General features: G+C 71.5%; 42 protein-coding genes (2 of these 42 only partly in view). 13 read left to right on the top strand and 29 right to left on the bottom strand.

From position 1 onward, the window contains the following. The 4 genes from ASD16_RS04230 to ASD16_RS04215 all read right to left on the bottom strand — a co-directional run. Positions 1-1418: the 5' portion of a hypothetical protein gene (locus ASD16_RS04230; protein ID WP_055913233.1), read on the bottom strand. 1396 nt of this gene lie to the left of the window's left edge; the window shows 1418 of its 2814 coding nt (coding positions 1-1418); its start codon is at positions 1416-1418; its stop codon lies off the left edge, out of view. Next, a complete protein-coding gene (locus ASD16_RS04225; RefSeq protein ID WP_055913230.1) occupies positions 1418-4858 on the bottom strand; it encodes a DUF6603 domain-containing protein in 3441 nt (1146 codons plus the stop codon). Before ASD16_RS04225 ends, ASD16_RS04230 begins: the two co-directional genes overlap by 1 nt. After that, positions 4855-7668: a hypothetical protein gene (locus ASD16_RS04220; protein WP_055913227.1), complete on the bottom strand. Its 2814-nt coding sequence runs from the start codon at positions 7666-7668 to the stop codon at positions 4855-4857. Before ASD16_RS04220 ends, ASD16_RS04225 begins: the two co-directional genes overlap by 4 nt. Before the next feature lie 92 nt (positions 7669-7760). Next, positions 7761-8156: a DUF4406 domain-containing protein gene (locus ASD16_RS04215; protein ID WP_200942834.1), complete on the bottom strand. Its 396-nt coding sequence runs from the start codon at positions 8154-8156 to the stop codon at positions 7761-7763. A 54-nt stretch (positions 8157-8210) separates the two neighbouring features. Here ASD16_RS04215 and ASD16_RS04210 point away from each other — a divergent pair, with 54 nt between their 5' ends. Beyond that, positions 8211-8963, top strand: coding sequence for a DeoR/GlpR family DNA-binding transcription regulator (locus ASD16_RS04210; protein ID WP_055913224.1), 753 nt, complete (start codon positions 8211-8213; stop codon positions 8961-8963). Positions 8964-8969: 6 nt separating this feature from the next. Here the strand turns inward: ASD16_RS04210 and ASD16_RS04205 are convergent, their stop codons facing one another. Further along, entirely contained in the window at positions 8970-10631 is a 1662-nt protein-coding gene (locus tag ASD16_RS04205; RefSeq protein ID WP_200942831.1) for a copper resistance protein CopC, read from the bottom strand. Further along, entirely contained in the window at positions 10628-11356 is a 729-nt protein-coding gene (locus ASD16_RS04200) for a YcnI family protein (protein WP_162250276.1), read from the bottom strand. The genes ASD16_RS04205 and ASD16_RS04200 overlap by 4 nt, the downstream gene beginning before the upstream one ends. A gap of 206 nt (positions 11357-11562) precedes the next feature. Between ASD16_RS04200 and ASD16_RS04195 the strand changes: the two genes are divergently transcribed. Continuing rightward, complete coding sequence (locus tag ASD16_RS04195) at positions 11563-11790, top strand: tautomerase family protein (protein WP_055913218.1); 228 nt, start codon at positions 11563-11565, stop codon at positions 11788-11790. A gap of 68 nt (positions 11791-11858) precedes the next feature. Here the strand turns inward: ASD16_RS04195 and ASD16_RS04190 are convergent, their stop codons facing one another. The 8 genes from ASD16_RS04190 to kduI form a co-directional block, all read right to left on the bottom strand. Further along, positions 11859-17315: a LamG-like jellyroll fold domain-containing protein gene (locus tag ASD16_RS04190; protein WP_055913215.1), complete on the bottom strand. Its 5457-nt coding sequence runs from the start codon at positions 17313-17315 to the stop codon at positions 11859-11861. A gap of 247 nt (positions 17316-17562) precedes the next feature. Continuing rightward, entirely contained in the window at positions 17563-19059 is a 1497-nt protein-coding gene (locus ASD16_RS04185) for an aldehyde dehydrogenase family protein (RefSeq protein WP_055913212.1), read from the bottom strand. A 35-nt stretch (positions 19060-19094) separates the two neighbouring features. Continuing rightward, entirely contained in the window at positions 19095-20087 is a 993-nt protein-coding gene (locus tag ASD16_RS04180) for an ABC transporter permease (RefSeq protein ID WP_055913209.1), read from the bottom strand. Beyond that, positions 20084-21634, bottom strand: a complete 1551-nt coding sequence (locus tag ASD16_RS04175) for a sugar ABC transporter ATP-binding protein (RefSeq protein ID WP_235523102.1) — start codon at positions 21632-21634, stop codon at positions 20084-20086. Before ASD16_RS04175 ends, ASD16_RS04180 begins: the two co-directional genes overlap by 4 nt. Beyond that, positions 21631-22635, bottom strand: coding sequence for an ABC transporter permease (locus tag ASD16_RS04170; RefSeq protein WP_235523101.1), 1005 nt, complete (start codon positions 22633-22635; stop codon positions 21631-21633). Before ASD16_RS04170 ends, ASD16_RS04175 begins: the two co-directional genes overlap by 4 nt. Further along, positions 22632-23717: a sugar ABC transporter substrate-binding protein gene (locus ASD16_RS04165; protein ID WP_055913203.1), complete on the bottom strand. Its 1086-nt coding sequence runs from the start codon at positions 23715-23717 to the stop codon at positions 22632-22634. Before ASD16_RS04165 ends, ASD16_RS04170 begins: the two co-directional genes overlap by 4 nt. A 106-nt stretch (positions 23718-23823) precedes the next feature. Beyond that, positions 23824-24582, bottom strand: a complete 759-nt coding sequence (kduD, locus tag ASD16_RS04160; RefSeq protein ID WP_055913200.1) for a 2-dehydro-3-deoxy-D-gluconate 5-dehydrogenase KduD — start codon at positions 24580-24582, stop codon at positions 23824-23826. Further along, positions 24579-25361, bottom strand: a complete 783-nt coding sequence (kduI, locus tag ASD16_RS04155) for a 5-dehydro-4-deoxy-D-glucuronate isomerase (RefSeq protein WP_235523100.1) — start codon at positions 25359-25361, stop codon at positions 24579-24581. The genes kduD and kduI overlap by 4 nt, the downstream gene beginning before the upstream one ends. Positions 25362-25567: 206 nt before the next feature. On the opposite strand from kduI, the gene ASD16_RS04150 reads away from it, so the two are divergent. After that, positions 25568-26356 (top strand): IclR family transcriptional regulator, encoded by a 789-nt coding sequence (locus ASD16_RS04150; protein ID WP_055913194.1) that lies wholly within the window; start codon positions 25568-25570, stop codon positions 26354-26356. Positions 26357-26361: 5 nt separating this feature from the next. Here ASD16_RS04150 and ASD16_RS21655 read toward each other — a convergent pair whose 3' ends face one another. From ASD16_RS21655 to ASD16_RS04135, 4 genes are all read right to left on the bottom strand, one after another. Beyond that, a complete protein-coding gene (locus ASD16_RS21655) occupies positions 26362-26505 on the bottom strand; it encodes a hypothetical protein (RefSeq protein ID WP_157453785.1) in 144 nt (47 codons plus the stop codon). Positions 26506-26588: 83 nt separating this feature from the next. Then, positions 26589-27206, bottom strand: coding sequence for a hypothetical protein (locus tag ASD16_RS04145; RefSeq protein WP_055913191.1), 618 nt, complete (start codon positions 27204-27206; stop codon positions 26589-26591). Between the two features lie 115 nt (positions 27207-27321). Further along, positions 27322-28080 (bottom strand): SDR family oxidoreductase, encoded by a 759-nt coding sequence (locus tag ASD16_RS04140; RefSeq protein WP_055913188.1) that lies wholly within the window; start codon positions 28078-28080, stop codon positions 27322-27324. Further along, positions 28077-29099 carry a zinc-binding dehydrogenase gene (locus ASD16_RS04135; RefSeq protein WP_055913185.1) on the bottom strand — a complete coding sequence of 341 codons (1023 nt, stop codon included), beginning with the start codon at positions 29097-29099 and terminating at the stop codon, positions 28077-28079. Before ASD16_RS04135 ends, ASD16_RS04140 begins: the two co-directional genes overlap by 4 nt. 171 nt (positions 29100-29270) lie before the next feature. Here ASD16_RS04135 and ASD16_RS04130 point away from each other — a divergent pair, with 171 nt between their 5' ends. From ASD16_RS04130 to ASD16_RS04110, 5 genes are read left to right on the top strand one after another with little or no spacing between them, the layout of a single operon-like run. After that, on the top strand, positions 29271-30647 hold the full coding sequence (locus tag ASD16_RS04130; RefSeq protein WP_055913182.1) for an ABC transporter substrate-binding protein: 1377 nt from the start codon (positions 29271-29273) through the stop codon (positions 30645-30647). Position 30648: 1 nt separating this feature from the next. Next, a complete protein-coding gene (locus tag ASD16_RS04125; protein WP_082570582.1) occupies positions 30649-31587 on the top strand; it encodes a carbohydrate ABC transporter permease in 939 nt (312 codons plus the stop codon). Next, positions 31574-32521: a carbohydrate ABC transporter permease gene (locus tag ASD16_RS04120; protein WP_055913179.1), complete on the top strand. Its 948-nt coding sequence runs from the start codon at positions 31574-31576 to the stop codon at positions 32519-32521. Before ASD16_RS04125 ends, ASD16_RS04120 begins: the two co-directional genes overlap by 14 nt. Next, positions 32518-32850 (top strand): L-rhamnose mutarotase, encoded by a 333-nt coding sequence (locus tag ASD16_RS04115; RefSeq protein WP_055913176.1) that lies wholly within the window; start codon positions 32518-32520, stop codon positions 32848-32850. Before ASD16_RS04120 ends, ASD16_RS04115 begins: the two co-directional genes overlap by 4 nt. Beyond that, complete coding sequence (locus ASD16_RS04110) at positions 32847-33692, top strand: amidohydrolase (protein ID WP_235523099.1); 846 nt, start codon at positions 32847-32849, stop codon at positions 33690-33692. Before ASD16_RS04115 ends, ASD16_RS04110 begins: the two co-directional genes overlap by 4 nt. A gap of 11 nt (positions 33693-33703) precedes the next feature. Here ASD16_RS04110 and ASD16_RS04105 read toward each other — a convergent pair whose 3' ends face one another. Next, a complete protein-coding gene (locus ASD16_RS04105; RefSeq protein WP_235523098.1) occupies positions 33704-34852 on the bottom strand; it encodes a mandelate racemase/muconate lactonizing enzyme family protein in 1149 nt (382 codons plus the stop codon). A 126-nt stretch (positions 34853-34978) separates the two neighbouring features. Between ASD16_RS04105 and ASD16_RS04100 the strand changes: the two genes are divergently transcribed. Further along, positions 34979-35740: a FadR/GntR family transcriptional regulator gene (locus ASD16_RS04100; protein ID WP_055913167.1), complete on the top strand. Its 762-nt coding sequence runs from the start codon at positions 34979-34981 to the stop codon at positions 35738-35740. Between the two features lie 90 nt (positions 35741-35830). On the opposite strand, the gene ASD16_RS04095 is transcribed toward ASD16_RS04100, so the two are convergent. The 8 genes from ASD16_RS04095 to ASD16_RS04060 form a co-directional block, all read right to left on the bottom strand. Beyond that, positions 35831-37762: a glycosyl hydrolase 53 family protein gene (locus ASD16_RS04095; protein WP_055913164.1), complete on the bottom strand. Its 1932-nt coding sequence runs from the start codon at positions 37760-37762 to the stop codon at positions 35831-35833. A gap of 179 nt (positions 37763-37941) precedes the next feature. Next, positions 37942-38979, bottom strand: coding sequence for a LacI family DNA-binding transcriptional regulator (locus ASD16_RS04090; protein ID WP_055913160.1), 1038 nt, complete (start codon positions 38977-38979; stop codon positions 37942-37944). Between the two features lie 76 nt (positions 38980-39055). Then, the gene (locus ASD16_RS04085) at positions 39056-41113 is read right to left on the bottom strand and encodes a beta-galactosidase (RefSeq protein ID WP_055913157.1); all 2058 of its coding nucleotides are present in this window, start codon (positions 41111-41113) and stop codon (positions 39056-39058) included. An 11-nt stretch (positions 41114-41124) separates the two neighbouring features. Further along, entirely contained in the window at positions 41125-43134 is a 2010-nt protein-coding gene (locus ASD16_RS04080) for a beta-galactosidase (RefSeq protein WP_055913154.1), read from the bottom strand. Between the two features lie 177 nt (positions 43135-43311). After that, the gene (locus tag ASD16_RS04075; RefSeq protein ID WP_055913151.1) at positions 43312-46317 is read right to left on the bottom strand and encodes a glycoside hydrolase family 2 TIM barrel-domain containing protein; all 3006 of its coding nucleotides are present in this window, start codon (positions 46315-46317) and stop codon (positions 43312-43314) included. Next, a complete protein-coding gene (locus ASD16_RS04070) occupies positions 46314-47126 on the bottom strand; it encodes a carbohydrate ABC transporter permease (RefSeq protein WP_055913148.1) in 813 nt (270 codons plus the stop codon). Before ASD16_RS04070 ends, ASD16_RS04075 begins: the two co-directional genes overlap by 4 nt. Beyond that, positions 47119-48093, bottom strand: a complete 975-nt coding sequence (locus ASD16_RS04065) for a carbohydrate ABC transporter permease (RefSeq protein ID WP_235523097.1) — start codon at positions 48091-48093, stop codon at positions 47119-47121. Before ASD16_RS04065 ends, ASD16_RS04070 begins: the two co-directional genes overlap by 8 nt. A gap of 90 nt (positions 48094-48183) precedes the next feature. Further along, positions 48184-49500: an ABC transporter substrate-binding protein gene (locus ASD16_RS04060; RefSeq protein ID WP_055913145.1), complete on the bottom strand. Its 1317-nt coding sequence runs from the start codon at positions 49498-49500 to the stop codon at positions 48184-48186. A 361-nt stretch (positions 49501-49861) separates the two neighbouring features. Between ASD16_RS04060 and ASD16_RS04055 the strand changes: the two genes are divergently transcribed. The 3 genes from ASD16_RS04055 to ASD16_RS04045 all read left to right on the top strand — a co-directional run bounded on the left by ASD16_RS04055 (position 49862) and on the right by ASD16_RS04045 (position 53366). Then, positions 49862-50893 carry a LacI family DNA-binding transcriptional regulator gene (locus tag ASD16_RS04055; protein ID WP_082570580.1) on the top strand — a complete coding sequence of 344 codons (1032 nt, stop codon included), beginning with the start codon at positions 49862-49864 and terminating at the stop codon, positions 50891-50893. 68 nt (positions 50894-50961) lie between these two features. Continuing rightward, a complete protein-coding gene (locus ASD16_RS04050) occupies positions 50962-51948 on the top strand; it encodes a phosphotransferase family protein (protein ID WP_055913142.1) in 987 nt (328 codons plus the stop codon). Continuing rightward, positions 51945-53366, top strand: a complete 1422-nt coding sequence (locus ASD16_RS04045; RefSeq protein WP_082570579.1) for an MATE family efflux transporter — start codon at positions 51945-51947, stop codon at positions 53364-53366. The genes ASD16_RS04050 and ASD16_RS04045 overlap by 4 nt, the downstream gene beginning before the upstream one ends. Here the strand turns inward: ASD16_RS04045 and ASD16_RS04040 are convergent. Beyond that, positions 53289-54134, bottom strand: a complete 846-nt coding sequence (locus tag ASD16_RS04040; RefSeq protein WP_055913139.1) for a glycosyltransferase family A protein — start codon at positions 54132-54134, stop codon at positions 53289-53291. The genes ASD16_RS04045 and ASD16_RS04040 overlap by 78 nt on opposite strands. 35 nt (positions 54135-54169) lie before the next feature. Continuing rightward, the gene (locus tag ASD16_RS04035; RefSeq protein ID WP_055913136.1) at positions 54170-57559 is read right to left on the bottom strand and encodes a DUF5107 domain-containing protein; all 3390 of its coding nucleotides are present in this window, start codon (positions 57557-57559) and stop codon (positions 54170-54172) included. 69 nt (positions 57560-57628) lie between these two features. On the opposite strand from ASD16_RS04035, the gene ASD16_RS04030 reads away from it, so the two are divergent. Continuing rightward, positions 57629-57671, top strand: partial view of an AraC family transcriptional regulator gene (locus tag ASD16_RS04030; protein WP_055913133.1) — the 5' portion only. It continues 851 nt past the right edge of the window; the window shows 43 of its 894 coding nt (coding positions 1-43); its start codon is at positions 57629-57631; the stop codon falls past the right edge of the window.

The raw sequence follows: 57671 nt of genomic DNA, 5'->3' as shown, positions 1-57671 counted from the left end.
GGGCTCAGCGCCTGGTCCGGCAGCTGCGACTGCGCCCACTGCTGGGCGAAGCTGGCTCCCCCGGTGGCAGGGGCCGCCTGCAGGAGCCGGGCCCGCAGCGGCGCGAGCACGAACAGGCCGGCCTCGGGCGGCAGCGGGACGACGTGCCGCCGGTGCAGGCTGTCGGCGACCGCGAGGCCGAGCGCGGCGAGCCCGAAGACCCGGCCCGCGGCGTGCAGGTCCGCCGCCTGGTCCCAGGCCGCGGCCACCAGCGTCTCCTGCTGCTGCTGCACCACGAGCGTGCCGAGCGCGGCGGCCACCCGGTGCGCCGGGTCGGTGTTGAGCCGCTCGTACCAGCGTGCGCTCGCGGCCGGGTCCAGGGCCGGAGCCGTCGCGTACGCCTGGCCGTAGCGGGGCGGCGCCAGCAGCGGGTTGGCCGCCGGCTGCTGGTCGGGGGTGTTCAGCACGTCGACGAGGGCGGTCGCGAACCGTCCCGCCATCGCCGGGTCCGACCACCGCTCGGCCGGAGCGTCCAGTGCGAGCAGGGCGCCGGCGAGCAGCACCTGCGTGTCGTCGGCGCCGGCGATCCCGAGCCCCGACGTGGACAGGTCCACTGCCCGCGTGCCGAAGCCGTCCTCGACCGGGCGCCCACGGATCGCGAGAGCCAGTGACTGGAAGTCGCCCGCCGGGCCGGTCGCGAACCGCCAGTGGTGCAGGACGGGCAGCTCGACCGGCCCCATGCCCGGCGCGCGGCGCCACGCCGGGCCCTCGGCGGTTCCGGGGTCGTCCCCCAGCCCCGTCCGCCGGCCCGCCTCGAAGGTGGGCACGACGCAGGCGAGGTACTCGGTCTGCTCCGCCAGCAGGCGCCCGGAGACCAGCCGGGACAGGCTGCGGCCCGGGTCGGCGGCGAGCGCGTCGGCGAGCGCCGCGTCCGTCATCGATGCGTCGGTGGCGAGCTGCGCGTGCGCCCAGGCCCAGCTCTCGTCGAGGTCGGGCAGCTCGTCCTCCGGCCGGGCCGGCGCGCCGACCGTCAGGACCGGCAGCGAACCGCGCGTCGGCGACGCCAGCCGCACGCCGGGCTGCTCGCGGACCACGACGAGGCACAGCCAGGGTCGGAGCCGTCCCGCCGACGCCTTGGCCGGTGTGAACAACCAGGGCAGGGCCGGCTCGTCCAGCTCCACGAGCGCCAGGTAGTTGGACTCGAAGGTGCGCGTCCCGGGCGCCGGGTCGGTCCGGATGACCTGCTGCGGGGCCAGTGCGGTGACGTCGCCGGGGCCCAGGAGCTGGACGGACACGCTCGCGGGACCGGCGCCGTTGACGCGCACCTCGGCAGTCGCCGACGCGTGGCTCGCCGGATGCCCGTCGGGCCGGTCCTCGGGCAGGTCGAGCGCACCCCCGCGGCGGGCCCACGGGAGGAAGACGAGGTTCGGCTCGGACATCAGAACCTCACCAGCCCCGCCAGCCGGGGCGCGTCCGGTCGCTCCTGCCCGGCGTAGCGCTCGGCGACGGCGGATCGGGTGCTCGCACGCACCGCAGCGGCGAGCCGCAGACCGGCCCGCAGGTGTCCCGGTTCCGCCGGCGTCGGGTCGGGCAGCACGACGGGCACGCCGTCCGGCCCGACGACGATCTCGGTGTACCGGAACGGCTCCGCGACCCCGGCCGAGGCGTCGGAGGCGTACCGGTCGTTCCCGAAGCTCACCCCCGCCTCGCGCACCACCACACCGGGGGCCGCGAGACGTTCGGCGTCGCTCATCTCGAAGAACTGGCTGTCCGGGAACTCGTCCCCGACCGGCGACACGCTGGAAACCGCACCGCCGATCACGGGGTCGGTGATCGCGAACCGGCGGGCGTCGCGCGGCACGGCGCCGCCGACCCGGTCGATCTCGCGCGCGGTGTTCAGGGGGACGAACCCCTGCTGCACCACGAGCCGGCCCAGCGGGTGCAGCTGCAGTCCCTCGGTCCGCGGCGCACCCCGGACACCGGCCACCTGGGTCGCCGACGCCGGGAGCTCGGTCATCCAGCTGTGCGGGTCGTTGAGCCGGGCGAGCAGCTCGGTCACGACGTCGATCGTCTCCGTGACGGGCGACCCGCCCCCGCCGATGAGGGTCTTGTCGAAGGAGACGGTGTAGTCCCACCAGAGGATGCCGAACGTCGCCTTCCCCGCGACCCGCAGCGGGATCGGCCCTTCGAGCATGCCCTTGACGTCGATCTTGAACAGGTTCCGCGAGCCGCGCTTGAGCTGCACCCCGGCGGCGAAGTCGGCGATGAAGTGCGGCGGCCAGAACGTCACGAGCACGTCGAACCCGATGTACCCCTCGAGGCTGAAGCCGTAGGCCGCGGCGTACAGGGACGCCTTGGCGCCGAACTGCAGGGTGTTCGACGTGATGGCGATGTACGCCTCGATGACCAGCCGCGGGTTGTCGCCGGTGGTCAGCGCCACGGTGACCCGCGGGACCACCGGGAAGTTCGCCGGCGGCGTGAACCGGGGGTTGAACCCGCCGATCGCGAGCGCGAACCCCTGGCCGCGCTCACGCCGGAACGCCGCCGCGCCGGTCAGCACGAAGCGGCCGCAGAGCTTCGAGTCGTACAGGACGGCGTCGAGCGCGGCGGACCCGGTGTCGAAGTCGAACACGCCCACGACGTCGAGGTTGAGCGTGACGAGGGGGTTCTTGTCCTGCGGGAGCACCGAGGAGACCCGCCCGAGGACCAGGAGCCGGCTCGAGTCCTTCACGGAGTCCCGCTCGAGCATCAGGGCGAGGTCGGCGCGCAGCAGCGGCTGCCCGCTGCCGAACGTCATCTTCACCAGGAAGCCGTAGATGTGGGTGCCCTCCCGGGCAGGGAAGAACGTCCGCAGGGCCGAGACCAGCTCCGGCAGGTGCTTGACGGGGTCGGCCGGGAAGAGGATGTGCTTGAGCTGCCCCGAGGGCAGGGCTGCGCGGACCGCGGCGACGTCGAGAGTGCGGTCGGCGGCGTAGAGGAGCCCGAACCCGTCGAACGTGATGAAGCCCGCGCTGAGGCCGAGGTGCTCGACGGTGCCGATGAGGAGGAACGACGTGACGTCGTTGCCCTCGCGGTCCTTCGTCGACGCGAGCCCGACGCACGTGATGGTGACGCGCTTCCCGACGCGCAGGACCAGGGCGCCGACGTAGTCCCCCGTGGTCGGGTCGAACTGGATGGTGCCGCCGCCGCTGACCGGTCCGGTCCGCAGGTCGAGGGCGATCCCCGTCGGGCGGGTCGCGTCCACGTCGGCCTGGACCAGCCGCTGGTTGCGGTCCTCGGACGGCGTCATGGTGTCGATGGAGGCGAACAGGCCCAGCCGGTCGACGCGGATGTAGACGGGGCCGATCTGCGTGCTGAACGAGACCAGCGCGCCGACCGCCACCGCCCAGCCGGTCTCGGGCGCGTCGGCGCGGTTGCCCGCGAGCCGCAGCACCACCTCGTGGACGTTGATCCCCAGCAGCCCGCCGCCGCCCAGCGGGAGGGTCATCTCGACCGCGGGCGGACCGGCCGGTCCGGAGGAGCTGAAGGGCGGCTCCGGACCGGTCGCGTCGACCGACGACGAGACGTGCACCTCGTGGATGAACCCGAGCTTGGCGTCGTACCCGAGGCCCAGGGAGAACACCTTCCGCACCGGCCGGCCGCCGAGGAGCTTGCGCAGAAAGCTGTCCTTGTCGGCCGAGTCGATCACCAGGGCGCAGTGGTCGAGCCGGAACAGGACCCGCGCCCCCGAGGCCCCGAGCGTGAGCACCGCGGCGATCTCGCCGAGCTCGAGCCGGGTCCCGGTCGCGCGCGGCAGGGCGTAGCTGATCCCGGTCTCGTCGGGGACGGCGCTCCAGCTCACCGACACGGCGGAGGTCGCGGCGTCGGCGTTGGCCTGCACGCCCTCCTCGCCGCCGATGAGCAGCGCAGCGCCGGCGTCGCTGCGGATCTCGACCCGGAAGTGCCACGTCGGGCTGTCGGCGCCGGGGTTGAGCACCTCGTCGAGCGTGAGGGTGCCGCCGAGCGCGAGGAACAGCTGGTGCGGGCGGTCGGGGGTACCGAGACGCCGGGGCAGGTACATCCACGTGACCCGGAGCTGCTCGGCGTCGGTGTCGCCGTCACGCCGCAGCGCGAGCGAGACCATCCGACCCGACAGGACGTCCGCCGCCGTCGGACGCACCGGTGAGTCCACGTCGAGCGCGACGGCGTCCCAGCCGACGACCACGTCCCCGAGCGCGTTGAGGGAGTCCGCGTCGAGCGTCTGGTCGGCCACCGCGATCGCCGCCACGATGCCGCGGATCAGGCCGTCGACGACGAGGAACGACGTGTCGCGGATGGTGTTCAGGGTGCTGCCCTCGGCACCCGGCTGCGTGTCGTCCAGGTCGTCGAGGGTCCGCCCGGGGTTCCAGACGAACGAGAAGATCGTGCCGAACGCCTGGAGGAACCGGTCGTGCGCCTGCTCCCCCGGCGCCAGCGACGCAGTGAGCTCCGACGTGATCGACATCGCCTGCATCACCAGGAACAGCTTGGGCCAGCGGCGCCGGACGTAGGTGCTGCCCAGCAGGTCGAGCAGGCTGTTCACGAAGGTGTCGCCGCGACCCGCCCAGTCGGTCCCCTCCCACGCCTCGATCTGGTCGATGACCGCCCCGACCAGCAGCGCGAGGTTGCCGAGTGCCTCGACGTCCGCCTGCAGGTCCGGGTCGACCTGGGCGCGGTACGCCGTGATCGCCGCGAGCGGCGCCTCCGGCAGGACGAGCTTCTTCGTCGTCGCGTCCGGCGCGGCGCCGAGGTCGGCGAGCACCGCGCTGCGCGCCTCGGGCCGGCCGAGCAGGTCCGCGACGAAGGTGACGAAGTCGACGACCTCGTCCGCGATCCCGCGCAGCACCGACCCGGCGCTCACGGTTCCGGCTCCGGGACGGGCACGCGGCTCAGCACGGCCTGGCGCAGCTCCTCGGGCGGCGCCTCGACCTCCGGACCCAGCGACGCCCGGTGGACCATGTACGGGCCGAGGACGGGGAGCTGCGTCTCGGGGTCGACGGCCGACGTGTACACCTCGTTGACGGCCGTCACCACGTCGCCGTCCTGCTCGAACCGGCAGATCCCGAAGTTGGACCGGAACATGATCTGCCGGGTGTTCCGCATCCGGTCGAGCGCGACCTGGTGCCGGGCGGCGACGGCCCGCATCGCGGGGAACGCCGTCGCCGGGTCGGCGAGCTGCGCCTCGATCGCCGCGTCGTCCAGCGGCAGCGCCCGGATCGGTGCCGGTCGCTCGACGTCCGGCCGCTGGTCGATCAGAGGCGTCACCTTCCAGCGCCAGTCCGGCGGCTTGAGGTCGTTGAGCCGAGAGCCGTCCGGCCAGCCGTGCGTGGCCAGCAGCACCGGGCTGCGCAACAGCCGTGCCCGTGTCGCCGCCACGAGGTCCGCCTCGGTCTGCCCGTCCGGGAGCAGCACCAGGTCGGAGTCCGGTCGGGTCCAGGCGAGCCGCTCCACGCCCAGCCGTGCCCGCACCAGCTCCTGCAGGAGCATCGCGCTGCGGTCGAGCGCCCGCAGGTAGACGGGCATGACGTTCTTGAACCCGCTGGACGTGAACTGCGCGATCCGGGCGGGATGGTCCGCGGTGCCGCGCCAGTAGCTCATGAGGTTGGACGCGGCGTTGTGCACGTCGCCGGACAGCACGACGACGCGCGGGTGCTCCGCGAGCCGGGCCAGGAGGTGCTCGAAGGTGATCGGGTCGAAGGCCCAGGTCTCCAGGGCGTCGGGGTTCGTCCCGGGCATGCGGCGCTTGCCGGAGACCGACGCCGGGTCGGTCAGCTCCGAGTCGAACAGGTCGAAGATCCGGTAGATGGCCTTGGCGACGATCTCATCGATCACCGGCGGGCCGATCACCTGGAGCGGGGCGATCACCACGAGCACCTCGCGGCCTGCGGGCAGCGGAGGCCGCGGCAGCTGGTCGACGAGCGCCTCCGGGGTGACGTTGCCGGGCGGGCCGATCTCCGCGACGTAGCTGCGCCGCGTCCGGTTGTCCAGGGCGGCCACGACGTGCTTCGGGCCGTCGACGGTGAAGTGCCAGGTCATCGGCGCGTCGACCATCCCGTACCGGCCGTCGGGAAGGGGCTCGTTCTCCAGGTTGTGCCCGAAGATGAGGCCGATCGCGGCGAACGCCGCGGAGTCGGGACCGGTGGCCGATCCCGGGAACAGCGTGGCCGCCAGCTCCAGCAGGTCACCCGGGAGCTGTCCGCCCAGCTCGGGCCGCTCCGGGGTGGTGACCTGGTCGTACCGGACCGGGTTGTTCCCCCAGTCCTGGAAGAGCGCGTACGCGAGCATCCCGTTGGTCAGGATCACCTGCCCGAGGGCCGTCCCCAGCACGCGGTGACGCCACATCGGGTTCAGGAAGAAGTCGTCCGTGACGTCGTGGTCGTCGATCATCATGTACGTCGGCACGTTGGCCAGCACGCGTTGCACCCGCCCGAGCCCGAGCAGGAACTCCCGGTGCACCCGATGGCTCCGAAGACGGGATCGCCGGGCGTCGTCGGCCTCCTTCTGACGCTTCTTGTCGGACTTCGCCGCCTCCTTCTTCGCACGCTCGGCCAACGTCGCCTTGTCGGCGTACAGGTGCTGCGGGATGCGTTCGGGGACCTCGGCGGGGGGCAGGTCGATGTCCTGGTCGGCGCTCGGCCGGTCCAGCCAGCGCAGTGCCGGGCCGGTGGCCGCGCCGGGCGCCAGGAGCTCGGCGCCGGGCACCTCCTCGCCCCAGCAGGCCGGCGACCACGCGAGGAGGTAGGCGGCGGCGAACTCACCGAGGGAGATCAGGTGGTTCGACCCGTCGACGCTCGTGAGCTGCCCGCTGATCGTGGTCAGGCGCAGCCGGTCGCCGACCGGGAAGTGCGGCGGCCCGGCCGGCAGGTCTCCCGCCGCTTCGGTCTCCTGCGGGGTCTCGGGCGTGTAGGCGGCGTTCGGGTCGGCCGGGTCCGGCTGGGGTGTCGGCGGCCTGCGCAGGACCTGGTTGACCTTGACGCGCTCGCGGGGCACTCCCCCGTCGGCGCCGATCAGCTCCACGCCGAGCTGCGCGGTCCGCAGCATCATGAGCGAGTCCACGTCGTCGGCGTAGATCTGGTCGCCGCCGAGGAACAGCTGGTGGATCCGCCCCCGCGGGTCGTCGAACCGCTCGTTCAGGTACTCGTCCATCCACGCCAGGGCGTCGCCGTCGTCGTACCCCGGGCGGCGGCAGGAGCCGTACGCGAGCCGCAGGTCGGCCAGCTCGGTCGGGGGCAGGGCGAAGCACGGCAGCATGCGGTCGGCGTAGCCGAGCGGTCCGCACTCGACCCCGCTGACCGTGTGCGCACCGAGCAGGCCGAGCCCGGCGAGGTCCGTCCTGGTCTGCGCGGCGCCCGTGATGGTGATGTTGTACGAGTAGAGCCGGTCGGACTGGAAGACCCTGCCGGACGCCGGTGGCAGCCGGGCCGTGACGAGTCCGAGGTGGAGCTGCTCCCCGATCCGCACCGTCTTCTCGCCGGGGTGCGGCGCGGCCAGGTCGGGGTCCGGTGGGTCGTTGCTCGTCGCGAACGGCGGGTTGGTGGTGTCGGACGCCACCCGGCCCTCGTACACCGTGAGCCGGACGTCGGCCGGCTCGCTCAGCACCACCTGGACCGCGACGAGCCCGGGGTCGACCCGACGCAGGATCGGACCCGCGAGGAGAAGCGGCAGCTGCATCAGTTCTCGCCTGCCCCCACTGACGAGACGATCCGGGACACATCGGACGCTAGACCCGATTCACCCGTTCGGACCAGGGCCCGGTTCCGGTATCACCCGGCGGGCTCCGGCGCCGGACCGGGGACGAACCCGGGGACGTCCTCGACCCGGCGGTAGACGGGGAGTCCGCGTTCTTGCGCGATCGCGACGTCCTGGTCGGCACCCGTCGAGTCGCCGTCTAGGCGCAGCACGGCGTCGCAGTGCTGCAGCAGCCGCTGCGCCGTCGGGTACATCACCGTGTCCGCGAGCGGGCTCAGCGGGCCGTCCGCACCGGCGCTGCTCAGCACGGGGAGTGCCACCCACTCCCCGATCATGGGGATGTGGCCCGCGCGGAAGATGGGCCAGGCCGCCTCTTCCAGGCGTCGCAGGTTCTGCGCCATGAGCTCCGGGTCGTCGCCCGTCCCGGAGCGGTACGGGCCGGCGATGAGGATCAGCAGAGGATTGGTCATGGGGCATACTAGGCATGAGTCGGAATGAATCGGAAGAAACATGGAGGATCGTGCATGCTCGCAGCGCAACGCAAGGAACTGCTGCTCGACCGGCTCCACGCCGAGGGGCGGCTCGTCGCCAAGGACCTGGCGACCGAGCTGGACACGTCCGAGGACACGATCCGGCGGGACCTGCGCGAGCTCGCGGTCGCAGGGCTGTGCCAGCGCGTCTACGGCGGCGCGATCCCCCTCGCCCCGGCCGCGGCGAGCTATGCGCGGCGGCAGGAGATCGCGACGAGCAGCAAGCAGCGCGTCGCCGCCGCCTGCCTCCAGCTGGTCCAGCCCGGGAGCACGCTGATCCTCGACGGCGGCACCACCGCCCTCGAGGTCGCCCGCACGCTGCCGCCCGACGACCGGCTCACCGTGATCACCCACAGCCCGACCATCGCGGTCGCGCTCGTCGACCACCCGGCGGAGGTCTTCCTCCTGGGCGGTCGACTGTTCAAGCACTCCGTCGTCACCTCCGGCGCCGCCACCGCCGAGGCGGCGGCCCTGATCAGCGCCGACCTGTTCCTCCTGGGCGTCACCGGTGTGCGGGCGGACACCGGCCTGACGACCGGCGACGCCGACGAGGCCGCGACGAAGCGCACCCTGGCGCGTCGGGCCGCGCAGACCTGGGTGATGGCGAGCGAGGAGAAGATCGGCGCCGCATCCCCGTTCCCCGTCCTGAGACTCGACGAGGTCGCCGGGATCGTCAGCGACGCCGACGAGCACAACCCCGTCGTCGCGGAGCTCGAGCGCACCGGCGTGCAGGTCCTGCGCGCCTGAGGGCCGTCAGGGCGCGTCGACCCGGAACTCGACCGTCGTCACCGGGTTGTCGAACTCGCTCGTCCGCAGCGAGACCTGGAGCCGCCAGGTGCCGGGCGACGGGAGCACGACGTCGGAGGTGTAGGTCCCGGGGCCGACGTTCGTCAGCTCCACGGGGCCGAGATCGACCTCGTCCGACGCGAGTCGAGCCCGGGGTGCGTCGAACCCCTCGACGGGCGCGCCTGCGGAGTCGGTCAGCTCCAGGGTGAGCGTGTGGGGGCCCGGGATCAGCGGTGTGAGGCGGGCCTGCACGGCGACGTCGCCGAGCGTCGCGGTCTGGACGCTGTTGCGCTCCCGGCCGACAGCCGATGCCTCCGCCTGCGGGCTGCGATCGACCATGAACCCCGTGACGGCGAGCACCACGACGAGCACGGACGCCTCCGCCACCAGGGCCCGCACCAGCACGTCCGCGCCCGCTCGCCGCGTGCGCTGCCGGGTGCCCGCGCGGAACGCGGGCAGGAGGCGGTACCGGTTCCAGGCCGCGATCGCGACGGCGACCAGGGCGAACGCGACCTTGACCAGGAGCAGCCGGCCGTAGCCGGTGCTCACCAGGGCGTCCCAGGAGCCGACGATCCGCCAGGCGAGGACGGAGCCGGCGGCCACCAGGGCGACGACGACACCGGCCGCGAGACCGGAGAACCGGGCGAGGACCACGACGGCGGCGTCTCCGCGGTCGGCGAGCTCACGCAGGGTCAGCGCGAGGCCCACCAGGCCGCCGAGCCAGATGCTCCCCGCGAGCAGGTGCAGCATGTCGGCGCCGACCACCCACGCCTCCGGGGTCGCCGCGCGGGTGTGGCCCGTGAGGGCCGGCGCCACGACCGCGACGGCGCCGGCCACCAGGGCGGCGAGTCGTCGCGGCGCGGAGGAAGTCCCGCGACCGAGGAGCCCGACGGCCGCCGCGGTGCCGAGGACCACCGCGCCGGTCACGACGTACTCCGCCGTCGACACGCCGGCCCAGGTGCTGCTCCTCGTCAACGAGCCCACGCCGGCACCGAGCTGGTAGAGCACCGTCAGGGGCAGCGCGACGAGCCAGGCCACGGCGGTGGCGACGCCCGCGGCGCGGGCGACCGTGACGAGCCGGTGCCGGACGCGGCCCGTGAGCTGGTCGGCGGGCACGACGAGGAGGCAGAACGCGACGAGTCCGCTGGACAGCAAGAGGCCCGCGTAGCCGAGCCAGCGGGCCACGCTCAGCGCGAGGGGTGCCGCGGTCGTGCTCGTGGCGCTGCTCGGTGGGAGCGTGACGTCCGCGCTGGGGGCACCGACCGAGAAGGTGAGCGACCCGCTGACGGGATGACCGTCCTCGGACACCACCCGCCAGACGACCACGTAGGTTCCGGGGCCGACCTGCTCGGTCAGGCTGACCGCCAGCTCGGTCCCGGTGGCGGCCGCCGACGCCGCGACGGGAGCACCCTCCGCGTCGAACACCTGGGCACCGTCCGGCACGGCGGCGACCGCCTCGTCGAACGTGAGCCGGATCTGGTCCGGGGCCGCGTCGAGGACGTCACCCTCGACCGGGTCGCTGCTGATCAGCGTCGCGTGGGCGCTCGCCGGACCGGCCGGTCCCAGCAGCAGGACGGCGACGCCGACGAGCACCAGCAGGAGCCGTGCCGGCGAGCGACGCCCGATCACGTCCGGCGACGCTGCAGCACGAGCGCCGTCGCACCGAGCGCAACGCCGACCAGCCCGGCGACGAGGGCCGCGACGGTCCAGACGTCGGCCGACTCCCCCGCGGCACCGCTCGGCGCGGTCAGAGCGGCCTGGTCGGCGTCGACCGCGGAGGCCGCGTGGTGACCGTCCCCGTCCGCGGCGGTGAGGACGAACGCCGGCGCGGGCAGCTCGAGCTCGTCGGCGTCCTGCCCGTCCGCGGGGACCTCGATCCAGGCGGCCTCGCCCTGCTCGCACGTCTGGATGGTCGGAAACACCAGGGTCTCGCCCGCCAGGTCGGGCAGCCGCAGCGAGAGCTCGAGGACGTCGCGGTAGCCCTCCGGCAGCGGGGTGCCGGTGCGATAGGTCACGGAGGCGACGCGTTCGGTGATCTGCCGGCCGTGGCTGTCGGTGACGGCCGGGTCGAGCGTCTCCATCGTCGTGTCCACCTCCCACAGGGCGTTGCGGGTCGGTGTCACCGAGCTGATCTGCTCAGGGATCTGGATGGTGATCGCGGTGGTGGACGAGCCCGCGCACCCGTGCGGGACGCTCGCCTCGAGCACGGCGTAGGCCCCGGCCGCGGTGGTGGAAGGGGTGATGGTGATGTGGGCGGCGGCGGGCGTGGCCGCGCCGACGACGACGACAGCGGAGGCCGCGATCACCACCAGCCCCGCGGTGAGCCTCCGAGCTCCAGCGCCATCCCGCTTCATCCCGGTCCGATCTCGTCGTTGAGCCCGTCGCGACGCCACGGCGGCGCCCGGCCACTGAACCAGCGGGCCGAACCCATTGTCAAGTATGTGAACCTGGTGCATCCCGTTGAACCAGGAGGCGCAAACTCCTAGGATGGCGTTCATATCAGCGAACCATGGTCGTGCATGTGGACCACGCTCCCGATGAACAGCAGGAGAGGGAACCAATGCCCAACATCACCGTCGAGCTCCTCCGAGGCCGGACGCTCGAGCAGCGCCGGGCCTTCGCCCAGGCCGTGGCCGACAGCGCCGTCGAGCTCCTCGGCGCGCGCCGCCAGGACGTCCGCATGGTGTTCACCGAGATCACGCCCGACATCGTCGCCAACGGCGGCGTCCTGGCGAGCGAGGACGAGAGCCGCGCCGGAGTCGTCGCCGCGCTCGACAGCGGAGCCTGAGCAGACGAACGCAGAGCACGACGACGCGGGCCCGGAGGAGATTCCTCCGGGCCCGCGTCGTGGTCGCGCTACTTGATGACGGTGATGGTGAGGGCCTTCTCCACCTTCCTGGCCACGCTGCTGCCGTTGTAGGTCACCATGACGTCCAGCACGCCGACCGTGGTGGCCTTCGGGAGCTCGACGGCCACCCTGCCGTCCACCAGAGGGGCGGTGATCGAGACACCACCGGCGACCGCGACCGTGACCGTGCCGGTGACGAGCACGTCGTCATAGGCCAGCAGGGTCACGCTGACCGTGGGGCGCTTCCCCTTCTTCACCTCGGCGGGCGCCTTGACCTCCATGACCGGCAGGACCTTGCGCACCGTCACCGGCACGGTCCCTGTCGAGGCCGCGTGGGTCGGGTCCCCGGAGTACTGGAGTGCGAGCACGTGGTCCCCGGTCGGCAGGGACTTCGCCGGCAGCGGGATCGTGACCGAGCCCGCCGACACCGCGCCCGACCCGACGATGCGGTCTCCGAGGAGCACCGTGACCGTCCCCGTGGCCGTGGCCGGCGCGACCGTCGCGACGACGGCACCGGCCTTGCCGAAGGTGAAGGTCTTCGCCGTCCCGGTGACCGTGGTGGTCACCGGTCCGGGGTCGACGTCCGCCTCCACCGTGATGGTCACCGTCACCGGCGGCGAGGTGAGCGTCCCGTCGCTCGCCGTGTACGTGAAGGTGTCCGTGCCGGAGAACCCGGCGTCGGGGGTGTAGGTGAAGGACCCCGATGCCGCCAGCAGCAGGTCACCGTGGCTCGGCTGCGTGGCGCCGGTCGCCGTGAGCGGGTTGCCCTCGGCGTCGGTGTCGTTGGCCAGGACGCCCGGCGGAGCGACGAACAGGGCGTCGTCCTCGCTGGCCGTGTAGGAGTCGACGACCCCGACAGGAGCGGTGTTCGCGGGCGGCGGGCCGGCGAACAGCCCGTCGATCTGCTCCTCGGTCAGCGCGTAGCCGAACAGCTGGAACTCGTCGACGAGTCCGTCGAACCGTCCGTCCGGCCAGCTGGTGCCACCGATCAGGTTGGCGGTGGTGCTGCCGGCGACCCCGACGTCGCTCATGTCGAGCGTGAAGTCGGTCCGGGTGCCCCGCAGCTCACCGTCGAAGTAGATCTTCCCGGTGGTGCCGCTGTGCGTGTAGACCACGTGCGTCCACTGGTTCAGCGGCAGGTCGTTGCCGCCACCCAGCGTCAGGCGCTCCTGGTTGGCTGCCCCGGCCTTCTTGAAGGTCGCGGCGAACCCGGTGGCACCCGCGGCGTTGGTGTTCGACTGCAGCAGGAAGAACGTGTCCGTGCTGCTGCCGATCTGCACGAGCGGGACCCACCCCGGCAGGACGTCGGGCCGTGCCCACACCGACACGCTGAACTCGTCGTCCATGCCCGCCTGGACGTCGTCCGGCAGCCGCACGTGGTTGCCGGTGGCCGAGCCGCCACCGGGCAGGGACAGTGCGGGTCCGAACTTGCCGCCCGCTGCCCAGCCGGTGCTCCCCTGGAGCGTCGCCGCCCCGATCGACTGGTCCAGGCCGCTGTTGGCGGCCGTCGTGCCGGTCCCCTCGTCGAAGGCGTACCGGACGGGTACACCCGATCCCGGAGGTGGCCCCTGGACCGTGTGCGTGAGGGTCCCGGTCGAGTCCCGCCAGCCGTCGGCGGCCGTGAACCGGGCCTCGACCTGGTGGTCGCCCCGGGTCAGGGTGACGCCGGGGAACGTGGCCGTCCCCCCCGCCAGGGTCACCGTCGAGCCGACGGCGACGCCGTCGACCCACAGCGCGACCGTGCCGCCGGCGGGCTGGCCGTCCTCGCCCTCGACGGCGGCCGTGAAGGCCACCGGCTCCGCGAACGGCGACGGGGAGGCCGGGTCGGCCGTGAGCGTCGTCGTGGTGCGCAGCGCGGTGCCGTCGTCGTACAGGGCTGCCACGTCGTCCGCCGACAGCGTGGACGTGTAGAGGCGGACGTCGTCCATCAGCCCGTCGTACGCGGGGTCGGGGAACCCGTTGCGACCCAGCCAGTTGTTCGACGTGGGCCCGACGTCGGCCATGTCGATCGTGAGGTCGTTCCGGCTCGCGACCGCCACACCGTTCAGGAACAGCGTGCCGGTCGCGCCCTCGCGGGTGAACGCCACGTGGTTCCACTGGTCGGCGACGACGTCCTTGGTCGGCGTCGCGTAGACGCGTTCCTGCAGAGCGCTGCCCTTCGCCTTGAAGGTGGCCGCCAGGCCGGTGTTCCCCGCCGCCTGTGTCTGCATCTGGATCTGGAAGAAGCTGCCCGCCCCTTCCAGCCCGTCGCCGAGGTGGAACAGTCCGATCCAGTTCGCCTTGGTGTCGGGACGGACCCAGAACGAGGTGGAGAAGCTCTCCTCGCCCTGCAGCAGGTTGTCCGGCAGGTCCACGGCGTTCGCGTTGGAGCCGCCCGACAGGTCGAGCGCACCGCCGAGGGCACCGGCGGCGGACCAGCCGGCGTTGCCGGTCAGGGTCGCCGCCCCGACCGTGGAGTCGGTGCCCGTGTTGGCCGCCGAGGCGCCCTCGCCCTCCTCGAACTCGTAGTGGACCGGGACGTCGCCGACACCCGGGTCGACGCCGATGACGACGAGGTCGTCGATCACGAGGCCGGCACCCGCACCGGCGAGCGTGAGCGTCTCGGTGCGCGCCGTGGCCGTGAAGGTCCCGACGTACGTGCCGAACGTGATCGGTCCGCTGCTCTGCGACGGCGTGTCCGTCGTCGCCGTGAGCGTGGTGCTCAGGCTGCCGACCGACAGCGCGGCCGTCCCGGGTCCTGACCCGGCCGCCGACCGGCTGTCGCGTGCGTACCGCAGCGAGATCCGGTACTCACGGTCGGGCTCGAGGCCCGTGAGCGTGCGCTCGAGGCTTCCCGAGCCGCCCAGGGCGACGTGGTAGCCGGTGAGGCCGAGACCACCCTGGCCCGGCGCGGTGCCGCGCACGAGCTGGACCTGGCTGTCGACGGTCCACGGCGCCATCCGGCCGTTGCCCGCCGCCACGTCGATGACCGCGGCGGGGTTGCCGCCGCGCCAGTCGGCGGGCAGGCGCGGGTACTCGAACTGGTCGACGACCTGCGGGGTCCGCTTGTCCATCGCCACCTCGGGGTCGATGTCGACGATCGACGCGACCGACGGGGTGCCGTCCGCGTCGAAGACGAACAGCATGTACGCGCCCGGAGGGGCGTAGGTGCCGTCCTGCGGTGCCGTGATGGTGACCTCGCCCGAGCCGGGCACCTGGGTGAACTCCAGGTCCTGGAAGTTCTGGTCGTTGTTGAAACCGTGCGTCACCGACCCGTTGCGGACCAGGGTCACGCGAGAGACGTCACCGGACGTCCCGATCCCGAACGTGCCGTCGTAGCCGATGGCCTCGGGGGCGTCGGTGATCTCGGGCCGCTGCGCGAGCTCCTGGCCGTCGAACAGGTACGCCGGGGAGTAGTACTCCACGTCCGTGTAGCTGCGCGGACCGGGTGCACCGCCACCGCCGACCATCACGCGGCCGTCGGGCAGGAGCAACGCAGCGGAGTGGTAGAGCCGGGCGTGCTCGTACGGTGCCTCGACCGTCGTCCACTCCCCCGTCTCCGGGTCCCAGATCTCCGCGTTCGTGACGTACCCGCCGTTGCCGTTGTTCTCCCGGCCGCCGCCGGTGACCAGCACGTCACCGTCGGGCAGGACCGTCGAGGTCGCCCAGTGGCGCTGGTAGGCCATCGGCTCGGTCGGTGCGATGACGGGGTTGGCCGCGCCACCGGTGATGTCGACCGTGAAGCCGGCGCGCGCACCGTCCGGGCCGCCACCGTTGCCCCACCAGCCGCCGCCGACCTGCAGGATCTTGCCCGGGCGGTACATCGTGGCCGTCGAGGTCGCGCCGACGGGGTTGCCGTCGGCGCCCTGGTTGGCGATGCCGGCCGGCAGGGTGCCGCGCAGCGTGAGCTCGCCGGTGCCGTCGTTGCCGCTCGGGTCGAGCTCGAACATCTGCGTGCCGCTGATGTTGAACAGGGTGCCGCTGCCCGGGGTCACGAACGCCCGCGGGTACCACCAGCGGTTCTCGTCCGCACCCGCGTGGTCGGCGCCGCCGTCGCCGTACGCCACCGGGCTCCGGGCGCCGTCGAGGGTCTTCCAGCCGCTGCCCTCGTCGGGCGTGTAGATCTCGGGGGTGAGCACGCCGGGTCCGCCCGGACCGCCTCGGAGGCTGCCGCCCTGCACGACGATGTCGCCGTTCGGCATGGTCGTGCCGGTCGGGTACCAGCGCGGGAAGTTCATGGGCGCCTCGTTCTGGAGCCCGTTGTTGGTGGTGTAGCTGGTGACGCCGATGGCCGCGTCGTTGGGCGCGTTGCCGCCCAGCCCGTCGTCACCGCCGACCGTCATGGTCGAGTGGTCGTGCGGGTTCTGGACCTGCATGGAACAGAACAGGTCGGTGTACGTGGTGTTCGGCAGGATCCCGGTGCGCAGGTTCGCCAGCGTGCGCTCCTGGGCGGGGTCCCAGACGTCGACCTCCATCTGGCCGCCCTGCGTGATCGTGCTGTTGCCGGTCCAGTCGTACGGCGCGGCGTCGGTGCCCCAGCCGCCGACGCTGCCGAAGGACTGCACCGTGCCGTCGGAGGTGAGCGCCATGTTGATGGGCATCAGCGGCCACGGCGTGACGTCGCTCCAGGCGCCGCCCGCCTCCTTGGACGGAGCCGAGCAGTCGGCCTGCAGCAGACCGCTGGCGTAGGCGAGGCCGTTGCGCATCTGCGTGCGGATGACCGGCTCGGAGTACGCCGTGCCCTCGTGGCCCATCGCGGAGTACCAGGACCTGCCGGCGTCGATCTCCTGGCACCACGTGATCGGGTGCGAGGTGCCCTGCCGGCCGCCACCGTACGACGCCTCGTCCGCGAGGAGCAGGGTACGCACGTCGGGGGCGGGGTTGACCGTCCAGTCGTACCACTCGTCGCTGCGCGTGAAGCTCGTCGGGACCCCGGCCGTCAGCGGGTGCTGCACGTCGCTCACGACGACGCGGCCCGGGCGCACGGCGGGGTTCTCCGGGTGCCCCTCGGACATCGCGCCGACGAGGCGGGCGTAGAACGGGTTGACGTCGTGCTCGCTCTGCCCCACCGACCAGCCGGTGTAGTGCAGGCCCATGAACCCGCCACCGCCCCGGATGTAGCCCTCGAGCGCGGCGCGCTGGGCCGCGTCGAAGAGCACCCCACCGGTCTGGGCGAACACCATCGCGTCGACGGTCGCCAGGTTCGCGGTCGTGAACGCCGCGGGGTCCTCCGTCTCCTGGATCTCGAGGGTCTTGTCGTACTCGCCAGCCAGCTCGGTCGCCAGGTCGCGCACGGCCTGCCGCGCCTGCACGTGCGAGGCGTGGAAGTTCGGCTTGTAGAAGAGGAGGACCTTCAGCACGTCGTCGTCGACGGCCGCGGCTGCCGGGGCGGCCAGCGCGGGGACGGCGACGGCGAGTGCGGCGGCCAGCGCGACGAGGCGCAGGACCGAAGGTCGAGGACGAACAGATCGGCGTCGCAGGTTCATCGTTGATCCCTTGATCGTGGACTCAGACCGACTCAGGACGGAGCCGCAGGCGCACCAGCGGGTCTCGTCCTCAGGGAACGTACTGTCGGATATCGCACATATGCAAGAACCTGATCCTGATTTGTGAACAGAAACGTGAAATGGTTCAGATACATGAATCTCCGAGCCGTTTCCGGGCGCACGAACAGGCACGACGGACCCCCCGTCGTGCCTGCGGCGCGCCGGCGTCAGCCGGCGGTCGGGCGCCTCACCGGAGCTCGGCGATCACCGTCTTGAGCTCGGTGTAGTCGTCCAGCCCGAACGAACCGAGCTCACGCCCCCACCCCGACTGCTTGAACCCGCCACGCGGCAGCGTGACGTCGTCGGCGTGCCAGGTGTTGAGCCACACCGTGCCCGCGCGCAGCCGCGCACCGACGCGGTGGGCCGTCCCGATGTTGTTCGACCAGACCCCGGCAGCCAGGCCGTAGACCGTGTTGTTGGCGGCCGCGACGACCTCGTCCTCGGTGTCGAACGGGATCGCGGTCACGACAGGACCGAAGATCTCGTCGGTCTGCACCGCCATCTGCTCCGTGACCCCGGTGATCAGGGTCGGGCTGACGAAGAAGCCACGGTCGCGGGCAGGGTCGACGCTGCCGGCACTCAGCACGGCACCGTCGGCGACGGCACCGCGGATGTAGCCGAGCACCTTGTCGAACTGCTCCTGCGACACCAGCGGACCCATGTGGGCGCCCGGCTCGAAGCCGTCGCCCACCGTGATCGCGCGGGCCGCGGCGGCGACGCCGTCGACGACCTGGTCGAAGACCGCGCGCTGCACGTACAGCCGGGAGCCGTTGACGCAGCACTGGCCCTCGTTGAAGTAGCCACCGAGGACGGCACCGGCGATCGCGGCGTCGAGGTCGGCGTCCGCGAAGATGATGTTGGGCGCCTTCCCGCCGAGCTCGAGGGACACCTTCTTGAGGTTCACCGAGGCCGCGGCCGCGATCTTCTTGCCGACCTCGGTGCTCCCGGTGAACGCGACCTTGTCGACGCCGGGGTGGTCGACGAGCGCGGCACCCGCGTCGCCGTACCCGGGCAGGATGTTCACGACCCCTGCGGGGAGCCCGGCCTCGAGGAGCAGCTCGCCCAGCCGCAGCGCGGTCAGGGGGGTCTGCTCGGCGGGCTTGAGGATGACCGTGTTCCCCGCGGTGATCGCGGGGACGATCTTGAAGCAGGCCATGAGCAGCGGGAAGTTCCACGGCACGATCCCGGCGACGACGCCGATCGCCTCGCGGCGCGTGTAGGCGTGGAAGTCCCGGCCCGGCACCGACATCGGGATGGTGGTGCCCTCCATCTTGGTGGCCCACCCGGCGAAGTAGCGGAACAGCTCCGCGGCGGTCGCGACGTCCCCGTCCCGCGCCGCCTCGACCCGCTTGCCGTTGTCGAGCGCCTCGAGCTGGGCGAACTCGTCGGCGTGGGCCTCGATGAGGTCGCCGATGCGCCACAGCAGGTGCGAGCGGTCACGTGGCGTGAACCGGGACCACGGCGACGGCGACTCGAAGGCGTTGCGGGCCGCCGCGACCGCACGGTCGACGTCCACCGCGGACGCCTGGGCGACCTGGACGAGGACCTCCTCGGTCGACGGGTTCACCGTCGCGAAGGTCTTCCCGTCCTTGGCGTCCACCCACTCGCCGTCGATCAGCAGCTGCTTGGGCGAGGAGAGGAACGCGCGGACGGCGGGCAGGAGGGTGGAGCTGTCGAGCGACATGGTGGCCTTCCAGGAGATGTGGAGCGATGGAGTCTTTACTTGATGACCAGGACTTTCGACCGGTCGAGGGTCAGCGCCACCGCCACGATGATGATCGCGCCGTACAGGATCTGCTCGTAGGCCGACGACACGCCGACCGTGGACAGCCCGACCCGGAGCAGCGTGACCACCAGGGCCCCCGCCAGCGTCCGCCACAGGCTGCCGTGGCCCCCGGTGATCGCGGTGCCGCCGACGACGATCGCCGCGACCGCGGGCAGCAGCAGCGAGTCCGCCACGGTGGGGCTGCCGCTGTAGTTGCGCGCGACCAGCAGCACCGCCGCGAGCCCGGCGCAGGCACCCGAGACGCAGAACGCCCCGATCTTGACCGCGTCCACCGGCACGCCCCCCAGCCGGGCTGCGGACTCGGAGAAGCCCGTGGCCTTGATGTAGCTGTCCAGCGGGGTCACCTTGATCAGGAGCGCCAGCACCGCGACGAGCACGACGGCCACGACGACGGAGGTCGGGACGCGTCCCGCGACGTACAGGTTGGCCCAGCTGATCGCCGTGTCGTCGGTGACCGGCACCGTGCCGGCGGAGGACACCACGAGGGCGATGGCGGAGAAGACACTCATCCCGCCCAGCGTGACGATGAACGACGGGATGCGCAGGACGACGTGCAGGGTGCCCTGGAGCGCACCGATCGCGGCCGCCACGCCCACCACGGCGAGCGTGCTCAGACCACCGAGGCTGGGCAGCCACAGGGCGAGGAACACGCTCGACAGCGACGCCAGCGCCGCGATCGACAGGTCGATGCCGCCGCACAGCACCACGATGGTGGCCCCGGTCGCCAGCACCGCGAGCGGGGCCGCGGTGTTGATGACCGCGGTCAGGCTCCGCTCCGTCAGGAAGCCCGGGTCGGCGATGGCGAGAGCGACCACCAGGGCGACGAGGGCGATCACGGGCATGAACGACGTCAGGCGGGCACCGAGCGTCGGCCCACCCTTGACGGGGGTGTCCAGCGCGGGCTTGGTCATGACGGGGGTGCTCACACCATCTCCTTGACGAGGTCGAGCGGGGTCGGCTTGCCGCCCGACGGGCACGCGACCTCGGCGGTGATCCTGCCGTCGCTCATCACGACGATCCGGTCCGCCATGCCGATGGCCTCCTCGAGGCTGTCGGCGAGCAGCAGCGTGGCGACGCCGGTGTTCGCCAGCTCGCGCATGAGCTTGTAGACCTCGGACCGCGCCCCGATGTCGAGACCGCGGGTGGGGTGGTCGAGCAGGAGCAGCCGGATGTCGCCGCCCACCAGCCAGCGGGCCAGGACGACCTTCTGCTGGTTGCCGCCGGAGAGCCTCTGGATGGCGGTCCCCCGGTGCGGCGTGCGGATCGAGAGCCGCGAGATCCAGCTGTCGACGACCGACGCCTGCCGGACCGGTACGACCAGCGGCCCGACGCAGCGGACCCCCTGCTTGGTGAGGGTCATGTTGTCGGCCACCGACATGGGCCCGACCATGCCCTCGATCTTGCGCTCGGCGGGCACGTAGCCCACCCCGGCGGAGCACGCCGCGCGGCTGCCCGACAGGTCGAGCTTCTTCCCGTCGAGGGTGACCTCGCCGGACAGCGTCTCCTGCGCACCGAACAGCGCGCGGCACACGTCCTCGCGCCCTGAGCCGTGGACGCCGACGATCGCGAGGATCTCCCCCGCGGCGATGTCGAGGTCCACGTCGCGGAACGACGGACCGCTCAGGCCACGCACGGTGAGCCGCGGCCGCGGTTCCCCGGCGGGCCGCTCGATCGAGCTGTCGTGGTAGTGGTCGTCGGAGCCGGTCGACCCGATCATCAGGCGGTGCAGGTCGCCCGGGACGGCACCGGCCGTGGCGACGTCCCCGACGGACTGCCCACCGCGGAGCACCGTGACCCGGTCGCACACCTCGAGCACCTCGTCGAGACGGTGCGAGACGAAGATGACGGAGGCGAACTCGCGCAGCCGCCGGATCTGGGTGAACAGGGTCTCGACCTCGCCCGACTCCAGCACCGACGTGGGCTCGTCGAGGATGATCACCGGCGCGAACTTCGTGCGCTGCTCGATGCGCAGCACCTTGGCGATCTCCACCATCTGCCGGTCGGCGAAGGTGAGCGTGTCGGTGCGTGCCAGCGGGTCGATGGTCGACCCGATCTTGTCCAGCTGCTCCTGCGCGAGCCTGCGCATGGTGTCCCAGCGGTACAGGCCGCGCCGCACCCCGGGTCCCTCGCTGCCGAGCACGATGTTCTCGGCGGCGGTGAGGTTGGGCACCAGCGACTGCTCCTGGAACACCATGCCGACGCCGTGGTTCGCAGCGTCGACCACGCTGCGCATCCCGACCTTCTCGCCGCGCACGTAGATCTGTCCCGCGTCGGGCCGGACCAGACCTACGAGTGCCTTCAGCAGGGTCGACTTGCCGGCGCCGTTCTCCCCGGCGAGCCCCAGCACCTCGTTCTGGTTGACGTGGAAGTCGACGCCGTCGAGGGCCTTGACGCCCGGGTAGTGCTTGACCAGGCCGCGGACCTCGAGGGCCGGCAGCAGCGGGTCGGGCTGGTTCGTCATGTCGATGCTCACTTGACCACCTGGTTCCGGTGCCGCAACGGCGCGGCGGCTGCTGCCACGGCGATGACGACGATGAGTCCCTGCACGCCGCCCTGCCAGTACGGGCTGACGCCGATCTGCACGAGCCCGTTGGTCAGGACCACGATGAGCAGCACGCCGACGGTCGAGTGCAGGACGCCGCCGCGACCGCCCGTCAGCAGGGTGCCGCCGACGACGGCCGCGGTGATGGAGGAGAAGGTGAAGTCGGCGCCGGCCTGCACCAGCCCGGCGCCGAGCTGGCTGGTCACCATGACCGCGCCGAGCCCGTAGAACGCGCCGGCCAGGGTGAAGACCGCGACCTTGTACGGCGCGACCCGGACGCCCGACAGGGCCAGCACCTCCTCGGCACCGCCGACCGCGAACGCGTACCGACCGAGCCGGGTGTACCGCTGGATCAGCCAGCCGACGAGCACGCAGACGGCCGCGATCCAGGTGAGGTACGTGAACCCGAGCAGGCGGTCCGTCGCCCAGCTCTCCAGGGCGGCGTCGGCGATGTTGGGCTGGACCCCGGCGAAGAGCAGGATCGCGATGCCGAGCCCGATCGCCGAGACGCCGAGGGTGACCATGAACGACGGCACCTTCAGCGCCATGAGCAGCACCCCGCTCAGGCACCCGAGCGCGGCGCCGAGGGCGACGGCGATCACGATGCCGAGGAAGCCGAAGTCGTTGCCGTTGCGGTTGTTCTCCACCAGCAGCGCCACGGTGATGGCCGAGGCGGCCATCACCCCCGCGGCCGACAGGTCGATCGAGCCCATCAGCAGCACGAACGTGGCGCCACAGGTGACGACGGCCAGGACCGATGCCGCGTCGAGGATGTTCTGGAAGTTGCCCAGCGTGCGGAACTGCGCGCTGAGGAGTGAGAAGACGATCACGATCACCACGAGGGCGATCGGAGGACCGGCGTCCCGGAAGGACACCCCCCGCCGAGGCTGGGGGCGCGCCGCGACGACCTCGGCGGGGGATGTCACGGTCACGACAGCGGACCTGCCACACGGTTGAAGACGTTGTCGCACTCGAAGTCGGCGGGGTCGGTCTTCGGGGTCAGGTAGTCGGCGACGTTGTCGTCGGTGATGAGGAACTGCTCGGCGAAGAACGCGCGGTTGTCGTCCGCGATGTCCTCGACGGCCAGCTCACCGGTGGCGACGCAGTAGCCGATCGCCAGGCCGATGCCACCCTGCCACGGGCCGTCGCTCGAGACGGTCGCGGTCATGGTGCCGTCCTTGATGGCGGTCAGGGCGTCCGGGACGGCGTCGATGCCGACCACGGCGACGTCCGTGCGGCCGGCCTGCTCGAGCGCCTGGAGAGCGCCGAGGGCCATGTCGTCGTTGGCGGCCCAGATGCCCTTGACCTTGTCCCCGTGCTTGGTCAGCAGGGTCTCGGTGACGGCCAGCGCCTCCTGGCGGGAGAAGTTCGCGGTCTGCTGGTCGAGGAGCTCGACGCCCGTGTTCTCGGCGAGCGACTCCTCCAGGCCGGCGAACCGGTCCTTGGCCGCCCCGGTGTCGAGGATGCCCTGCAGCGCGATGATGCCGCCCTCGCCGCCGATCGCCTCGGCGAGCGCGTCGCCGATCTGCTTGCCGGACTCCACGCCGTTGTAGGTGATGTGGCTGAGCCAGGTGTCGTAGTCGAGCGGGCTGAGGTCGGCGGGCTTGTTCCACTGGGTGACCAGGAACGCGCCGGCCGTGTTCGAGGCCTCGACGATCGGCTTGGTGTCGGCGTCCCCGTTGGGCAGGACGTTGAGCACGAGGCAGTCCGTGTCGCCCGCGAGGACCTGGCGGATCTGCTCCTGCTGCTTGGTGGACTCGCCGTCGTAGGTGAGGCGCTGCTGCTCCAGCCCGACCGACTCGGCGAACGCGTCGCCGCCGTCGAGCCAGGACGCCTCGTAGGGGTTGGACTCGTTGCGGACCTGGCCGACGAGCTTGACGTCGGCGGGGTCGCACGATCCGGCGGCAGCGGCGCCACCGTCGTCGGCGCTGGACGCCTCGGTGCAGCCCGTGAGGGCGATGGATGCCAGCGACAGACCGATCAGCGCAAGGGCGGGGCGAGACGTGCGAATCATCGTTGATCCTCTTCTCTAGTGCCAGAAACTCCGGCGGGACATTTCCGAGAGGGTGGTGCGCGAGGCCGCGGGGGCGGCGTCAGGAACGTCGGGAGTGCCAGCTCGGTCAGCGCGCCATCCAGCCCCCGTCCACGACGAGGACGTGCCCGTTGACGTAGTCGGCCGCCGGGGAGCTCAGGAACACGGCCGCCCCGGCGACGTCCTGGGCGGTACCCCACCGTCCTGCCGGGATGCGCTCGAGGATCGAGCGCGCGCGGTCGGGGTCGTCGCGCAGCGGCTGGGTGTTGTCGGTCGCCATGTAGCCGGGCGCGATGGCGTTGACCTGCACGCCGCGCGGACCCCACTCGTTGGCGAGCGCCTTGGTGATGCCGGCGACCCCGTGCTTGCTGGCCGTGTAGGAGACGACGCGGACGCCGCCCTGGAACGACAGCAGGCTGGCGATGCTGACGATCTTCCCGTGGCCGCGCTCGACCATCGGCCGGCCGATGTGCTGGGTGAGGAAGAACAGTCCCGACAGGTTGACGTCGAGCACCGCGTTCCACGAGTCCTCGGTGACGTCGACCGCGTCGTGACGTTCGATGATCCCGGCGTTGTTCACGAGGATGTCGACCTCGTGCTCGGCGGAGATCTGCGCGCCGACGGTGGCGACCGCGGCGTGGTCGGCGAGGTCGAGCTCGACCACCGACACCTCGCGACCGAGGTCGCGGACCAGCTTCTCCGTGCCGGTCTGGCTGTCCGGGCGGCCGAGGAGCACCAGGTCGGCACCCGCCTGCGCGAGCCCGAGCGCCACGCCCTGGCCGAGGCCCCGACCGGCACCGGTCACGACGGCGCGCCTGCCGGACAGGTCGAAGGGCGACGCTGTCACAGCTCCTCCAGCGCGACGGGCGCGAGGTCCGTGTACTGCGTGTTCTCGCCGGACATCGCCCAGATGAAGGCGTAGGAGCTGGTGCCGGCACCGGCGTGGATGGACCACGGCGGCGAGATGACGGCCTGCCGGTTGCGCATCACGAGGTGCCGGGTGGCTCCGGGCCTGCCGAGGAAGTGGAAGACGCGGCTCTCGTCGGCCAGGTCGACGTAGAGGTAGACCTCGGTGCGGCGGTCGTGCAGGTGCGGCGGCAGCGTGTTCCACACCGAGCCGTCGGCGAGCACGGTGACGCCGAACTGCAGGGTGGCCGTCTGCAGCTCGGACCCCCAGGCGTAGCGGAACAGCGTCCGCTCGCTCGCGCCCGCGGCGGTGCCGATGTCCACCCCGCCGACCTCGTCGTGGATCAGCGCGGTGGTCGGGTACGTGGCACCCGCGGGCGCAGACACGAAGTAGAAGGCGGCGTCGGCGCCGGTGAAGGCGACCTCGCTGCCGCGACCGACGTACAGCCCGTCGAGGTGACCCAGCTCGAACTTCTCCCCGTCGACGAGGACGTGACCGGTCTCCCCGACGTTGACGACCCCGAGCTCACGACGAGCCAGGTGCGACGCGACGCCCAGCACCTCGGTCCAGGCCGGCAGCTCGAGGCGCTCGTGGCCGGGGACCGCTCCCCCGATGACCATCCGGTCGTCGTGCGTGTAGACCGCGTGCACCTCGCCGGTCTCGAACAGGTCCTCGACGAGGAAGTTCTCCCGCAGGTCCGCAGCGTGTGCCGTCTCCACGCTCGACGGTGACGTCGAATACCGGACCTGGATCACTTGTGCTCCTCGATTATGAACTGTGTTCGTCTATGTGAATCGAGAACGTACACGTGACCCGCTCGGAGGGTCAAGGGAGAGAAGTCCGTCCATATATGTGGACGAGCAGGTACAGTCGGGTACCAAGCCCCGAGCGTGCGAGACGCCCGGAAGATCAGGAGGCGTCTGCGATGCAGTCCGCGAACCCCACCGCCACGCTCGGCGCCGCCGGCCCCGTGAAGTCCGCCGCGCGCGCACTCGATCTGCTCGACGAGATCGCGGCCGGCGGCCCCGGGACGCAGCTGCAGCTGTCGACCCGCCTGAACATCCCCAAGAGCAGCCTCCACGCGCTCCTGAAGACGATGACCGACCGGGGCTGGCTCGAGACCGACCAGACCGGGAGCGTCTACCAGCTGGGGATCCACTCCCTCGTGGTCAGCTCCGCCTACCTCGCCGGAGACCCCGTCCTGTCCCGCGCGGCCGCGATCATGGACGAGATCTCGGGCGCGACCGAGGAGACCGTCAACCTGGGCCGGCTCGCCGGCGACCAGGTCATCTACACCGCGAAGAGGGAATCGGTGCATCCCCTGCGGATGCACTCCCCCGTCGGCCGTCGTCTCCCGGCGTTCTCCACGGCCCTCGGGCGCGCGATCCTGGCCGAGCGTCCCGCCGACGTCCGCGCGGGGCTCGTCCCCCACTCGATCGCGCGCATCACCGCCCAGACGGTGACCGACCGGGACTCCGTGCTCGAGATCATCGACGACGCGGCGCGGCTCGGCTACGCGACGGAGAGCGAGGAGTCCTGCATCGGGGTGCGCTGCTTCGGGGTCGCACTGCCGTTCGCGCGCCCCGCGGTCGACGGCGTGAGCGTCGCGGTGCCGATCAGCCGCCTGGCCGGTCGGGAGGATTTCATCATCGAGACGCTCCTGAGCGTCAAGGCGCGACTGTCACCCGAGTACGAGCACAGCATGGTCCGCTGAGCGGATCAGACGTCCTCGCCCTCAGCGGGCTCGCTGGCGTGCTCACGCACGTCGCCCCCCTCGGCACCCGCCGTCCCCTCGGCACCCTCGGCCGGTTCGGTGGCGTGCTCGCGCGTCTCGTCGTCCGGGACCGGGGTGTCGGTGCTCATGTCTGTCTCCTCCTGCGAGAGCCGGCGTTCCTGGCGACCGTACGCCCGGGACGACGACCCGGCCTGGCGAGCGCTCCGCCGCCTCAGGCGACGTAGGCGAGCAGGACCGGGGACTCGAGGCCCGACCACGTGCCGGTGAGGGTGGACTCGTGGTCGCTGGGAGCCGCCTGCGGGTCGAGACGACGGCACAGGACGATGCGCAGGGCTGCCGACAGGTCCAGGACGGTCGTCGATCCGTCCGAGGACACGCTCACGTCGCCGAGAGCCGGGACGTCACCCGAACGAGAGCCGCTCCCGGTCACGCGCATGCTCGGTTCGCGCGGGGTGTCGGTGCCCTCGACGAGTTCCTCGGCCTGGGTGACGCCCGCCAGCAGCACGGAGGCGAGCACCCCCGCATAGACCGGGTCCCCCGTCGCGTCGTAGATCCAGCGCTTCCCGAGCACCGAGTGCTCCATGGTGCAGATCAGGAACTCTTCCGCTTCGTCCAGCGGGGCGCCGCGATAGGTCAGCGGAACCTGCAGCAGGTGCCCGTCGGGGGTCGACAGGACATGCGTCTCGATGCCGACCTCGCCCTCCGGGTCGTCGAACCGGTACGCACCGACGAGCCCGATCTCCGGCTCCCCCCACGGCTGGCTCGGGACCCAGTCGGCGAGCAGCTCGGCCTTGGTCGGACGGATGGTGGCGCGGTGGAGGAGGGCCATCGGCCGACCCTAGCGCGAGAGGATCTGATCGGTTGGGCCTCAGCCCTGTGGCCCTCCGCGACCATGCGCAGGCACCCCGACGGCACCGCGGTCGTCCCACGGGACCCCCGCCGGGTCAGCGCCCCAGCCATCCCCCGTCGACCGGGATGACCGCGCCGTGCACGTAGTCGGCCGCCGACGACGCCAGGAACACGACGGCGCCCCCGAGGTCCGCCGCGTCGCCCCACCGCCCGGCCGGGATGCGCTCGAGGATGGCGGCGGAGCGTGCCGGGTCAGCACGCAGCGCCGACGTGTTGTCGGTGGCGATGTACCCCGGTGCGATGGCGTTGACGTTCACGCCGAGCGCGGCCCACTCGTTGGCGAGCGCCTTCGTCAGCCCGGCGATGCCGGACTTCGCCGCGGTGTATCCCGGCACGTTGATCCCGCCCTGGAAGCTCAGCAGGCTCGCGGTGAAGATCACCTTGCCGCGCCCGCGCGCCAGCATGGGCCGCGCCACCAGCTGCGTCAGCACGAACTGGCTCGTGAGGTTGACCTCGAGCACCCGGTCCCAGTCGTCGACCGGATGGTCGATGGCAGGTGTGCGCGCGATCGTCCCCGCGTTGTTGACCAGGATGTCCGGAGCCCGCGCGGCCAGGGCTGTGCCCAGGTCGACCACCGCGGCCCGGTCCGCGAGGTCGACGGCGTACCCGTCGAACTGTTTGCCCGCACCGCGCACCGCGTCCTCGACCGCACTCCCGGCCGAGGGCATCGACGAGCTGACCCCGATGATGTCGGCGCCCGCCTCGGCCAGCGCGAGCGCCATGGCGAACCCGATCCCGCGGCTCGCACCCGTGACGACCGCGGTCGTGCCCGTGAGGTCGAAGGGCGAGGTCATCGTGCGGCCTGGACGTCGACGAGGATCTTCATGGCGCGGCCCGCGGCCAGGTCGTCGAGCGCCGTCGCGACCTCCGCGAGCGGGACGGTGCGCGTGATGAGGCCCTCGACCGGCAGAGCGTTCGACCGCAGCAGCTCGACCGCCGTGTCGAAGTCCCGTCGTTGGTAGACCCGGGCGCCCACGAGCTCGAGCTCGCGCCAGAACACCCGCTGCAGGTCGACCGCGCGCGGCTCGCTGTGGATCGCGACGACGACGACCCGTCCCCGGACCCTCGCCAGGCCGGTCATGAGCGCGACGGCGGCCGGCGCTCCCGACACCTCGAAGACCACGTCCGCCCCGGCACCGTCCGTCCACTGCTCCACCCATGCGGCGACGTCGTGCTCCGCCGGGTCGGGGGCCGTGAAGCCCAGCTCCCGGACGAGCTCACGCCGGACGCCGTCGGGTTCGATGACGACGAGCTCCGCGCCGACGTCCCGGGCGACGCACGCGATGAGGGTGCCGATGGGCCCACCCCCGAGGACGACGACCCGCGAGCCGCGCTCGACCCCGCCCCGACGGACGTCGTGCACCGCGACGGCGACCGGTTCGACGAGCGCGGCGGTGTGCAGGTCCGTACCCTCGGGCAGCCGGACGAGCGTCTGCGCCGGGACGTTCCAGAGGGCCTGGAGTGCACCGGGTGAGTCGATGCCGATGAACGTCAGGTTCTGGCAGACGTGGGAGTTGCCCGCCCGGCACGCCGGGCAGGTGCCGTCCCACAGCAGGGGCATCACGGTCACGAGGTCGCCGGAGGACCAGCCCTCGACGTCGGCGCCGACGGACTCGACCGTCCCGCTCATCTCGTGGCCGAAGACGAGCGGGGTGCGTACGCGCCGGTCCATGTGCCCGTGCGCGATGTGCAGGTCCGTGCCGCACAGTCCGACGAACGCGACGCGCACCTGCACCTGGCCGGCAGGCGGGGGCGCGAAGGTCGTGCTGACGATCTCGACCGTTGCGTCGCCTAGATATGCAGCGCTGAGCACGATGCGTGTCCTCCGGGGTCTGTTCGGCGGACCCGACCCTCGTTGGTCACGATCCGATGTCGGACTCTACCGGACAATTGAGCAAACGTCACATGTATGATCTACTGCTCCTCGCCGGTCCCGCCCATTGCTGGGACGCCTGTTTCTCCAAGGAAGAAGGAACTGGGACACATGACCAGACAGCCCTCGCGCGCCGTCCTCAGGCAGCCCCGTCACCTCCTGGTAGCGGCCGCGGTCGCAGCCTCGCTCCTGACCGTCAGCGCCTGCTCGGGATCCTCGGACGAGGGCGGCTCGGACGGCTCGACGGACGCCTACGGGTTCGACGCGGTCGAGCAGGATCCCTCCGCGCCGATCACCGTCTGGGTGGACGCGTCCCGCCAGCCCGCGGTGGACGCCTTCGAGGAGGCGAACCCGGACGTGAAGCTGAACGTGGAGACGTACGACGGAGGAGCGGACGGCTCCGGTTCCTTCCAGACCAAGATCGAAGCCTTCAACCAGGCCGGCAGCGGGTGGCCCGACGTGGTGTTCTCGACGCAGAACAACGACGCCGCGTGGGCCAGCCAGGGCACCGAGCCGTTCGCGGCACCGGTCGACAAGGGCCTCTTCGACAGCTCGTTCCTGGACGGCTTCACCGAGGGTGCCCTCGCACCGCTGACCGTCGACGGCACCGTGTACGGGCTGCGCAACGACCTTGCGCCCACGGTCGCGTGGTATGACAAGTCGCTCATGGACCAGTTCGGCTACACGCCTCCCACGACGTGGGAGGAGTACGAGGCGCTGGGCACGACGGTCGCGACCGAGCACCCCGGCTACATCGTCGGCGCCATCGGCGACTCCTGGACCCCCGAGGTGTACTTCTGGGGCGGCCAGGCCCCGATGAACACGGTGACCGGTGCCGACGAGTTCAGCGCCGACGCGTCCGACCCGAAGACGGTCGCCATGGCCGAGGTGCTCGACGGACTCAACGACGCAGGTGTGCTCGCCCAGGAGAGCGTCTTCAGCCCCGAGTTCCTGCAGAAGCACGCCGGCAAGGTGCTCATGCTCCCCGGACCGGTCTGGTACTCCGGTGCCCTGTTCCAGAACGCGGACTCGCTGAACGCGGCACCCGGCACGATGACCGCGGGCGTGCCGCTCTCGTGGGACGGTGAGGACCCGGCCGCCGGCAACGTCGGTGGCGGGACCTGGTTCGTGTCCCAGCACTCCGCCAACCTCGAGGCGGCCAAGGAGTTCCTGACGTTCGTCACCAGCGACGACCGGTACCAGGTCGACCTCGCCCCGGGCCTGCCCGCCTACTCGGCCGCGGCCGACAAGTGGCTCGCCAAGCAGGCGGAGGCGAACTTCTTCACCTCGGACTTCGTCGACAACGTCGGCACGGCCGCCACGATGGTCTGGGACGGCTGGGGCTACCCGAGGTTCAGCCAGGAGTCGGTCTGGGCGAAGGCGGTCACGCCCGAGCTCGCCGGCGGCGAGAGCCTGGTCGACCTGCTTCCGACGTGGGAGACGGCGCTGAAGAACGAGGCCCAGGCGAACGGCTACAAGGTCAGCTGACGTGTCGATCGCACAGCTGACCACCCCACCCGCCGGTCCTGCAGCCCAGGACCGGCGGGTGGGCCGTACCCGGTCGTCGACCAGCCGCCATCGCATCTCCTACGTCTTCGTCTCCGGCTACGTGCTCCTCGCCCTGGCGTTCGGCGTGCTCCCGACCCTCTACGCCGTGCGGATGTCGTTCACCACCTCCGAGGGCACGTTCTCCGGCGTGGAGAACTTCAGCCGCGTGATCGACGACTTCCGCTTCTGGCCCGCGGTCCAGCACGTCGCGGCGTTCGTCGCGATCTGGCTCGTCGCGCTGCTGGTGCTCGTCACCGTCCTCGCCCTGCTCGTGCACCAGATCGGTGTCCGGTGGCTGAGCTCGGGCGTGCGATTCGTGTACTACATCCCCGGCGCGCTCGCCGGCGCCTCGGCCGTGGTGCTGTGGCTGTTCGTCCTCGACCCCACCGTGAGCCCCGTCTCCGGGGTGCTGCACGCCTTCGGCTTCGACAGCTTCGTGCAGACGATCTCGCCGGGGAACCTGCCGGTCATCTTCGCCGTGATGGCGTTCTGGACGGGCGCGGGTGGCTGGATCGTCGTGATGTACGGCGCCCTGAACAGCATCCCGCACGAGGTCCTCGAGGCGGCTCGCATCGACGGGGCGGGCGTCGTCCGGACCGCTCTGCACATCCAGCTGCCGATGCTGCGCAAGTGGATCTCCTACATGGCGATCATCTCGCTCGCCGCCGGCACCCAGCTCTTCGTCGAGCCCCGGGTGCTGTCGCAGGCCAGCCACGGCGTGGTGCCCAACGACTACTCCCTCAACCAGCTCGCCTACCTCTTCGCCTTCAAGCAGCAGGACCTCAACGGCTCGGCCGCGATCGCGGTGATGCTGCTCGTCGTCTCCCTGTCCCTGAGCGTGTTCTTCGTCGTCCGAGGAGGACTCTTTGAGCGCGACTGACGTCGCCCGCAGCGCCCCGACCCCGGCCGCCCGCGAGGCGCAGCGCCGCGAGGCGAGGAGCGACGTGACGCCGGGCGCGTGGCTCGGCCGCGTCGCGATGATCGTCGTGGCGGTCTTCTTCGTGCAGTTCTTCGTCATCCCGATCGTCTGGTTGCTGCTCGCCTCCACCAAGTCACCGCACGACCTCATCACCACCGGCCCGTTCACGGCCGGGTCGTTCTCGGACCTGGCGGCGAACTGGAACGCCCTCGTCACGTTCCAGGACGGCATCGTCTTCCGGTGGCTGGGCAACTCGACGTACTACTCCCTCGCGGCGCTCGTGATCACGCTGGTCACCACGGTCCCGGCCGGGTACGCGCTCGCCCTGAGCAGCTTCCGCGGACGGCACCTGCTGCTCACCACGACGCTGGTGGTGATGCTCATCCCGAACACGGCTCTCGTCCTGCCGATCTTCCTCGAGCTGTCCACCGTCGGGCTGATCGGCAAGCCGCTCGCAGCGATCCTGCCGTTCTCCTTCTTCCCGTTCGGCGTGTACCTGACGTACATCTACTTCTCGACCAGCGTCCCGCGGGACCTCCTCGACGCCGCCCGCATCGACGGCTGCGGCGAGCTCGCGGTCTTCCTTCGCGTCGCGATGCCGCTGGCCACGCCGGTGATCGCGCTGGTCGGCTTCTTCAGCTTCGTGGCGAACTGGAACAACTTCTTCCTGCCGTTCCTGACCGTCCCGGGCAAGGGGTCACCCATTCAGGTCGGGCTCACCGACCTGCTCTCGAACGTCCCGTCGTTCAACCCGACCGCTGCCGGCGTCACCGCCATCGAGCTGCCCACGCTGGCCGTCGCGACGCTCCTGTCCGTCCTCCCGGTCCTGCTCATCTTCCTGTTCTCCCAGCGCTTCCTCGTCGCCGGGCTCACGGCGGGCGGGACGAAGGAATGAGCACGCAGCGCTTCGCCTACGTCGTCGACGTCGTCCCCGAGCGACGCGAGGAGTACCTCCGCCTGCACGCGCACGTGTGGCCGCAGGTCGAGGCGCTGCTCTCGGCGCACCACGTGACCAACTACTCGATCTTCCTGCTCGAGGACACCCTGTTCGGGTACTACGAGTACACCGGCGACGACCACGAGACGGACCTGGCGGAGGTGGACGCCGATCCCGTCACCCGGGAGTGGCTCGCGCTGACCGACCCGTGCCAGACGCCGTTCGGCCGCACCGCGACGCCGACCGACGGATGGCGCCGGCTCGAAGAGCTCTGGCACCTGCCGTGAGACGCCTCCTCGACTCGCACCTGCACGTGTGGGAGCGGGACGAGCACCCGCAGCCGTGGATCGACCCCGTGCAGATGTCAGCCATCGATCGCGACTTCCCGCCCGGCGCGGCCGTGGCCGAGCTGGCGGCGCACGGTGTCGACGGGTGCGTCGTCGTCCAGTGCGTCAACGAGTCCTCCGAGACCGTCGACCTGCTCGCGACGGCAGGGACCCTGGCCCCGGTTCGCGGCGTGGTCGGCTGGCTCGACCTCACGGCGGACGTCCCGGCGCAGATCCGGTCGCTGCGCGCGTCACCGGGCGGCGACCTCCTGGTCGGCGTCCGGCACGTCACGTTCGTGGAGCCGGACGCCCGCTGGCTCGCACGGGACGACGTGCGACGAGGTCTGGCCGCGACCGGCGACGCGGGCCTGACGTTCGACCTGCTGATCGCCCACCACCAGCTCCCGATGGCCGCCGAGGTCGCTCGCGACCTGCCCGGGACGCGCTTCGTGCTGGACCACGCCGGCAAGGTGCCCCTCAGGAGCACCGAGCCGGCCACCTGGGCACGCGACCTCGCAGACCTCGCGCGCTGCCCGAACGTCACCATGAAGGTGTCCGGCCTCGTCACCGAGGACGACTGGTCCAGCTGGTCGACACCGAGGCTGCGGCCCGTCATCGAGCACGCGCTGGCGACGTTCGGCCCGCACCGGCTGCTCTTCGGCTCGGACTGGCCGGTCGTCGAGCTCGCCGGCGGGTACGGCCCCTGGCTCGAGGCGTACCTGGACCTCACCGACGACCTGTCAGCCGACGAGCGCGCGGCGATCGACGGCGGCAACGCCATCCGCACGTACGGGCTGGCGTGACGTCGACGGGGTCATCGGTGCGGCTGACCGGCTTCGTGGGGTCCGGCGCCGTCCGGGACGAGTCGCAGCCCGGCACGATCGGGACGGACGTGCGGCCCGGCGACCTGCATCCACCCGTCCAGGGACACGGACTGGGCGATGCGCGACTCGTCGATGGTGGTGCCGTGACCCGGCCTGTCCCCCAGCACGATGCCCCCGTCCGCGATCTCGTAGTCGACGGTCATCCCGAGGGGGGCGCCGAGGTCCTGCAGCTCGGCGGCGAGGTGGTTGGGCACCGCCGCTGCCGCATGGAACACCGGGCTGGCCGTCGACCCGACCGGGCTGACCGGCAGGTCTCGGCTGTGCGCGACGGTCGCGACCCGCATGAAGTGCGTGATCCCCCACATGCTGCCCACCTGGACGATGTCGACGGCGCCCGCGTCGAACAACGGCTTGAACTGCTCCAGCCCGGTGAGGTTCTCCCCGGTGGCCACACCTGCACGAACGGCCCGACTGACCATGGCGAGGCCGTCGGCGTCCCACCTGCGCAGCGGTTCCTCCACCCAGGACAGGTCGAGGTGCTGCTCGACCGCGCAGATGTACCGGATCGCCTGCTTGCGGTTCCACGACTCGTTGGCGTCCAGCATCATGCCCGGACGCGGTGTGTTGGCCGAGAAGATGTCCCGCACCCGTGCCAGCCGGACGAGGTCGCTGTCGAGGTCCAGGCCGCCCTTCACCTTGACGCTGGTGAAGCCGCGGCTGATCCACTCGCCGTAGAGGGTGTCCAGCTCGTCGTCGGGGATCGCGATCTCGAGCGCCGACGCGTACGCGGGCACGAACCGGTCCCGAGCGCCGAGCGTGCGCCAGAGGGGTTCGTCGGCGAGCTTCGCCTTCAGGTCCCACAGGGCCATGTCGAGGGCACCGATGCCACCGAACGTCGCACCACCGTGGCCGCTCTTGAACACCCGGGCGATCATCCGGTCGTACAGCGCGACGACGGCCCGCGGGTCCTCGCCCTCGATCGCCGGGAAGATGCGCTCGATGTCCGCGTGGGAACCGATGCCGAGACCCTCGAGGCCTTCGTCGGTCTCGACGACGACCACGGGCACCTCGGTGATGCCGTCCCGGACGAAGCCGTTGACGTCCCCGACCGGCCGCCCCCAGTCCTGCAGGGTCGTCACGGTTCGATACCCGGTGATTCGCATTCGCTCACACGTCCTCGTCGGCGCGCGGACGGTTTCGGCACCGCCCTTAAAGAGCATACATCACATGTCTACACAGCCGCCGTACCCGCATATACTCCGGACATGGTTGACCCAGGCGGCCCGCGCATCCCGTCCATCGAGGACCGGATGCCCGCCCAGCGTCTCGGTGTGGCGGTCGTCGAGGCGTTGGTGAACGTCATCGTCACGGGGCAGGTCGCCCCCGGGGAGACGCTGCCGCCGGAGGTCCCGCTCGCGAAGCAGTTCGGCGTGAGCCGCACGGTCCTGCGCGAGTCGGTCAAGCGACTCGAGGAGAAGGGGCTCGTGTCGGTCGGCCAGGGCCGCGGGACCACCGTCCAGCCGACCCGGTCGTGGAACATGATGGACCGCGTCGTGCTCACCGCGCTCATCGCGCACGACGAGACGCTCGGGGTCCTCGACGAGCTCAGCATCGTGCGCGCGCGCCTCGAGGCCGCCATGGCCGCGGACACCGCCCGCGTCCGCACAGCGGAGGAGCTCGCGGCGCTGCGGGACACCCTCGGCTCGATGCGCGCCTCCCTCGACGATCCCGCGACCTTCGGCGCAGCCGACGTCCGCTTCCACGACATCGTGATGGAGATCTCGGGCAACCGCCTCGCCGAGAGCATCGCCCGGTCGCTGTTCGAGCGCGCGCGGGACAGCGCGCGCTACCACGGCACCACGCCGCCGTCGTTCCACGAGCAGACGCTGCGTGAGCACGAGGCGGTGTTCGCGACGATCGAGGCGGGCACCACCGAGGCGGCGGAGCGCGCGATGTACTCCCACATCATCGACGCCTGGCAGCGCCGACGGCTGCCCGACCACTCCGGGACCAAGCCGCGCCGCTGAGCAGGCGCGCCGACCTCCACCGGGAGGCATGCACGGCGCCGGCGGTGGCCCGCGAGGGGTCACCGCCGGCGGTGCGTCAGGCGCGAGCGCTCAGGAGGTGGCGAGCGCTCTGCGGACGACGTCCACGACCGCGGTCACCGGACCGTGCTCGGCCGTGGTGCCGCTGACGACGACCTGTCCGGGGCGCGACGGCGACCGGGCCGGGGCTGCGTCCCAGGTCACGGGCACCGCGTGGAGCGTGCCGTCGGAGTCGAGGACGTCGACGGTGGCCGGCAGCGTGAGCGCGCTCGAGGTGCGCACCGTCCGGTAGACGGTGTCGGCGACCACGAACTCGGCGTCGCTGGCCTCGTAGACCTCGATCGTCTCGTGGAACGTGAGCACGGGCCACGCACTGTTCGACCAGTCGATCATCTCCTGCCAGTTCGCAGGCTCCCAGACCAGGACACCGGCGCCGCGGTTGTCGGGCAGGTCGTTCGCGATCCGGAAGACCTCCTGGAGGAAGAGGCCGGCACCCTCCGCCGTCTTGGGGTAGGGCGAGTTCGGGACCGGCAGGCCGTCCCAGTCGTTCGACGGGTGCGACGTCTCGGCGATCTCCATGGCGTAGCCCGGGTGCGCCGCGGCCACCTGGTGCAGGTTCGCCTCGTAGTGCTCGGGCGTCCCGTGCCAGTCGGGGTAGTAGGAGTGCGCGATCACGTCGATGTCCTGGCCCTTGGCGTGCAGCCGGGTGAGGAACTGGTCCCAGAACTCGAGCGTCTGGTCGACCTTCCCGTTGTCGATGATCGCGTGGGTCTCGACCTGGATGTCCTCGCCGTGGGCCGCCGCGACATCCCGGACGGCCTTGATGCCGGACGCCTGGAGGGTGGTGAACCGGTCCCAGGCGGCGTCGTAGGCGGCCTGCTCGGCCGGGACGTCCGAGCCCCAGTAGTCCCAGAGCAGGGCGCCGCCGGGCTGCGAGACGAACGACGGGTCCTGGTTGAAGTAGCACGTGCCGCACCATGCCGCGTCGTCGAACCACGGCAGCGGACGCTCGCTCCCCCACATGAATCCCTTGAGGAGCTCGTTGCCCACCGCGACCTTGTCGGGAGTGGTGCCCTGGGCGACGAGCGCGTCGATGGTCGCGTAGGTGTAGTCGTAAACCGCCTGGGTCAGCTGGTCGAAGGGCAGCTCGCGCCACGCGGTGGGCTTCGCCTGCTTGCTCGGATCGGCCCACGAGTCGGCGTAGTGCAGGTCGATGCCCAGGCCCATGCCCTGCTCGACGACCTTGCGCGCGACGTCGAGGGTGCGCTCCGGGCCCTGGTACGCGGGCTCCAGGTACTCCCCCGTCCGCTCGTCGCGCGGGTCGTTGAACACGCGCAGGCGGACGTACTCCATGCCGGCGTCCGCCGCCGCGTCGAGGATCGGCACCGGCGCGGCACCCTCGTCCACGACGTAGGTCAGGCCCTGGGCGTCGTTCTGGTCGGCGTACGAGATGTCCGCGCCCAGCACGACGTCGTCGCGCAGGTAGTTCCACACGGACAGCTCGCTGATGCCGGCGACGGCGCCCGGGGACACGTCGGTGATCGTGACCCGCAGGAAGGCGATCCCGGCGTGCGCGACGAGGTGCTCCTCGCCGCGGCCCGCCTGCTTGTTCTTCCTCCGGTCGACCAGGGTCTGCCACGTGTCACCGTCCGGGGAGGCCTCGACCACGTACCGGTAGGTGCCGTGCGCGTCGGGGAAGACGAGACCGACCTTCCGGATGTTGTCGTACGCCCCGCCGAGGTCGAGGACGAGGGAGTGCCGGCCCTTGCCGCGCGCGGCCCATGCCGTCGCCGGGTCGCCGTCGACGGCGAGCCCCGCACGAGCCTGCTCGGCGGTGGCGCTCACCGTGACCCACGGCTTCGCGGCGAGGTTGCTGCGGACGGGTGCGAAGTGCACCTGGCCGTCGGGTTCCTCGGCCGGGGCGGGGGCTGCGATGCCGAGGACGAGGGCGCCTGCGGCAAGGAGGGCGAGCGTGGAGGTTCGGCGTCGGTTGATCGGCTGCATGGGACGTCCTTGTCTCATTGGAGTGTGCACGTGCACAGCACGCGTCCACCGTAAGATCGCGCGAAAGGCCCGTCAAGATGTCCGCGTAGGTCGGGTACGAGTGGGAGCGTGCACAGCCTGCGAGGGACCACATGACGACGCGTTGCCGGCAGGATGGGGTGTCCGCGCGATCCGGCTCGTCAGGACGGGGTCGGGGCAACCGGTCCGGTGCTGGCGCGCACGACGAGCGAGGTCGGCAGCGTGACGGCGGCCGGCTCCCCGCCCTCGATCAGCTCGATCAGCAGGCGCACCATCTCGCCGGCGATCCGTTCCAGCGGCTGCCGCATGGTGGTGAGCGGCGGATCGAGCGTCGCCGCCAGGCCGGAGTCGTCGAAGCCCCCGACCGCGACGTCCTGCGGGACGCGTCTGCCCGCCTCGCGGAGCACCTGCAGGGCCCCCGCCGCCATCAGGTCGGAGCCGACGAAGACCGCGTCGAGGTCGTGCCGGCGCTCGAGGAGCGTCCGCATCCCCTCCGCGCCACCATCGCGCGAGTAGTCGGCGTGCGCGACGAGCGACTCGTCGTAGAGCGACCCCAGCTCGTCGCGGTAGCCCTCGAGCCGGAGCCTGCCCCCGGGGGTGTCCAGGGGTCCGGTGATCGTCGCGATCCTGGTGCGGCCGAGGTCGAGCAGGTGCCGCGTCATCCGCCGCCCGCCGCCCAGGTCGTCGGCGGCGACGTAGCCGAGGCGGCCCTCGAAGCCGAGCGGGATGCCGCAGGAGATCATCGGGATGCCCTGCCGCACCAGCGTGTCGAGCAGCGGGTTGCCGCTGTGCGACGAGATCGCGAGGACGCCGTCGACGTGCCCGGCGCCGACGTAGGACGAGACCTGCTTCTGCTCGTCAGGGGTGCCCGCGACCATGAGCAGGAGCGGCATGCGACGTGCGGCCAGCGCCTGGGCGGCTCCGCGGAGGAGGATCGAGAAGTTCGGGTCCTCGAAGAGCAGGTGCTGCGGTTCGGTCAGCAGGAACGCCACCGAGTTCGACCGTCCGGTGACCAGGCTGCGCGCGTGCGGGTTGGCGGAGTACCCGGTGGTCCGGATCGCCTCCTGGACGGCCGCGAGCGAGTCCGGGGACACCCAGTGCCCGCCGTTGATCACGCGCGAGACGGTGCCCCGGGACACGCCGGCCGCAGCCGCGACGTCACGGATCGTCGGGCGCTTGCGCGGCGCGGTGGGTCCCATCGCACGAGACTCTAGGGGAACGGGGTCGGGCAACACGCCCAGACCGCGCTGTCGGCGAGGTCGAATCGCCGACAGGTCAGCGCACCTCCTCGAGGATGGTGAGATCCCAGGCGCCCACCCTGACGTCGGTGCCCTCCTCGACCGTGACGTCGTCGAGGACGGACCGGGCCGTGACCGGGCTCGTGACCTGCACCGGGCTGCCGGAGTAGTTCAGGAGGTAGGTCAGCGGCGCTCCGGCGGAGCTCACGCCCCGGCGGACGGTGACCGTGCCCCCGAGCTCCTGCGGCCAGTCCCACAGGCCGGCGTCGCGCACCGCCAGGGCCAGCACCTCGCGGACGAGGGCAGGACCGGTCATCGTGCCGAGGTGGATCGCCGTCCCGGCCCCCGAGCGGTGCCGGGTCACGGCCGCCTGACCGCCCCAGGCAGGGTGGTCGTACGACGCGAGCACCTCCGCGCCGTCGGGCTGCAAGAGCTCCATGAAGCGCAGCGCGGAGCGGTCGTCAGGGCTCAGCGCGGCGGCGCCGGGGGCCGCCGCCAGGTCGCCGTGCAGGGTGAGGCGCACGTCGACCGGGACGGTGAACTGGTTGTAGGTGAGGCCGAGGACGCCCGTGAGCGAGTGCGGTTGCCGGTCGTGCCAGACCTTGACGTGCTCGTCGGCGACGAACGACTTGAACGTCGAGACGAGGTGGCCACCGTCGGCGACGAACGCGCGCAGCCGCTGCAGCGTCGACTCGGGCGCCGAGTAGAGCGCCGGGACGACGACCATCGCGTACCGGCCGAGGTCCTCGGTGTCGGCGGGGACGAAGTCGCACTCGACGTTCAGCTCGAACAGCGCGTCGTACACCCAGCGGAGCACGTCGTTGTAGCCGATCGAGGGGCGCACGAAGGAGGGGAACCCGGTCTCGATGCTGAACCAGTTCAGTGCCGTCAGCGCCTCGTTGCTGACCATGACCGCGACCCGGTTGTCCTTGCGCAGGTGCACGAGCGACCGCCCCACGCGCCGGAGCTCGGCACCGATGACGGCGGCCTCGTCGTAGGTGGGGTTCGGCTGGAGGTCGTGGCTGAGCAGCCCGCGCCAGTACGTCTCGAAGGAGTTGTGGATGGAGTGCCAGTGCCAGTACATGACGGAGTCGGCGCCGCTCGCGAGGTGGCTGTAGGCCTGCAGGCGCAGCTGGCCCGGGTAGGGCAGCCAGGCCGGCTGCCCTTGGGCCTGGGTCTCCAGCACGAGGTAGTTGGCGCCGCCCTTGATCGAGCGGGTCATGTCCCCACCGAACGCGATCTCCTTGCCGGTGAGGGCGGACTGCGTCGGGTGGTAGATGTCGACGCCGGCGATGTCCACGCAGGCCGCAGCCCGGAAGTGGTCGACGGACGGCTGCAGCCCGTAGGACCAGCCCGGCCCCCAGTCGAAGTCGAAGTTGTGCGTGAGGAACTGGTCCTCGCGCGCGTACTCGCGGACGATGGCGGCCTGCCAGGCGAGGAACTCCTCGACCAAGGAACGGCGGAACCTGTCGAACGCTGCGGCGAGGGACCCGTTGATCGTGCCCCGGACGTCCGGGAACTCCTCCCAGGCGTCGACGCGGTTGGACCAGTAGTCCAGGCCGTAGGCACTGTTCATCGCGTCGAGGTCGTCGTCGAACGTCGCGCGGAGGTGCTCGACGAACGCGCGCTGCACGTCGCTCGAGGCGACGTCGTAGTACTTCGTCTCGTTGTCGAGCTGGAAGCCGATGACGGCACGGCGGTGCGCGGTGTGCGCCAGGAGCGCTCGGATCACCCGCTCGCTGTGGAGGCGGTAGGCCGGGTGGGTGATGTTCATGATCTGGCGTGCGCCGTAGCTCTTCTGGTCCGTGCTCGTCTCGGCGAGCACGTCCGGGTGCGACGACACGAGCCACGCCGGCACCGCGTACGTGGGTGTCCCGACGATGACGTGGATGCCGGCGGCCTCCATGGCGTCGAGCGCCCGGTCGACGTGGGTGAAGTCGAACACGCCGGGCCGGGGCTCCAGCGTGCTCCACGTCGACTCGGCGATGCGGACCACGGTGAGGTTCGCCGCCTGCAGCATCGCGACGTCGGTGTCGACGCGGTCGGTCGGCATGTACTCGTCGTAGTAGGCGGCCCCGTACAGGATCTCGTCCATGTGTGTCCGGCTCAGTCTTCTCGGACGACGACGACGCCCAGCGCCGGGACGACCGCCCCCGCCTCGTGACGTCGGTCGGCCACCAGGTCGTGCCCGGCGACGTGCAGGGGCACGTCCGAGCCGGTGTGGTTGAGCGCGAACAGCCAGCTGCCGTCGGCGCCCGCCCGACGGACGACCTCCAGGCCACCCGGTGACGGGACGAGGGGCGACACGCCGCCTGCCGCGAGCACGCGTCCGAGCAGCTCGGTGAGGGACGGGGCGTCGAGGCGGGTCGACAGGTACCACGCGGCACCGCCCGACCGCGTGTCCCGGCGCGTGACCGCAGGACCGCCCGCCGACGGACCGTCGACGTAGGTCGCCAGGACCTCGGCGTCCGGCACCGTCATCCGCTCGGTCCAGACCTCCCCGGTGCTCCCGTCGCTCAGCGTCGTGGTCCCCTCGGCCACCAGCGGCGCGAACTCCTCGACGCGCACCCCCAGCAGGTCCCGGAACGCCCCGGGGTAGCCGCCCAGGAGGACCCGGTCGGAGGCGTCGACGATGCCCGAGAAGTAGGAGACGAGCACCTGCCCACCCCTGGCGACGACCGCGGTCAGCCGGTCGGACAGGTCCTCGGGTGCCAGGTACAGGGTGGGCACGAGGACGACGTCGTACCCGTCCAGCGAGGCGGCCGCAGGCAGGACGTCGACGGCGACGCCCGCGTCGAGCAGCGCGCCGTGCATCCGCTGGGCGAGGTCGAGGTAGCGCAGGTCGACGGTGGGGTGGGCCTCGAGCTCGGCGGCCCACCACGCCTGGGTGTCCCACAGGAGGGCCACGCGTGCCTGCTCGACCGTGCTCCCTCGCACCTCGGCGAGCCGGCCCAGGGTCGCCCCCAGCTCGACGACGTCCCGGAACAGCGCAGAGTCGCGTCCGGCGTGCGGGACCATCCCCGAGTGGTACTTCTCGGCGCCCGCCCGGGACTGCCGCCACTGGAAGTACAGGACCCCGTCCGAGCCGCGAGCGACGTGCTGCAGCGCGTTGCGCAGCATCTGTCCCGGTCCCTTGGCGATGTTGCGCGGCTGCCAGTTGACCGCGCTCGTGGAGTGCTCCATGAGGATCCACGGGTGCCCGCCGGCCAGACCGCGAGTCCGGTCGGCGCTGAACGCGAGCTCGGCCCACCCGCGCGGGTCCTCGCCCCACAGGTAGTGGTCGTTGGACACGATGTCGACCAACGGCGTGGTCTGCGTGTAGTCGATCTGGTGGAAGTCGCCCATGACCATGTAGTTGGTGGTAACCGGCAGGTGCGGCGTCACCTCGCGCAGCACCGCCGCCTCGGCCTCGAGGTGCGCGACGAACGCGTCGGAGGAGAACCGCTCGAACGCGAGGTTCTGCCCCGGGTTCGCGATCGTGGTGGTGCGTCGGGGCGGCAGGATCTGCTCGAAGGACGCGTAGCGCTGCCCCCAGAACGCGGTCCCCCACGCCAGGTTGAGCGCGTCGATGTCCGCGTACTCCTTGCCCAGCCAGTCACGGAACGCGGCCGCGGACACGTCGCAGTAGCAGCGCCCGTTGTGGCAGGCCAGCTCGTTGGAGACGTGCCACATCTTCACGGCGGGATGGTGGCCGTACCTCTCGGCGACCACCCGGGCGATCCGGGTGGCGTGGTGCCGGATGACCGGCGAGCTCACGCACCACGACTCGCGGCTGCCGTGCGTGTACCGCAGACCGTCGGCGTCCACCGGCAGCATCTCCGGGTGCTTGAGGTGCAGCCAGGCGGGCGGCGCTGCGCTGGGCGTCGCCAGGTCGACCCCGATCCCGGCCTCGTGCAGCAGGTCCAGGACCCGGTCGAGCCAACCGAACTCGAACCGTCCCTCCTCGGGCTCGAGCTCGCCCCAGGAGAAGATCCCGACGCTCACCAGCGTCACGCCCGCCTCACGCATGAGCGCGACGTCCTCGGCCCAGACCTCCTCCGGCCACTGCTCCGGGTTGTAGTCGGCTCCGAAGGCGATGCCCTCGGTCGGCCACGGACCGGTCCAGCGCGCGCTCACCGGGTCACCGCCGGCGTCGGCGAGGACCCGAGCGGCGCCGCGATGACGGCAAGGTCGGTCGGAACGGTTACCACGGTGGCCTCCCAGGACCAGGTGTGAACGACGGGCACGCGTGCGCCGCCGGGTGGGGTCGAGCTGGGGACGCCGACCCCCGGGCCGGCGCCCCCGTCGGGGTCGCTAGAGGAGCCCCCGGAACGCGAACCGGAACGTCAGCTCGGTCTCCGTGGGCAGTCGGTACTCCGGATGCGTCCGCGCACCCCAGGAGTCGTCGCCACCGACCCCGCGACGCTGGAGCGCCGGGCGCAGGACCGTCTGGTAGATCGGCGGCAGCTCGGTGTGGTGTGCGGCGTTCTCGATCTCGGACGGCGTCCACGGCAGGGCCGACAGCTCCATGCCCTGGTCCGACTCCAGCCGCAGGCCGGCACCTCGCTCGTCCGTCACGGTCGCCCAGCGCACGCCGGTCCGGCTGCCCGCTTCTTGCGGACGCAGGTAGGGCGTGAGCGACGTACGGACGTCGGCCTCCCACACGCCCAGCCGCGCGCCCGCTCGACGGTCGACGTAGGACTCCTCGGGCCCGTCCCCGTACCAGCGCAGGGTGCGGAACGCGGGGTCGGTCGCCAGGAGGAGACCGAGCTCGGGCATGTCCGGCAGCCCCGCACCGGGTCGCACCGTGAGGGTCACCTCGACGCGACCGTCACCGTCCACGAGGTAGGAGAGCTCGCACTCCCCCGCGGGTGCGGTGGGCAGCTCGTACCGGAAGCGGATGAGCACCCCCGCGTCCGTCTGCTCGACAGCGGGCTGGTCGGCGCCCCGTACGGCCGTCGCGTACCGGCTGGCGATGAGCCACGCGCCGTCCACCGCGGGGCCGCCCCACCCGCGCTCGTTGGAGGTGGGTGCGTGCCAGAACGACGGCTGGGGCACCGAGCGCAGCAGCTCACGGCCACCGTCCGCCGTCAGCCCGTAGCGGTAGGACTGCAGCCCTCCGTGCAGCCGCGAGAACAGGGCGGTGAAGTGCCGGCCCCGGACGCCCACGTTGTGGATGCCGTGGACGACCTCCGGCGCAGCGGCCCGGCGGGCCGGCGTGGTGGCCGGGACGACCACCACCGTCTGCTCGTGGGCGACCTCGTGCCCGGCCGGCGCCCAGCGGGTGGTGCGGCGCAGCCGGAAGGACACGTCGACCGTGTACTCGCCGGGCCCGGGCGGCACCGTGACCGGGAGCGCGTACACCTGCGACGCCCCCGGGGCGACATCGGTCTCGAGCACTTCCTCCTGGAGCACCCGGCCCTCCCGGGCGAGGGTCACGACGCACTCGTGCGCCGACGACGAGGTGGCGAGGTGGCGGTTCTCGACCGTGACCTTGTCGCTGCCCACCGAGAGCCGGTAGCCCTGGTAGAGGTAGCGCACCTCCTGGGCGAGCGGCTTGAGGGACCGGTCGGCGAAGACGATGCCGTTGCCGCTGAAGTCCGCGTCGTGCGGCGCGTCACCGAAGTCGCCGCCGTAGCCGAAGTACTCGCGGCCGGTGGGGTCGGTGCGCCGGAGGGCCTGGTCTGCGAAGTCCCAGATGAAGCCCCCCTGGAACAGCGGCTCGCGGTAGGCGAGGTCGACGTACTTGTGGACGGCCCCGAACGAGTTGCCCATCGAGTGGGCGTACTCGCACAGCACGTAGGGCTTGTCGCGGTGCGTCGCGAGGAACTCCTCGATCTCGGCCGCCGGCGCGTACATCCGCGAGACGACGTCGGTCGTCTGCGGGTAGCGCGGGTCCCAGTGGACGCCTTCGTAGTGCACCGGCCGGGAGTCCTCGCGACGGAAGTACTCCGCGACCTCCAGGATGGTGGTGCCGCCGAACGACTCGTTGCCGCACGACCACATGACGACGCTCGCGTGGTTCTTGTCCCGCTCCAGCATGCTTGCGGCCCGGTCGAGCAGGGTGGGCAGCCACTCGGGGCGGTCCCCGGGCAACGCCACGTCGTTCCCGGCCCCGGCGAACCTGATCAGGTCCCACATGGCGTGCGACTCGAGGTTCATCTCGTCGATGACGTACAGGCCGTACTCGTCGCACAGCTCGTAGAAGTACGAGTTGTTCGGGTAGTGGCTGGTCCGCACGGCATTGATGTTCAGCCGCTTCATGAGCTGGATGTCGGCCTCGGTCTGCTCCCGGGTCATCACGCGCCCCTGCAGGCCGAAGTCGTGCCTGTTGACCCCGTTGAAGACCACGCGGGAGCCGTTGACCTTCAGCAGGCCGTCCTCGATGCCGAACCGTCGCACCCCCACCCGCACAGGCACGTGCTCGGTCAGCCGGCCCGACGCGTCGTACACGTCGAGCGTGAGGTCGTACCGCTGAGGGTCTTCCGCGCTCCACAGCCGCGGGCTCTCGATGCGGACCACGAGCTCGTCGTCGCCGGTGAGCTGTCCGGCACCGGCGATCCTGGCGTCCACGCGGCCGTCGCCGGCCAGGACGACGCGCACGCGCACCGTCGCCTCGGAGAGGTCGTCGGCGACGTCGGTCACCACCCGGACGTCCTCGACGTGCACGGTGGGCCGGCGGTACAGGACGACGTCCCGGAACAGGCCCGAGAACCGGAAGAAGTCCTGGTCCTCGATCCACGACCCGGCGCTCCACCGGACCACCTGCGCCACGATGACGTTCTCACCCTCGACCAGGGCGTCCGTCAGGTCGAACTCCGACGGGGTGAAGGAGTCCGTCCCGTAGCCCACGTAGGCGCCGTTCAGCCACACGGCGACGGCGCTCTCCGCACCGTGGAAGCTGACGCTCAGCCGCTCGCCGGGCTCGAGCGGGTGCTCGAGGGCGAACGTCCGGCGGTACGTCGCCACGGGGTTGTAGCGCTGCGGAACCTGCCCCGGCTCGAGCTGCTCGTAGCCGTCCCACGGGTACTGCACGTTGGTGTACTGCGGGCGGTCGTAGCCGAGCAGCTGCACGTGGGCCGGCACCGGCACGTCGTCCCAGCCGGAGTCGTCGACGTCCACCCGCTCGAAGCCGGGGACGACGAGGGCGGGGCTCTTGGCGTAGTGCAGCTTCCACAGCCCGTTGAGCGACTGCTCGAAGGAGCTGGTCGCGGTCGCCGCCTCCTGCGAGGAGGCGAACCACCGGTGGTCGGAGTGCGCGTCGAGCCGGTTCTCCTTGACGAGCTCCGGGTCGGCGATCCGGCTGAGGTCGAAGGTCACTTGATGGCCCCCGTGACGCCCTCGGCGAAGCTGCGCTGCAGCAGGAGGAACACGACCATCGTCGGCACCGACACGATGAGCACGGCGAGCATGAGGCTCCCGTAGTCGGTGACGTACCCGGCGCGCATGTTCGAGAGCAGCATCGGCAGGGTCTGGTACGCGTTGTCGACGAGGATCACCTTCGGCCACAGGAAGTTGTTCCACGAGAACAGGAAGGTGATGACACCTGCGGCGGCCAGGGTGGGCTTCATCGTCGGCAGGTAGATCCGCGCGAAGATGCTCACCTCGCCCAGCCCGTCGAGACGCGCCGCCTCGATGATCTCGTGCGGGAACGACCGCGAGGCCTGCCGGAACAGCAGGATCAGGAACGGCGTGGCGATCAGCGGCACGATCACCGCGAACGTCGAGTTCACCAGTCCGAGCTGGGCGAAGAGCCGGAACAACGGGATCATCGTCGCCGCGAACGGGATCATGATCGCCAGCAGCAGGATGGCCATGACGGTGTCCTTGGCCCGCGAGTGGTAGATCTCGAACGCGTACCCGGCGATCGAGCACAGGATCAGCGCGAGCACCGTCGTCGCGATGGCGTTCACCGACGAGTGGTAGAGCGCCGTGAACAGAGGCTGCGAGTCGACGAGCGTCTGGAAGTTCTCGAGCAGGTGGCTGCCCGGCAGCAGCTTGGACGCCACGACCTCGTTGCTCGTGTTCGTCGCCGAGACCGCCATGAAGTAGAGCGGGAAGACCGACAGGACGACGGCGAAGGACAAGAACAGGTATGCGGGGATCCGCCGGAGCTGTGTCCTAGTCACGCTTGTCGCCCACCTTCAGCTGGATGGCGGCCAGGATGGCCACGATGATGAGGATCGCGTAGGAGATGGCGGCCGCGTATCCGAAGTTCGGGCTGTTCCGGAACGACACGTTGTACAGGTAGTGCGACACCGTCATCGTCGTGTTTCCCGGACCACCGTTGGTCAGGTTGTAGGACTCGTCGAACATCTGCAGGGTGCCGTTGGTCGACAGGATCGCGCAGAGCAGGATGATCGGCTTGAGCTGCGGCATGGTCACGTACCAGAAGGTCTTGAACCCGTTCGCGCCGTCGACGCGGGCAGCCTCCAGGGTCGACCTGTCGATGTTCTGCAGGGCGGCCAGGAAGAAGATCATGTTGTAGCCGGTCCACCGCCACAGCAGGCCGAGGATGATCACCATCCGGGCGGTGCCCGTCTGGCCGAGCCAGTTGACGGGGCCGTCGAGGATCCCGAACTGCGTGAGCAGGTCGTTGGCGAGGCCGTCCGTCGCGAAGATCTGCCGGAACACCAGCGCGTACGACACCAGGCCCACCGCGCACGGCAGGAAGATCGCCGTCCGCCAGAACCCCTTGAACCTCAGCCAGGGTGCATTGAGCAAGTTCGCCAGCACCATGGCGAGGATGAGCATGATCGGCACCTGGATGATCAGGTAGATGAACGTCGTGCTCATCGTGAGCCGGAACGTCTCGTCCTCGAACAGCCGCTGGTAGTTCAACCACAGCGGCTCTGCCCAGCTCAGCCGGGTCCCCCGTCCCGTCTGCAGCGACAGGAACAGCGCCTGGATCATCGGCCAGAAGTTGACCAGCACGATCAGGGCTGCGGCGGGGATGAGGAACGTCCACCCCGTCAGGCTGCGGCGGCGCGCTATCGCCGACAGGGGTACCCGCTTCGAACGGCCTGGGGACTCCTTCGTCCCTCGGGGGGGTGCGCCTGGTGCGCGGTCCTCGGTTGGTGCGGTGGGAGCAGACACGAGCAGCTCACCTCTTCCTCGCCGGTGACGGACTTGGGTAGGGACGCGGGCGGCGGAGCCGTGGACTGGCCTCCGCCGCCCGCGCTGGAATCACCCCATGGCGAACTCGACGGTCGACTGCGCCTCCTCGAGCGCGACCTTCGGGTCCGTGCCGTTGAAGATGTTCGTGATGGCGACGCTGACGGCGTCGCGGCCCTCGTAGTAGTAGGCGCCCGTGTTGTTGCTGGGCACCTCCGCCGCGAACTTCAGGACGTCGGCGTAGATCGGCTGCCCGCCGAAGAACGCCTGCGGCTCGCTGTAGACGTCCGACTCACCCGCCGGGAGCCAGTTGGCGAGTGCGCCGGAGGCCGGGAGGATCGTGTCGTAGAAGTCGGTCGAGCCGGCGAACGTCGCGTCGAGGAAGTCGGCGGCGAGCGCCTCGTTGCCGTTCGGCGTGATCGCCCAGGACGAGCCGCCGTTCGCGGTGTAGTTGGTCGCACCGTCGACGCCGTCGAGCTTCGGGACGTTGGTGACGGCCCACTTGCCGGACTGGTCCGCGGCGGACTGGATGGAACCGGAGATCCACACGCCGTTGACGACGCCGGCCGTGTTCGAGTTCACGATCGTGTTGATGTACTCGTCCCACGAGTTGACCTCGACGAACACGCCCGCCTCGACCATCTGCCCGTACATGTCGATGGCCGCCAGCAGCGCCTCGTTGTCGGTGATCGTCGGGTTGCCCTCGTCGTCGAACAGGCTCGCGCCGGCGCTCTGCAGCATCATCATGATCATGTCGGCCGAGCCTGCCTGGCCCGTCAGCATCGGCTTGCCCGTCTTGGCCAGCACGTCCTTGCCGATGGTGAGGAACTGGTCCCACGTGATGTCGGTGAAGTCGTCGACCGTGTAGCCGGCCTGCTCGAGGATGTCCGTCCGGTAGGCGCCGATCGCGGTGCCGTTGTCGAACGGCACCCCGTAGTTGACGTCGTCGTACGTGGAGTAGGCCACGACGGACTCGGGGAACTCGCTGAAGTCCACGTCGGAGTCCGTGAAGTCGGCGAAGATGTCCGGGTAGTTGATGACGTTCTTCTGGAACGCGTTGTTCTGCATGAGGAAGATGTCGGGCAGCTGGTCGGTCTCGCCGGACTGGGCCAGCGTGGTCAGCTTGGTCTGCACGTCCTCCCACGGCGTCTCGACGATCTCGAGCTTGAAGTCCGGGTTGTCGGCCTGGAAGACCTTCTCGGCCTCCTCGAGGGCGTAGATGTTGAAGGCCGGGTCCCAGGCCCACACCGTGAGGGTGTTGTCCTCGGCGCCACCGCCCCCGCCGGTCTCGTCCGAGCCCGAGCCGCCATCTCCGCCGCTGCAAGCGGCGAGGGCGAGGCTCAGCGACAAGACGGCGCCCAGCGCCCCGAGCGTGCGTGTGTTCTTCATCGGGTGATCCCTTCGTGCTGTTGGTCGTCCCGTGGACCGTCGCCGGCTCTCGCCGAGCCGCCGGCTCCCGCTCCCCCGCGCAACGTCGCGGCGGGTGAGCGGGACAGGTCGACTGTGCTGTTTGGAGGTCGTGCGCCTTGCTGAGGGTCAGGCGGTTACCAGCTCCGCGCCACGGGGGTCTCGTCCACACCGACCATGAGCAACAACGGCGTCACTCGACCCTCACTGGCGTTTGGTGACGTCACCATAGCAGCGCTCGCCGGCTTGCTCTGCAACGCTTTGGTAACGCTCCGAGGCATGCTTTCGTGCAGGATGGCGCCAATGGTTACGTCATCATGCTCGGCACCACTAGCATCTCGGCATGACAACAGCGTCAGCACCTGGCCGCCGCCGCTCAGGTCCGTCGATCGGTGATGTCGCACGCCTTGCGGGCGTCTCGCCGCAGACCGTCTCGCGCGTCTCGACCGGCGCTGACTCGGTCCGGCCGAGCACTCGCGCCCGCGTCGTGCAGGCGATGGACCAGCTCGGCTACTCGCCGAACCGGGCGGCGCAGGCGCTGCGGAACGGCACGTTCGGCGCCATCGGCGTGCTCTCGACCGGCTTCCAGCGCACCGGCGAGGCCCTCACGGCCGAGGCCCTGGTCGAGGCTGCCGCGCTCGAGGACTACTCGGTCACGCTCCTGCACGTGCGCAACCCCGCCCGCGAGAGCTGGGACAACGCGGCGCACCGCATCTCGCACCAGGCCATCGACGGCCTGGTCATCATGCGGGCCGAGCAGGCGTCGCCCGCGACGCTGGTGCTCCCGGCCGGCATGCCGGTCGCGGTGTCCTTCTCCAAGTTCGCCGGCCACTACCCCACCGTCTCCGCCGACCAGGTCCAGGGCAGCGAGGATGCGGTCCGCCACCTGCTCGGCCTGGGACACCGCACGGTGCACCACCTCGCCGGGCCGCGGGACTCGGAGCACGCCCTGGTGCGCAGCGGCACGTGGCGCCGCTGCCTCCTGGAGGCGGGGATCCGTCCACCCGAGCCGGTGTACGGGGACTGGAGCGCGCACGACGGCTACGAGGCAGGGCTGCGGCTCGCGGCCGACCCCGACGTCACCGCCGTGTTCTGCGCCAACGACGAGATGGCGCTCGGCCTCGTGCGGGCGCTGCACGAGGCCGGCCGCCGCGTGCCCGAGGACGTGTCCCTGGTGGGCTTCGACGACATCGCCGTCGCCGGCTGGACCTCACCGCCCCTGACGACCGTCCGGCAGGACTTCCACGCCATCGGCCGCGCGCTCATCACCCTCGTCGTCGGTCAGCTCCGGTCGCGGTCCGTCGCACCGCCGGCCCTGACGGTCGTGCCCACCGAGCTCATCGTCCGGGCGAGCACCGGGCCTCCTCCGCGCTGAACCTCGACCTCGAGGTCGCCTGAGCCATCCCCGGGCCGCACCTCCCGCCGCACGACGACGAGGACTCGATGGAGAGCATCACGAAGAACCGCCAGACGCCAGCGACGCTGCGTGCGATGGTCGAGCGTGCCTACGGCGCCGAGCAGGTGCCCACCGGCGAGCCGGACACCTGGCTCGAGGAGCTGGGGCACGGCTGGTTCAACGTCGCCTACCGGATCCTGCTGCGCGACGGCCGGGCCGTGGTCGTGAAGATCGCGCCGCCGCGGGACGTGCCCGTGATGCCCGCCGAGCGCGGCGCGATGCGCATCGAGCTCGACGCGCTGGCGCTGATCGCAGCACGCACCGACGTCCCGGTCCCGCAGGTCGACCACGCCGACCTGAGCCACGAGCTCGTCGACGCCGACTACTTCTTCATGCCGTTCGTCGACGCCGAGAACTTCGGCATCATCACCGACGGCCTGAGCACCGAGCGGCGCGACGCGTACAACGAGGCGCTCGGCGCTGCCAACCGCGAGCTGAACTCGATCCGCGGGAGCTGGTTCGGGCCGCTCCCCGGCCCGGGTGACCCGTCGTGGCGGGTCGTGTTCACCGGCCTCGTCGAGGATGTCCTGGCCGCCGGGGAGGCCCGCAACGTCGACATCGGCCGGGACTACGACGAGATCCGCAAGGTCGTCGCGCTGCACGCCGACGTCCTCGACGACGTCATCGAGCCGAGATTCGTCGAGTGGGACCTCTGGGACTCCAACGTGATGGTCCGCGACGGCAGGATCGTCACGATCATCGACCACGAGCGCGCCCTGTACGGGGACCCGCTGATGGAGGCCGGCTTCGCCGGCACCTACCTGTCCGACTTCGGCGACCCGAGCGCGTTCATGCGCGGCTACGGCCAGGAGCAGCTCACGCCGAGGGAGCAGACGCGCCGTGGCCTGTACTGCCTGCACCTGGTCGTGATCATGGCGATCGAGACCGTCTACCGCGGGCACACGACCCCCACCCAGTACGACTGGGCGCGCGACAAGATCGGCCAGATGATGAGCCTGCTCACCGAGCCGTGAGCACCCGCCGACTCGACGCCGCCGCGCTGGGTGAACGGCCCGTCGGGCGGCTGCTGTGGCACGCCTGCACCCAGACCACCATCGCGGTCGGGGTCTACGGGATCTACGCGCTGACCAACGCCTGGTTCGTCGCGCGCGGCGTCGGGACGACCGCGATGGCTGCGGTGAACCTCGTCGCCCCGCTGCTCCTGGTGCTCGGCGCGGTCTCGACCGCCCTCGGCGTCGGAGCAGCCTCGGTCGTCTCCCGGCACCTCGGTGCCGGCGACACGAGCACCGCCGCACGCGCCGCCGGGAACGCCTTCACCGCGTTCTGGGCCACCGCCGTGGTGATCACCGTGATCGGGCTGACCGGGCTCGAGCACCTCCTGGGGCTGCTCGGCGCCCACGGCCCGACCCTCGGCTACGCGCGCGACTACGCCGTGGTCATCCTGGCCGGTGCGATCGTCTCGACCGGGTTCTCCAGCCTGGTGCGCGCCGAGGGTCGGATGCGGTTCGCCACGATGCTGTGGGTGGTCCCGGTCGCCGTCCAGATCACCCTCGACCCGCTGCTCATCGTCGGGCTGGACCTCGGCGTCCGGGGAGCCGCCCTCGGAACGGTCGGCGGCCAGGCCGTCTCCGCCGCCATGAGCCTGTGGTTCTTCTTCGCCCAGAAGCACCGGCCCTACCGGATCCGCAGATCCGACCTGCGGCCCCACCTCCCGACGGTCCGCACCCTCGTCGGCATCGGCGCTCCCTCGTTCCTCGCCGGCTTCGGCGCCACCCTGCTCGTCGTGGTCGTCAACACCACGCTGTCCGGGGTGGCCGTCGCCACCGCAGAGCTCTCGGTGCTCGCCGCGTTCGCGATCTGCTCCCGCATCCAGACGTTCGTCGCGATGCCTCAGCTCGGCATCAGCCAGGGGATGCAGCCGATCGTCGGGTACAACGCCGGCCGGCTCCTCGGCGCACGCGTCCGACGCGCCCGGACGCTGTCGCTGCGCGCCACCCTCGTCTACAGCACCGTCGCCGCGGGCTCCGTCGCGCTGCTCGCCGAACCCATCACCGCCGCCTTCGTCGACGACGCCGCCGTCCGCTCCGAGTCCGTCGCCGCCCTGCGCATCCTGGCGGTCGGGTTCGCCGCAGCCGGTGTCACGCCACTGGTCTCCGCGTACTTCCAGGCCCTGGGCAGACCGCAACCGTCCTACGCGCTCTCCGTCGGCACCCTCCTGCTCCTCAAGGTCCCGCTCGTGCTCGCTCTCGGCCGCGCCGGCCCCACGGGCGCCTGGACGGGCCTGGCCGCGGGCGAGGTCCTGTCGGCGGGCATCGCGCTCCTGGTCCTGCGCCGCCTCGACGTCCCCGCGGGGTCAGCCCCGCCGGACGGCGATCCGGACGGCCGCGGCCATGCCACCGTCGCCGTACGTGACCTCCCCGACCGGCAGTGAGCGGTCCGCGGCCACGAGGTCTTCCCACCGCGCGGCCGCGTCCATGGCGCGGGCCTCGAGCGCCAGTAGCACCTCCCGCAGGTGCCGCTCGAAGACGGCGCGGTGCTTGTCGACGAGCCGGCCGTAGAGCTCGAGGCGGGAGTCCATGGAGCGGACGTTCGCGGAGGCGGGCGCCGTCCGGTACTCGATGAGCGGCTCGGGCACGACCGCGACGTGCCCGCCGTCGCCGACGAGCGACAGGAAGAAGTCCCAGTCCTCGAACCCGCTGCGCAGGTCCTCGTCGTAGCCGCCGCACGCTCGCCAGGCGTCACGGCGGACCACTGCGGTCGCGGGGCACGCGTTGCGGTGCAGGAAGTCGACCGCCGACCCTCCCCCGGGCCGCACGACGGCGTCGATCACGCCGTGTGCACGCAGCCACGACGATGCGGCGCGCGCACCGGGGTCGCCCTCGAGGACCGCGACCGTCCGCTCGAGGAACGTCGGCGCGAGGCGGTCGTCGCCGTCCAGCACGGCCACGAGGTCGGTCCCGGCGGCGGCGATCCCCGCGTTCCGGGCCGCGCTGACCCCGCGGTTGGACTGACGCAGCACCCTGACCCTCGTGTCGCCCTGGAGGCGCTCGATGACCTCGACCGACCCGACGTCGGTCGAGCCGTCGTCGACCACCAGGACGGCCTCCGGGACGCGGGTCTGGTGCAGGACCGACTCGACCGCCTCGGCGACCAGCTCGCCCTGGTCGAACGCCGTGACGACCACGCTCACGCTCAGCACGCCCTCATGCTGGCACGAGCCGGGTCCTGGCACCCTCACGCCCGACGGCGGGAGAGCTCCCGTCGCAGGTCGAGGGCCCGTAGCCGGCCGGGCTCGCGGGCGAGGACCTCGTCGAGGCGCGCAGCCGCGGCGTCGACGTCACCCCGCAGGGCGGCGACCTGTGCCTCCAGAAGCATCGCCGTCGTCGTCTGCACGGCCTGGGGGTCGTCCCGGAAGAGCAGCAGGGTCGGCAGCGAGGTCGCGAAGTAGTCAGGAGTCGCGGGCGTCGAGCGGAGCGACACCGCGTGTGCGGCAAGGCCGTCGACCAGGGCGTCGGCGCGGGCGTCGTCGCCGAGACGGCGCGAGGCCAGCACGGCGTAGTAGGTCGTCTCGGAGAACGCGACCGGGGCCATGCTCTGGAAGTCGCCCGTCGAGCTGGCGGCCTGCGACCAGGCGACGGAGGCGCCTCCGTCGTCGCCCGTCGCGGCGAGGGCGTCGCCGAGCAGCAGGTGCAGCTGGGCGGTCGTGGCCAGCGGGTGCCGGGCCTCACCGAGGCTCGCGACGGGATCGAGGGCCGCGCCGACGTGCTCGAGCGCGAGCTGCCCGTCACCGGCGGCGAGGGCGCGGCGGGCGAGCGCGAGCAGTGCCTCGTCCCAGGCCGAGAGCACCTGCCCCTCGCCGCCCTCCCACGGCTGGAACCGGCGGGCCCGGAGGAGCTCGAGTGCCACCTCGGGGCTTCCCGTGGCGGTGTGCAGCTGGGCCAGCTCGACGGTGAGGTCGTCGCGGGCGTCGACCGCCGGGCGTTCCCCCTGGAGCACCGCGAGGCGCTCGTCGGGCGTCCCGCCGGACCGCGCAGCCAGCTGGTCGCGCTCGTAGACCAGGCGGGGGTCGCCGGGGGCGACCGCGAGTGCGCTCGCGTAGTGCTGCCGCGCGGCGTCCGGGTCGGCCAGGACGTTGAACGCCGCGACCGCACGGTTGCGCCACACGACCGGGTCGCTCGGGTCCAGCTCGGTCGACGTGCGCCACGCGGCGATCGCGTCCTCGTAGCGCCGCTGGAAGTACAGCCAGTGGCCGACGATCCCCCAGGCCCGGGCGTCGTCGGGGTGCCGCTCGACGTGCGCCAGCAGCATGTCCGCGTCGTCGAGGCGAGAGGCGAGGCAGTGCACGGCGGGTGCGGTCCGCGCCAGCGCACGGTGCCGGTCGGCGTCGCCGTGCTCGCCGGCCGCCGCCAGGATCCGTGCGGCGTGCAGGTGCAGGAGCGGTCGGACCTCCACCTGCCCGAGGGCAGGCTCGACCTCGGCTGCGGCCTCGAGCACGCGGACCGCATCGGACCACTCACCGAGCGAGTCGTACTCCAGCGCGACGTCGAGCAGCGTCGGCGCGTCCGTCGCGACATCGTGACCTGCCAGGTCACGGGTCCACACGTCGAGCGGGTCGCGGTCCAGCGCCCGTGCCAGCACCGCGTCAGCGTCGGCGTCGCGGCCGGCGCGCCGCAGCAGGACGACGAGCACCGCCTGGGCCTGCAGGTTGTCCGCGTCGGCGGCGGCCTCGCGGGCGTGGTCGAGGGCGGAACGGTCGGAGCCGCGCGCAGCGTCGAGCCGTGCCATCGCGAGGAGCGCCGGACCGCGCCACGCCTGGTTCCACCGGGCCTTGCCCCACGCCTCGTCGGCCTCGTCCGGGCGACCGGTGCGCGCGAGCACCTGACCGAGGCGGAAGGCGGCCTCGCCGTCGGCAGGGTTCGTGTTCAGCCGGGTCTGCCGGGCGAGCGCGGCGCGCAGGTGCTGCTCGGCCTCGGCGTACCGCCCGGCCGGGTAGCGCCGTGCGGCGAGCGCGAGGTTCGAGCGGTAGTCACCCGCGTCGCGACGCAGGGCCTCGAGCCAGTACGGCTCGGGCGACCGGGTCGCATGCCGATACTGGTCGAGGTGCACGCCGATGAGGTACAGCTCGTCGACGGACGGGACGTCGGCGGGCGCCGCGGGCTCCCGCGCAGGCTCGGGCATCGCCGGGGAGCCGTGCGCCACGCGGGGACGCCACGCGATGACCTCGGCGCCGCCGTGCTCGACGACGAGCGTCAGGTCTTCCGGGGCCCAGGCGTCGTCAAGGGTCAGGTGCTGCACGATCGGACGATCCGGACCTGCGTCGGCCTCGACCTGCCAGAGGGTCGCACCCTGCGGCCCGGTCAGGCGCACGACCACACCGGCGCGCACCTGCGTCGTCGCGACCGCGACCCGCACGGCGGTGGTCTCCGTGCTTGCGGTGCCGGGCGTCAAGTCGAGGCGGACAGCCGCCTCGAGGTTGGCCTGGTGGACGGGACCGGTCTGCTGGATCGGGTACCAGTACTGGCTGAACGTCTTCGTCTCGCCCGGCGCCAGGAACGTGAAGTCCGGCTGGTTGTCCGTGAACACGCCGGCCATCAGCTCGACGTAGGGCCCGTCGGTGTCGGTGAGGTTCGCGTCCCAGGCCGTGCCGAACGCGCCGGTGCCCCAGGTCCACTGCTTCTTCCCGGGTGCCACCTGGTGGTCGGCCCAGTGCACGAAGCCCGCCCGGCGGCCGTGGTCGTAGCCACCGAAGAAGTCGTCCTGCGTCCCGAGCGCCATGTACGACGTCGGCACCGGGATGTTGCGGTACCAGTCGATCCGGTCCGCGTCCGGGGCGCCGTCGGGGTGCACCGTGTCCTTGCGGGCCCGGTAGTCGATCCCGTAGTACGGGCGGTCGGCCGCCGGGAACGCCGTGACGGCGCGCTTGGCGTGGTCGGCGACGGCGTGCACGTCGGTCGGGAAGAACGACTGGTAGTCGTCGTTCACGGCCGCAGCGACGTTCGCCCACCAGAGGAACGTCTGCACCTCGTCGGTGCGGTTGAACAGCCTGGCGCGCAGCTCGATCACCGAGGAGTCCGGACGCAGGCGGATACCGTGCATGCCCTTCATCCGGGCGAACGGGTCGTGGTCCGAGCACCACACCGTGACGGCGCCGTCGGCCTCGTGCTCGATCGTCGCCTCGACCGGGAGGAACGTCGCCGGGCGGTGGTGCTGCGGCCAGTTGAACTCGACGCCGCCCGAGATCCAGGGGCCTGCGAGCCCGACGAGCGCCGGCTTGATGACGTTGTTGCGGTAGAAGAAGTCGTACCCGTTGGTGGTGTCCATCCCGACGTGGATGCGGCCACCGAGCTCCGGCAGGATCATCAGCCGGATCCACGGGTTCTCCAGGTGGATCGCGTCCCAGGCGTGGGGCGCCTTGGTCGGGCTGATGCGCTCGTGGAACGGCAGCGGGTACACCCGGCCCGACGAGCCCTGGTAGACGCGGTTCTCCAGGAACGCCGGGTAGCGGTCCGCCGGGTCCGGCAGGTACGTGTCGATCGTGACCGGCTGACGCCAGGCGGCGACAGCCTGACCCGCGAGGTGTGCGGGCACGGCAGGGAGGTCCAGGCGGGACTCGTCGTCGAGCATGTGCAGGACGCTACGTTCCGGTCGCCATGCTGCAGAATGGGCATTCTCCCGAGACACATGGACGAATCGATGATCGCAACGCGTGAGGCGCCACCCCGCCGGCGGGAAGGTT

The sequence above is a fragment of the Cellulomonas sp. Root485 genome, assembly GCF_001426705.1.
In the GTDB taxonomy this organism is placed as follows: Bacteria; Actinomycetota; Actinomycetes; order Actinomycetales; family Cellulomonadaceae; genus Cellulomonas.
This window is presented reverse-complemented; position numbering and strand designations above follow the sequence as displayed.

Excerpts from the sequence above, each read along its gene's own strand:
- ASD16_RS04220 (WP_055913227.1), bottom strand. The coding sequence starts at position 7,668 with ATGCAGCTGCCGCTTCTCCTCGCGGGTCCGATCCTGCGTCGGGTCGAC.
- ASD16_RS04215 (WP_200942834.1), bottom strand. The coding sequence starts at position 8,156 with ATGACCAATCCTCTGCTGATCCTCATCGCCGGCCCGTACCGCTCCGGG.
- ASD16_RS04210 (WP_055913224.1), top strand. The coding sequence starts at position 8,211 with ATGCTCGCAGCGCAACGCAAGGAACTGCTGCTCGACCGGCTCCACGCC.
- ASD16_RS04200 (WP_162250276.1), bottom strand. The coding sequence starts at position 11,356 with ATGAAGCGGGATGGCGCTGGAGCTCGGAGGCTCACCGCGGGGCTGGTG.
- ASD16_RS04195 (WP_055913218.1), top strand. The coding sequence starts at position 11,563 with ATGCCCAACATCACCGTCGAGCTCCTCCGAGGCCGGACGCTCGAGCAG.
- ASD16_RS04190 (WP_055913215.1), bottom strand. The coding sequence starts at position 17,315 with ATGAACCTGCGACGCCGATCTGTTCGTCCTCGACCTTCGGTCCTGCGC.
- ASD16_RS04185 (WP_055913212.1), bottom strand. The coding sequence starts at position 19,059 with ATGTCGCTCGACAGCTCCACCCTCCTGCCCGCCGTCCGCGCGTTCCTC.
- ASD16_RS04165 (WP_055913203.1), bottom strand. The coding sequence starts at position 23,717 with ATGATTCGCACGTCTCGCCCCGCCCTTGCGCTGATCGGTCTGTCGCTG.
- ASD16_RS04150 (WP_055913194.1), top strand. The coding sequence starts at position 25,568 with ATGCAGTCCGCGAACCCCACCGCCACGCTCGGCGCCGCCGGCCCCGTG.
- ASD16_RS21655 (WP_157453785.1), bottom strand. The coding sequence starts at position 26,505 with ATGAGCACCGACACCCCGGTCCCGGACGACGAGACGCGCGAGCACGCC.
- ASD16_RS04145 (WP_055913191.1), bottom strand. The coding sequence starts at position 27,206 with ATGGCCCTCCTCCACCGCGCCACCATCCGTCCGACCAAGGCCGAGCTG.
- ASD16_RS04140 (WP_055913188.1), bottom strand. The coding sequence starts at position 28,080 with ATGACCTCGCCCTTCGACCTCACGGGCACGACCGCGGTCGTCACGGGT.
- ASD16_RS04130 (WP_055913182.1), top strand. The coding sequence starts at position 29,271 with ATGACCAGACAGCCCTCGCGCGCCGTCCTCAGGCAGCCCCGTCACCTC.
- ASD16_RS04115 (WP_055913176.1), top strand. The coding sequence starts at position 32,518 with ATGAGCACGCAGCGCTTCGCCTACGTCGTCGACGTCGTCCCCGAGCGA.
- ASD16_RS04100 (WP_055913167.1), top strand. The coding sequence starts at position 34,979 with ATGGTTGACCCAGGCGGCCCGCGCATCCCGTCCATCGAGGACCGGATG.
- ASD16_RS04095 (WP_055913164.1), bottom strand. The coding sequence starts at position 37,762 with ATGCAGCCGATCAACCGACGCCGAACCTCCACGCTCGCCCTCCTTGCC.
- ASD16_RS04090 (WP_055913160.1), bottom strand. The coding sequence starts at position 38,979 with ATGGGACCCACCGCGCCGCGCAAGCGCCCGACGATCCGTGACGTCGCG.
- ASD16_RS04085 (WP_055913157.1), bottom strand. The coding sequence starts at position 41,113 with ATGGACGAGATCCTGTACGGGGCCGCCTACTACGACGAGTACATGCCG.
- ASD16_RS04060 (WP_055913145.1), bottom strand. The coding sequence starts at position 49,500 with ATGAAGAACACACGCACGCTCGGGGCGCTGGGCGCCGTCTTGTCGCTG.
- ASD16_RS04055 (WP_082570580.1), top strand. The coding sequence starts at position 49,862 with ATGACAACAGCGTCAGCACCTGGCCGCCGCCGCTCAGGTCCGTCGATC.
- ASD16_RS04050 (WP_055913142.1), top strand. The coding sequence starts at position 50,962 with ATGGAGAGCATCACGAAGAACCGCCAGACGCCAGCGACGCTGCGTGCG.
- ASD16_RS04035 (WP_055913136.1), bottom strand. The coding sequence starts at position 57,559 with ATGCTCGACGACGAGTCCCGCCTGGACCTCCCTGCCGTGCCCGCACAC.